Origin of the sequence: Bradyrhizobium sp. JR4.3, from assembly GCF_040547695.1 — a bacterium.
Taxonomy (GTDB): Bacteria; Pseudomonadota; Alphaproteobacteria; order Rhizobiales; family Xanthobacteraceae; genus Bradyrhizobium; species Bradyrhizobium canariense.
The window spans coordinates 1-57671 of the sequence record NZ_JBEPQF010000033.1 but is presented as its reverse complement, the minus strand read 5'-3'; the positions used below and the strand labels follow the sequence as shown (position 1 = coordinate 57671).

42 protein-coding genes and 5 pseudogenes are annotated in these 57671 nt (G+C 58.1%); 28 read left to right on the top strand and 19 right to left on the bottom strand.

Annotated elements, in window-relative coordinates:
• Positions 1-1014: 1014 nt before the first annotated feature.
• On the bottom strand, positions 1015-1173 hold the full coding sequence (locus ABIB91_RS33935; protein ID WP_354171021.1) for a hypothetical protein: 159 nt from the start codon (positions 1171-1173) through the stop codon (positions 1015-1017).
• A gap of 98 nt (positions 1174-1271) precedes the next feature.
• Positions 1272-1430 (bottom strand): hypothetical protein, encoded by a 159-nt coding sequence (locus ABIB91_RS33930; protein WP_007592914.1) that lies wholly within the window; start codon positions 1428-1430, stop codon positions 1272-1274.
• 420 nt (positions 1431-1850) lie between these two features.
• Here ABIB91_RS33930 and ABIB91_RS41805 point away from each other — a divergent pair.
• Positions 1851-2144, top strand: a pseudogene (locus ABIB91_RS41805) (hypothetical protein); the annotation flags it as partial.
• 191 nt (positions 2145-2335) lie between these two features.
• Here the strand turns inward: ABIB91_RS41805 and ABIB91_RS41800 are convergent.
• The 8 genes from ABIB91_RS41800 to ABIB91_RS33895 all read right to left on the bottom strand — a co-directional run bounded on the left by ABIB91_RS41800 (position 2336) and on the right by ABIB91_RS33895 (position 10236).
• On the bottom strand, positions 2336-2623 hold the full coding sequence (locus ABIB91_RS41800; protein ID WP_502917052.1) for a DUF7662 domain-containing protein: 288 nt from the start codon (positions 2621-2623) through the stop codon (positions 2336-2338).
• A 135-nt stretch (positions 2624-2758) separates the two neighbouring features.
• The gene (locus tag ABIB91_RS33925; RefSeq protein WP_354171019.1) at positions 2759-3055 is read right to left on the bottom strand and encodes a hypothetical protein; all 297 of its coding nucleotides are present in this window, start codon (positions 3053-3055) and stop codon (positions 2759-2761) included.
• Positions 3056-3528: 473 nt separating this feature from the next.
• Entirely contained in the window at positions 3529-4125 is a 597-nt protein-coding gene (locus ABIB91_RS33920; protein WP_354171016.1) for a DsrE family protein, read from the bottom strand.
• Between the two features lie 34 nt (positions 4126-4159).
• Positions 4160-4720 carry a hypothetical protein gene (locus ABIB91_RS33915; RefSeq protein ID WP_354171014.1) on the bottom strand — a complete coding sequence of 187 codons (561 nt, stop codon included), beginning with the start codon at positions 4718-4720 and terminating at the stop codon, positions 4160-4162.
• Positions 4717-5736 carry a TAXI family TRAP transporter solute-binding subunit gene (locus ABIB91_RS33910; protein ID WP_354171012.1) on the bottom strand — a complete coding sequence of 340 codons (1020 nt, stop codon included), beginning with the start codon at positions 5734-5736 and terminating at the stop codon, positions 4717-4719. Before ABIB91_RS33910 ends, ABIB91_RS33915 begins: the two co-directional genes overlap by 4 nt.
• Positions 5737-5847: 111 nt before the next feature.
• The gene (locus tag ABIB91_RS33905; RefSeq protein WP_354171010.1) at positions 5848-7305 is read right to left on the bottom strand and encodes a coiled-coil domain-containing protein; all 1458 of its coding nucleotides are present in this window, start codon (positions 7303-7305) and stop codon (positions 5848-5850) included.
• Between the two features lie 2344 nt (positions 7306-9649).
• Entirely contained in the window at positions 9650-9865 is a 216-nt protein-coding gene (locus tag ABIB91_RS33900) for a hypothetical protein (protein WP_246649160.1), read from the bottom strand.
• A 224-nt stretch (positions 9866-10089) separates the two neighbouring features.
• Positions 10090-10236 (bottom strand): hypothetical protein, encoded by a 147-nt coding sequence (locus tag ABIB91_RS33895; RefSeq protein ID WP_354171007.1) that lies wholly within the window; start codon positions 10234-10236, stop codon positions 10090-10092.
• A 782-nt stretch (positions 10237-11018) separates the two neighbouring features.
• Here ABIB91_RS33895 and ABIB91_RS33890 point away from each other — a divergent pair.
• Both ABIB91_RS33890 and ABIB91_RS33885 read left to right on the top strand, forming a co-directional pair.
• Entirely contained in the window at positions 11019-12134 is a 1116-nt protein-coding gene (locus tag ABIB91_RS33890; RefSeq protein ID WP_354171005.1) for a serine/threonine protein kinase, read from the top strand.
• The gene (locus ABIB91_RS33885; protein WP_354171003.1) at positions 12121-13197 is read left to right on the top strand and encodes a nucleotidyltransferase family protein; all 1077 of its coding nucleotides are present in this window, start codon (positions 12121-12123) and stop codon (positions 13195-13197) included. Before ABIB91_RS33890 ends, ABIB91_RS33885 begins: the two co-directional genes overlap by 14 nt.
• A gap of 68 nt (positions 13198-13265) precedes the next feature.
• On the opposite strand, the gene ABIB91_RS33880 is transcribed toward ABIB91_RS33885, so the two are convergent.
• On the bottom strand, positions 13266-13649 hold the full coding sequence (locus tag ABIB91_RS33880; RefSeq protein ID WP_085395796.1) for an H-NS histone family protein: 384 nt from the start codon (positions 13647-13649) through the stop codon (positions 13266-13268).
• A 718-nt stretch (positions 13650-14367) separates the two neighbouring features.
• On the opposite strand from ABIB91_RS33880, the gene ABIB91_RS33875 reads away from it, so the two are divergent.
• Entirely contained in the window at positions 14368-14736 is a 369-nt protein-coding gene (locus tag ABIB91_RS33875; RefSeq protein ID WP_354171000.1) for an H-NS histone family protein, read from the top strand.
• Between the two features lie 68 nt (positions 14737-14804).
• Here the strand turns inward: ABIB91_RS33875 and ABIB91_RS33870 are convergent, their stop codons facing one another.
• The 3 genes from ABIB91_RS33870 to ABIB91_RS33860 all read right to left on the bottom strand — a co-directional run bounded on the left by ABIB91_RS33870 (position 14805) and on the right by ABIB91_RS33860 (position 20793).
• Positions 14805-16274 (bottom strand): exopolysaccharide biosynthesis polyprenyl glycosylphosphotransferase, encoded by a 1470-nt coding sequence (locus tag ABIB91_RS33870; protein WP_354170998.1) that lies wholly within the window; start codon positions 16272-16274, stop codon positions 14805-14807.
• Between the two features lie 106 nt (positions 16275-16380).
• Positions 16381-18387 carry a hypothetical protein gene (locus ABIB91_RS33865; protein WP_354170996.1) on the bottom strand — a complete coding sequence of 669 codons (2007 nt, stop codon included), beginning with the start codon at positions 18385-18387 and terminating at the stop codon, positions 16381-16383.
• A gap of 69 nt (positions 18388-18456) precedes the next feature.
• Complete coding sequence (locus ABIB91_RS33860; RefSeq protein WP_354171053.1) at positions 18457-20793, bottom strand: AAA family ATPase; 2337 nt, start codon at positions 20791-20793, stop codon at positions 18457-18459.
• Positions 20794-21137: 344 nt separating this feature from the next.
• On the opposite strand from ABIB91_RS33860, the gene rfbC reads away from it, so the two are divergent.
• The 9 genes from rfbC (at position 21138) to ABIB91_RS33815 (ending at position 35802) form a co-directional block, all read left to right on the top strand.
• Positions 21138-21695, top strand: a complete 558-nt coding sequence (gene rfbC, locus ABIB91_RS33855; RefSeq protein ID WP_354170994.1) for a dTDP-4-dehydrorhamnose 3,5-epimerase — start codon at positions 21138-21140, stop codon at positions 21693-21695.
• A gap of 14 nt (positions 21696-21709) precedes the next feature.
• Positions 21710-22768 (top strand): dTDP-glucose 4,6-dehydratase, encoded by a 1059-nt coding sequence (gene rfbB / locus ABIB91_RS33850; RefSeq protein WP_354170992.1) that lies wholly within the window; start codon positions 21710-21712, stop codon positions 22766-22768.
• A 7-nt stretch (positions 22769-22775) separates the two neighbouring features.
• A complete protein-coding gene (gene rfbD, locus ABIB91_RS33845) occupies positions 22776-23765 on the top strand; it encodes a dTDP-4-dehydrorhamnose reductase (protein WP_354170990.1) in 990 nt (329 codons plus the stop codon).
• The gene (gene rfbA, locus ABIB91_RS33840) at positions 23674-24537 is read left to right on the top strand and encodes a glucose-1-phosphate thymidylyltransferase RfbA (RefSeq protein WP_354170988.1); all 864 of its coding nucleotides are present in this window, start codon (positions 23674-23676) and stop codon (positions 24535-24537) included. The genes rfbD and rfbA overlap by 92 nt, the downstream gene beginning before the upstream one ends.
• Positions 24538-24637: 100 nt before the next feature.
• Positions 24638-30601 carry a DUF4082 domain-containing protein gene (locus tag ABIB91_RS33835; RefSeq protein WP_354170986.1) on the top strand — a complete coding sequence of 1988 codons (5964 nt, stop codon included), beginning with the start codon at positions 24638-24640 and terminating at the stop codon, positions 30599-30601.
• A gap of 11 nt (positions 30602-30612) precedes the next feature.
• The gene (locus tag ABIB91_RS33830; RefSeq protein WP_354170984.1) at positions 30613-30948 is read left to right on the top strand and encodes a hypothetical protein; all 336 of its coding nucleotides are present in this window, start codon (positions 30613-30615) and stop codon (positions 30946-30948) included.
• The gene (locus tag ABIB91_RS33825; protein ID WP_502917051.1) at positions 30926-33130 is read left to right on the top strand and encodes a peptidase domain-containing ABC transporter; all 2205 of its coding nucleotides are present in this window, start codon (positions 30926-30928) and stop codon (positions 33128-33130) included. The genes ABIB91_RS33830 and ABIB91_RS33825 overlap by 23 nt, the downstream gene beginning before the upstream one ends.
• Positions 33127-34554 (top strand): HlyD family type I secretion periplasmic adaptor subunit, encoded by a 1428-nt coding sequence (locus ABIB91_RS33820; protein ID WP_354170982.1) that lies wholly within the window; start codon positions 33127-33129, stop codon positions 34552-34554. Before ABIB91_RS33825 ends, ABIB91_RS33820 begins: the two co-directional genes overlap by 4 nt.
• A 24-nt stretch (positions 34555-34578) precedes the next feature.
• Positions 34579-35802 carry a hypothetical protein gene (locus ABIB91_RS33815; protein ID WP_354170980.1) on the top strand — a complete coding sequence of 408 codons (1224 nt, stop codon included), beginning with the start codon at positions 34579-34581 and terminating at the stop codon, positions 35800-35802.
• On the opposite strand, the pseudogene ABIB91_RS33810 reads toward ABIB91_RS33815, so the two are convergent.
• Positions 35799-36659: pseudogene (locus tag ABIB91_RS33810) on the bottom strand (glycosyltransferase family 2 protein); the annotation flags it as partial. The gene ABIB91_RS33815 and the pseudogene ABIB91_RS33810 sit on opposite strands and share 4 nt — an antisense overlap.
• 218 nt (positions 36660-36877) lie before the next feature.
• On the opposite strand from ABIB91_RS33810, the gene ABIB91_RS33805 reads away from it, so the two are divergent.
• From ABIB91_RS33805 to ABIB91_RS33760, 10 genes are all read left to right on the top strand, one after another.
• Positions 36878-37672 carry a WecB/TagA/CpsF family glycosyltransferase gene (locus tag ABIB91_RS33805; RefSeq protein WP_354170978.1) on the top strand — a complete coding sequence of 265 codons (795 nt, stop codon included), beginning with the start codon at positions 36878-36880 and terminating at the stop codon, positions 37670-37672.
• A gap of 3 nt (positions 37673-37675) precedes the next feature.
• Positions 37676-38800 (top strand): non-hydrolyzing UDP-N-acetylglucosamine 2-epimerase, encoded by a 1125-nt coding sequence (wecB, locus tag ABIB91_RS33800; RefSeq protein WP_204510855.1) that lies wholly within the window; start codon positions 37676-37678, stop codon positions 38798-38800.
• Positions 38793-40055 (top strand): UDP-N-acetyl-D-mannosamine dehydrogenase, encoded by a 1263-nt coding sequence (wecC, locus tag ABIB91_RS33795; protein WP_354170975.1) that lies wholly within the window; start codon positions 38793-38795, stop codon positions 40053-40055. Before wecB ends, wecC begins: the two co-directional genes overlap by 8 nt.
• A gap of 38 nt (positions 40056-40093) precedes the next feature.
• Positions 40094-41155 (top strand): Gfo/Idh/MocA family protein, encoded by a 1062-nt coding sequence (locus tag ABIB91_RS33790; RefSeq protein ID WP_354170973.1) that lies wholly within the window; start codon positions 40094-40096, stop codon positions 41153-41155.
• A 44-nt stretch (positions 41156-41199) separates the two neighbouring features.
• The gene (locus ABIB91_RS33785) at positions 41200-42675 is read left to right on the top strand and encodes an oligosaccharide flippase family protein (protein WP_354170970.1); all 1476 of its coding nucleotides are present in this window, start codon (positions 41200-41202) and stop codon (positions 42673-42675) included.
• Between the two features lie 26 nt (positions 42676-42701).
• Positions 42702-43223 (top strand): acyltransferase, encoded by a 522-nt coding sequence (locus tag ABIB91_RS33780; RefSeq protein ID WP_354170968.1) that lies wholly within the window; start codon positions 42702-42704, stop codon positions 43221-43223.
• A gap of 93 nt (positions 43224-43316) precedes the next feature.
• Positions 43317-44492, top strand: coding sequence for a DegT/DnrJ/EryC1/StrS family aminotransferase (locus ABIB91_RS33775; protein ID WP_354170966.1), 1176 nt, complete (start codon positions 43317-43319; stop codon positions 44490-44492).
• Entirely contained in the window at positions 44489-45490 is a 1002-nt protein-coding gene (locus tag ABIB91_RS33770) for an NAD-dependent epimerase/dehydratase family protein (protein ID WP_354170963.1), read from the top strand. The genes ABIB91_RS33775 and ABIB91_RS33770 overlap by 4 nt, the downstream gene beginning before the upstream one ends.
• The gene (locus ABIB91_RS33765; RefSeq protein ID WP_354170961.1) at positions 45430-46626 is read left to right on the top strand and encodes a DegT/DnrJ/EryC1/StrS family aminotransferase; all 1197 of its coding nucleotides are present in this window, start codon (positions 45430-45432) and stop codon (positions 46624-46626) included. The genes ABIB91_RS33770 and ABIB91_RS33765 overlap by 61 nt, the downstream gene beginning before the upstream one ends.
• 328 nt (positions 46627-46954) lie before the next feature.
• Positions 46955-47893 carry a glycosyltransferase family 2 protein gene (locus ABIB91_RS33760; protein ID WP_354170959.1) on the top strand — a complete coding sequence of 313 codons (939 nt, stop codon included), beginning with the start codon at positions 46955-46957 and terminating at the stop codon, positions 47891-47893.
• 21 nt (positions 47894-47914) lie between these two features.
• Here ABIB91_RS33760 and ABIB91_RS33755 read toward each other — a convergent pair whose 3' ends face one another.
• Together ABIB91_RS33755 and ABIB91_RS33750 are read right to left on the bottom strand one after the other, a co-directional pair.
• Positions 47915-49345, bottom strand: coding sequence for a glycosyltransferase family 4 protein (locus ABIB91_RS33755; RefSeq protein ID WP_354170957.1), 1431 nt, complete (start codon positions 49343-49345; stop codon positions 47915-47917).
• A gap of 103 nt (positions 49346-49448) precedes the next feature.
• The gene (locus ABIB91_RS33750) at positions 49449-49802 is read right to left on the bottom strand and encodes a hypothetical protein (RefSeq protein WP_354170955.1); all 354 of its coding nucleotides are present in this window, start codon (positions 49800-49802) and stop codon (positions 49449-49451) included.
• 295 nt (positions 49803-50097) lie between these two features.
• On the opposite strand from ABIB91_RS33750, the gene ABIB91_RS33745 reads away from it, so the two are divergent.
• The 5 genes and pseudogenes from ABIB91_RS33745 to ABIB91_RS33725 all read left to right on the top strand — a co-directional run bounded on the left by ABIB91_RS33745 (position 50098) and on the right by ABIB91_RS33725 (position 55923).
• Positions 50098-52149 (top strand): acyltransferase family protein, encoded by a 2052-nt coding sequence (locus tag ABIB91_RS33745; RefSeq protein WP_354170953.1) that lies wholly within the window; start codon positions 50098-50100, stop codon positions 52147-52149.
• 512 nt (positions 52150-52661) lie between these two features.
• Positions 52662-52805, top strand: coding sequence for a DNA methyltransferase (locus tag ABIB91_RS41795; RefSeq protein ID WP_502917050.1), 144 nt, complete (start codon positions 52662-52664; stop codon positions 52803-52805).
• Positions 52802-52960, top strand: coding sequence for a hypothetical protein (locus tag ABIB91_RS41790; RefSeq protein WP_502917049.1), 159 nt, complete (start codon positions 52802-52804; stop codon positions 52958-52960). The genes ABIB91_RS41795 and ABIB91_RS41790 overlap by 4 nt, the downstream gene beginning before the upstream one ends.
• Before the next feature lie 60 nt (positions 52961-53020).
• Positions 53021-53398: pseudogene (locus ABIB91_RS33730) on the top strand (DUF5681 domain-containing protein); the annotation flags it as partial.
• 1469 nt (positions 53399-54867) lie between these two features.
• Complete coding sequence (locus tag ABIB91_RS33725; protein WP_354170951.1) at positions 54868-55923, top strand: glycosyltransferase family 4 protein; 1056 nt, start codon at positions 54868-54870, stop codon at positions 55921-55923.
• A 67-nt stretch (positions 55924-55990) separates the two neighbouring features.
• Here ABIB91_RS33725 and ABIB91_RS33720 read toward each other — a convergent pair.
• Both ABIB91_RS33720 and ABIB91_RS33715 read right to left on the bottom strand, forming a co-directional pair.
• Positions 55991-56712: pseudogene (locus ABIB91_RS33720) on the bottom strand (IS5 family transposase).
• A 446-nt stretch (positions 56713-57158) separates the two neighbouring features.
• Positions 57159-57332: pseudogene (locus tag ABIB91_RS33715) on the bottom strand (transposase); the annotation flags it as partial.
• Positions 57333-57671 lie beyond the last annotated feature (339 nt).

Here is a 57671-nt window from a genome sequence, read left to right as displayed (position 1 = left end):
CTTCGTCGCCTCCATGAGCACGTGCGCCGGGGAGTGGTCGATCGATAAGCAGTGTCGACCGATCGAAAGCGCAGCCGGACGACTATAAATGAGGTTGAAATTATATCTTTAATCTAGTTTAATATCGAAAATTAAATCGGGCTGGAATTTTCGGGATTTCGGAATCATGCCTCAGTCTCCGTCCATCGTGCCCCATCCATATCCACGTGACGTCTATATTGTGCTTGAGGATTTCGGAGGTGGGCTCGGACGTGCCTGGAGCGAAACCTCCGAAGAGGACGCTAGTCGAGCGACGCTGATGCGCCAAATAATGGAAGGCCAATACAAGCATCCTGCTCGGATCGTAGTCTTCAACACGGTAGAGGGCTGGTCCCGTGATGTAACTGTAGAGATTGCAGATGAACTGCGCCGCTGCTTTGTCGAGTTCGATGACATTGCCCCAGCCGCGTTGGAATTCATCGAGAGAGTTGGAAGGAGTTGATTGTGGTGCCCACCGTACCCTAGTTTGCGCCAGTCTCACCAGCTTATCAGAGATGAGGATGATGCGACAGCACGAACGAACAAGCTACCGCGGCGAGGCGTGAGGCGACAGCTTGGTGCGGTATTAGGCCATCCCGTTGTTATGTCTGGTTGTGTTGGGAGCTGCCATGTCGATGAACTTCCGCAGCCGTGCGCCTCAGCTGACTGCCGGCAAGCAGATATTGTCATACGATTGAAAGAGGCGGAGCATCGATCGATGGTCGAACGCAGCTTTCTGGCCGTCGCGGACCGGGTCCAATATTGGCACGTGACCGACCTCGACGCCGCTGAGCCCTGCGATGCCTGCCGCACCTGGAGGCAATGATCGCGAACCTGATCGCTATGTTGCGAACGGACGACCCGCGGTCCTAAATGCTTGCTGGTGAGCTCGAGGCAGTAACAGTCGGAGCCGCCGGGCAGCCTTCACTCATTCGCGATTCGTCAAGATCAATGTTCATCCTCGCCAGGATGTAACCGAAGGCGAGCCCAAGGCATTCACTTCTTCGACCCCGCTCTCCATCCGTATTCCTCATGCGGAATCGTTGCGGTGATCTCGACGTCATTGCCGGCCGAAACGCGCCAGGCTGCCACCCCGAAGCACAAGGTCAGCGTCAGGGCGAGGGCAAGCAGAAGCATAGAGACGAAATGGCTCACGCGCGTGTATCCGTAAATCTGAAACCAGTTGAGAGCGTGCACAGAGGCCCGATTCGGAAAATGCAGACGATCTGACCCATCGGCCGTTTTCCCCATCCTTACACGGGGCCAAAAGCGCTCACGATCCCGATCGTGATCGGCACGAGTGCGACCACCACCCACAGAGCGGGCGAGCTGGAGGACAGGCCGACGACCAGTATCAAAACACCGATACCTACGAGGGCCGCTGAGATTGCGTAGGCGACTGCCTTTTCCATCTGTCGATCCACGAACAATAAGGGATCGGTCGCGCAAGCACGACTCGAGGCAAATCGAAACGTTCCCGTCTCGATTTAATTTGGTCTCAAAATTTCATTTAATTCTGTTTCAATGGCTTAATTTCGCCAAATTACAACGCGCTTTCTGCGCGTCGGGGCAGGGCTATTAACCCGGAGTCCTGCATGTTCAATCGAGTAGTCGTAGCTTTATTGCTCGCTTTTGCGACATCCATTTCTTCTGAAGCACGCCCCTTGCGCGCCGCTTCGCCACCTGAATGCAACGTGATTATGCCATGCGACTTTTCATCTTCGCTGGTGCAGGCGCAGAGATACACGAGACCGGCACCGCGCCTGCAGCGAGGTGCCGTTGCTAGCCTACGGATGTCTGTGGCCAGCTCAGGGGCCTTAAGTAGTGAGATCGTCAGCGGTCGTCCGGCCGGTTGCCCTCGATCGTTCTGCGGATGTGGTGCGGCGATCCGAGTGTTTGGTCGGGTAGTACCGGAACTGAACCTCGCAGCCAATTGGCTGCGCTTTCCCCGCACCTCGCCAGCACCGGGAATGGTTGCCGCGCGACGTGGACACGTCTTCGTCCTTGAACAGCACATCGCCGGTGACATCTGGAAGGCGTACGATGCCAACTCAGGTGGGCACGCAACGCGAATTCACCCGCGGTCCCTGCGAGGGTACACCATCGTCAACCCTCATGCGGCCTAGGGCCATCGCGCAGCGTTCCCATTAGATTTTTCTCGCCACGTTCCGGAGCATCCGGCTCGCGGCTTCCGCTCAAAAACAGGGCCGCAGCAGTTTTCGCTGCGGCCCTGAAGTTGCAACTTGATTCTGCGCCAGCTTGTTCTCGCAGTTGGTCCCGAACACCGAAGTTGATAGGTCCGCCATCATGGGAAGCTTCAATGCAGCCAGGGCGTTCCATGACGATCATTGGTGTTCACATCAGAACGATAGAATTCGACGATGCGGTGCTTCATTGAGACCCGGACACGATAACCAGCGGATATCCACGCTCTCGCTTGAGGACCTGCTCTCTTCAGTGTGCTCCACCACGCAGTGAAGGTGTAGGCCGATCTCGGCAGAGGCTTCCCCAAGATCGCTTCAATTTCTGAAAAGGACAGGCGGAGACTTTGACCGTTCTCCGTTCGCAGCCTTTCATGCAATGGCTGGTAAATCGACCTCGGCATGCGAGCACTATATCGACAAAATGGGCCGGCCGCCCGGCATTGGAATAGCAGTCTGGTGCATATAGAGCGCGGAGGCAAAAGGCATTATCATTCAGGTCTGCAAGACCTCGCGGAGCCTGACGCAGCGACGCCTCTTTAGTGTTCCCTTAGCTCTAGGTCTCTCAGCAGCACGTGGAGAAAGTCGCTGGCGTGGTCATAGCATTTACGACCATTCACGATCTCGCGGGTGCGCGGCTCCAGTGTGCTGGCGATGGCTTCCGCGCCGGGTAGATCAGCCTGGTGCGACCACTGCTGTAGCAGCCGATCAAGAATGTTTTGAGCGGATCCAAACAGCTTCAGCACACAATAATCGGCATCGTGCTTGTGATCAGCTTTCGCATAAAAAGCGAATAACCCTCGAAAGGTATTACGGGAAACGGCAGGTTTTGCCATTTAACATTCCCCAACGTAAAATCGACTCGCTTTAAGTCTAGAAATCTGACGCGTTAACAAAATAAAATCCAGTGGAATTTAATCGCTTGTCTTCGAAAAAGAGGTCATCAGAACTGACGTAAATCGAAGCGCCATACATCACAGTTCGCGCCGTCCTGCGTCTCCGATACCCTATGCTGCTACGGGACAATCGACCTTAGCAGGCGGCCGAGTAGGATGGGCGGGCCAGGGGCTGCCCCGCAAAATTGCTACCAGACCTCGCAAGTGACTGAGACGACCGATGTTCGCTCAACCCTCTCCCGAAGTCGCTCTCGTAATCAGACAGTCGGTCTGGCGCTGCCCGTAGCGCGCGATAGATCTGTCCCAGATCGAGGCCAGTTCAATTTGCATCGGCTGCGGCGACCCACTCGATCGGGGTGTCGCGACCGCAGGCCGGCACCTAGCCGCTCGATAGGCATTGTCTGGTCGCCATTTCATGGCTTGACGTAGGTCCATCCCTGCTCCTGCAACTGCATCACCCTAACGACGCCCGACCTCACCACTTGGGCTTTGGCAACGATGGGAATGTCTTTATTTTCGGCCTTTTGCATTTTCTCTTGCGTGTTTCCACAGGCTTTGAATGATACTTCCGGCGTGCTCAGAGCCATTTCCTCGATTCGTGCTTTCACCGGCGACGTGTCATCGCGGAGCATATGGAGGCCGGGGCCGAAGGTAATCACCTCAACTTTCACCCCTTCACCAACCTCCTTGTAGTATTGCGCGACGTTGAGTGCATTGTTCAATGCGAGATTCATTGACGCGGAGTCGCTTGTGTTGACCTGAAGGATTAAGCGGTGCTCTTTCTTGGCAGCAGACGATGGCACGATGCGCGCCAGCTCAAATTGTTTTGGCGTCGCGGCCCGCGCCGATGAATTCGCGTGCGTTCTTGCCACGCCATGTGTTGAGGCTGCAGGCAAACTAGGCTGTGCCGGGAGCAGGCGAGTCTCCTGTGCCGCGGAACCAGACAGCCCGACCAGGAGCGAGATGATTGTCGCGATCATCGCTGTGATAATCTTCGGAAATTTGGGCATTATGTTGTTTCTCCAAGCAAGCTGAGGTTCATGATCAATTGTTGGGCTTCGCGATCGCGCGTGGCCATTTGCATGTTGTCGCCAATTTTGCACGCACGCTCTCGATACCATCGAGAGCGAACACTGCACCGGCGCCGGCCCCCGTCCGGCGTGACACATGCACAGAAAGTTCGCTGTGGCCGGGGATCGATTGCAACAGGCGAACGACATCGCTTTCAAGTGCGACACCGCGCGCCGCCGTGATTGTCGAGACCTGAAAAGGTGGATCATCATTGATGCGCAGGGAGACGGTGTAATCCTCGCGGCGGCCCGATAGGCCGGCTCCATCAAGCAACACTTCGGTCAGGCCGCCGCGACACCGTATCGACAGGCTCATTGCTGCGTCGGAACTGCCCCCTTGAGATGGTAGTGTAGCCTTGATGATCGATGAATAATCAACCGGCGAGGTGGTCTCGCTGACGATCCACGCCCCGGCTCCATTTGCGGGCCGATCAGAGACGCGAACCGGCGCCATAGGGTCTTCGGCGCCTCGGGCCCGAGCGAGGTCATTTGCGATCGCGAGCGTCACGACGAGAGCGATCAGGGTGAACGTCATTGTGCCGCCTGGCTCGAACGCGGCAGACGATCGAGCCAGGCCTGCGCCGCGGGAAAGCGCGTCAGGCCAGGGACCGTCGCCGCCAAGTTGATCGACTTCCATTTCGGATCGAAACCGGGCTCCTGCAGCTTGTTGATCCGCGAGAACAGGCGGTCGACAAAGCGCGCCACACGATGAAAGCGATTGGATTTGATCGGCCAATTGAAAGCGACCAGCACGGTTGGAACGGCAATAGTTGCCACGCGTTCCCCCTGCCTGATCAAGTTCGGGTAATCAGCTGATTCCAGCCAAGATGGCAGATAATAATCTTCGAACTTGCTCTCGTAGGGGACCGGCAGGAACTTGAAGCCGGCCTCCCAACGACCACGTATGAATGCGTCCACCGGCTTCGATGTTATGAAAACGACGGCGGCCAGTTCACCCCTGCGCAGTTGTTCCATCGCAACCTGATGGGGGATGAATGCCTTATCGACCTCGATCCCAAGCCGGCTGAAAATCAGCGGGCCCGAATAAGCTGCGGCGGTACCTTGGGTGTTGAAATTGACCTTCTTTCCGACCAGATCACTCAAGCCCTGAATTTCAGGCCTGACGAATATGTGCAGTTCAGATGGAAACAGGTTGAGCACATAGGTGATCCGTCGCTGGATGTCCGGCACTTGGCTCTTGTACTCGTCAAGTGCGTCGGAATTGATGATTGCTGCATCAATGCCCCGCAAATAAAGCAGCGAATTGACGTTTTCGGTTGCGCCACGGGTCACGATGGGCAGCACGTGGAGGTCCGTTCCATCATCGGCCACTCGCGCCATTTCCGCGGCAAGCCGAATGGGAGCTCCTTCCAGCAGACCTCCGGCAATTCCAACAGTCCAATCGTTCATGGCCGCAATTTCCGCCCTTGCATGATCCGCACGCGCCCGCTGAGTCTGCTGGGCCATTGCTGGGCAACAGCCCATGATCAGAAGCGGAGCGGCTATCACGACGAGTAGAAACCAAGAGCGTATCCCAACCAGCTGCTTCATCGATCCGGCTCTCCTAGGAACGTCTATTCGGTTTTGTCCGCTGCGCTCTTCACTTCAAGTTCGATCTGACAAGTCGATACAGCGCACGACCATCCGTCTGCACCGACGCTGCTAATGACCAAGTGCGTCGAACCGCTCCCTTGCCTCCTTGACCCCTCCGGCTGCTGCTCTGGCGTAAAGCTCTCGCGCCTTGGACGTGTCGCCGCGCGTTCCGCTCGCGCCCCATTTGGCAAGCAGGCTCGGATCATACGTTTCGGCGAGCGCGAAACTTGCCGGTGCGCTCCCTAATTCAGCAGCACGCTCCAGGACAACTCGTGCCGCGCCAATGTCGCCTTGTCGAAGCAATCCGGTTGCGCGAGCGATCAATCGCACGAGCTCGGCTGCGTGTTCGTTCCCTAGAACCGCAGATGGCGTCTTCGGCTCAGCTGCTATGACCACGAGCTCTCGCGGAGATTGCTCGGGCGGCCGCTGCGGCGATGCCGGCAGCAGTGTTCGGAGCAGTTCCCTCGTTGGCGAATTGCCGGCTCCCCCTTCTCCCGACACCCCCGCGGGTAGCCACGGTCCGACTTTCGGGCGCGCTGCGGCAAGTTCTTGCTCATCTGGGCTGGATTGGTGGCATTCTCGCCCGAGCTGTTTTTTCAACTGTTCGGCTCGATCGTCGTTTGCTGCGGCTTGCGCTTCGTACGCGAACAGCTTGGAGCGCACCTGCGAGAGATCTTGCGCCAGCGCATCTGCTCTTTCGTGCTCTTCCCTCAATGAGAGCTTCAGTTTGGCCGAGGTATTCTCTGCCGTTCGGTTGGCCTGCGCCGTCTCTTCGATTACCTTCGCGATCTGCTGGGATCGGTTGTCGAGCTCGATTCGCGTCGTCGCGAGCGTCTCCTCCAGCTGTTTGGTACGATCGTGCTCCTGTCGGAGGCTTGCCTGTACCTGGGCCTCCGCTGCCTCTTTTGCACTGATCTCTGCGGCTTGTCTGGTTATCTCTGCCGACTGGGTCTCCAGGTCGTGATGAGCGGCTGTCAGCGTCTGCTCCAAACGGTTTGCCCGATCTTTCTCCCGCTCGACAGCTTGTTGCCGCTCGCTCGGATCACTCTGTGCCGGGTGTTCGGGTTCGCGAGCCTCGGCGCCGATTTCGCGGCTTAGCCGTGCCTGCACTTCGAGATCGTTGCGCGCCTTGGTAAGTTCCCGTTCCAGACGCTCCGTGTGCAAGCGCTCCTCCCGAAGCGATTTCTGCAGCTTATCGGTTTCATTCTCGGAGGCCTCCGCAATGCTGGTCCATTGCTCGCGTGCATGCTGCAACAGCCCCAGCACGGTATCCTGCTCCCGTCGGCATGTTCGGAGGTCAGCAGCAAGGGCCTGTATCCTCTCCTGTTCTGCGGCGAGTGCTTGCCGTGATCGCTCGGTATTGCTGATTGTGGCTTGTGCGAGCTTCAGGAGTGTCGTGTCGGCAGATTGTTTCGGCCGCGCCGCGCGCCACCCTCCCGAGCCGGTCGCGCCGCGCAAGTGCGTCGCAATGACAGGGGCGTCGATCGCCGACCGATTTGGCTGCTGCGCGAGAACGGGTATCGTCAATACCGATATTACCGTCAGGACAGTCGGTGCAATCCACGCCGACCTTGTTGCGCAGGTGCGCGCAGAACTACGAGCGCAATCCGAGGCAATCCACACGTCTGAGCGGCGAACGGGCGATCCAAGGCCCGGCCCTGCCTGCATCGGCGCTTGTCCCCACATCCGCGACATTAATGCGTCAATCTGTTAATTTGGTTTATGCATAGGCAAAAATAAACCCATATTATATTTTATTCAATGGTTTATCGTTAATCAAGGTTCGAGCGATGCGGCTCGTCGCTTTCCCTTGAGAAGGAGATGGTCCAATGCTCCACCGAATCCCTTCGCTCATCGTTGCGATTATCACGAGCGTATCTGTGCTGTCCCTGGCCCAAGGAGGCGGCGCAGTGGCGGGCTCCGCAGGGGCCGGCACTGGGACGGGCACGGGCAGCGCTCACACTGGCGGGTCAGCTCCGTCCGGCATGGGTACAAATGCGAGCAGCGCCAGCCCTGGTCCATCGGCACCTCCAGGAATGGGGACACAAGACGTTGGTACCGGTGCAAACCTGAACCGCACCACCCAAACCAACAGTCCGGACGTTCAACCCGCCACGTCGAAGTCGCGGGCGGCGGCGCAGGCCAAAAGAAATGCCGGCGCTGGCCACGCTCAAAATGGTCTGCCGATCGGAGCTATTGGCACCGGCACGAGCAACGAGGAGCAGATGATCGTTGGACCGTCACCTAACCGAAAAATACCGGCAGCGAAGGTCGACGGAAATATCGCTGGAATAGTTGGTAGGGGCTCCAGCCTTTCGGACCAGGTGAGCCGGCCGCGCGCCGCACGAGCTGGGGAAAAAGTGCTGGACGCCAAAGTGCAAGTCCAACGGCGAACGACAGTTTCGCACAAGCGCATTTCCGACCCAGAAAACAGAACTCGGTAGTCTGAGCTGACCGAGCCGGGCAGCCGAGCGCGCTTTGGCGTCCCTGCTCAGGTCTGCGCGCCGCCAGACGAAGGCGCCAGCAGGGCTTGGTTCTCCATGAGGGCGCCTTGAAGAGGACTGACGCCCGGCACACGGCCGAGCGGGATTTGGGCTAGGCGAGAGCATTCACGCGGTTATGCGAGCGCTCGATTCCGCGGCATTCGGATCATGTCCGATCGGTCGGAGCGAGGAGCCAGCCGTGCATTGTTCGAAATGCTCGCGAAGCATGTCATTAGCCAAGTGCTCCCAGAACTCAGCTTCGGCGAGAAGCTTCCAGCTTCGATCAGGATGATGCGCAGAAGTCTGTCGGCACAGCGACGCCATCGCGCGCAAGCGGCGTACGGTCTCCATCCACTCCTCCCATTAGTTTTCCCTCACCTTATTTTCTGTTTTGCGTCATATTAATTATGATTATACCGGATAACTAAATTTGCCTTCCATGGCGCGACTACCGAAACGATTTGACGCGAACGACTTTCGCTTTGCTTTCAAATTGTCTTTCAGATGAAGCGCTGCTTCACAAAACTAAAAACAGATAAAAAGTCAGGCTTAAACCAACTCAGGTGCGGGACATGATCTGCAGCATGCCGCTCGGGGATGATCTCGGTCAGAGCCGGAAGGGGACGCCGGATCCAAGTGCAGCACTTTTCCTGGCACAGAGCCTTCACTCGCATCGGCCTGCTTTGAAACTCCGCTGCGCGCACGCCTCATTGGGGAGCGACCGGGCGGCTTGGAGTTGTGCCAAAGGGTTATCGGAGGCTTCAAGGTCGATCCGTGAAACGATCGTCTTCGAGTTCGCTGACACGCGCGCCGCTCGCCATCATTGAATCCGCGTGCGGCAACTCATCCCAAACCGGGGCCTACGCATCCGTGACGCCGGCCCTAATCTCGCTCTTTCTCCGAGGCTTCGCCCTTCCGCCCTTCGCACTTGCTCTCGTAGCCTGTGCAATTGGGCAAGCAGGCTGACGAGCTCCATCGCCGTTTGACGCAGAGCAGCCAAGCGGCTGCAAACCCCACTACTCACTACAATACCCCCAAACAGGCCCTTGCAGGATCAGCGATCGGAAGCGTTAGTTTGCGCCGACCTGCCGGTGTGACGCTTAACTTACGGTTCATGAGGGCGTCAGTTCGCTTTACGACGATAGGCCAAAATATTTCGCATCCCTCCAGTAAGCCCTCGCAGAAATAGCCGCCAAGACAGGAATCTGGATGAACGCTGCGCCATGATTGAGCGCATCCAGTCCGTACCAAGACTAGTTCCCAGCCGGTGCGGCAGCCATGCCGCAACAGGTCAACTCCGCACACGCGGCGTCAAATGAGGCGGTCGGCCCAAATTCGTGTAATGCTAGTCAGTTCGGCTCCGCGTCTGTACCGAAGCCCGCTACGCATCAGCACAGCGGCGCTTCCTCGAATATCTCCCTGGGCCGCACGACCGGCTCATCGACCCAGGCCTCGCGAGCGAACCAGTTGTGATTGGCGCGACAGACCGGGCAACGAGTATTGCCATAAAACACAACGCTCCGCAGGAAAGCCTCACGGTCCGACCTAATACCAGTAGGAATCGCGCGACCGGTTTGCGGACATTTGACCATGATCATTCCCATGCGAGCCTCCCTAGGAAATTATTATTCGTTGTGGAATGAAAGAGAACCGGCCGGCTGGAGTGCGTCGTCATCTCAGTGTGGGTTACTTGGGGGGCATCGCACACTGGGAGTGCTTGTTCGAGCAGGGCGGGTTGCTCGTGACGACGTTTTTCCAACCGGCCGGATCGCTGCTTGAGCGATTCCTTGGACGCCGCCACTCTTTGGCTCGGCAGCGCGGGCGTTGATTATTCGTCTCTCGACAGCGCATGGGGCGCCGCTGAAAATGGGCCAATCTGAGCGGGTGGGAGTTTTGCGCGTGCTATGCCGCTCGCGACGAAGACGATCATGTCGCCCGTGATGGGCAAATTGGCTAATTCGATCACCGGTTTCACTCCACTCTCGTCAGCAAAATATTCTTCGTTAGAATTTAATCCTGCAAATTAAGCCTTGCGCTGTCGGTCTGGTTTGCGACTCTCGTCAAGTTTTATTTTTTGCTGTCCTGCAGGCAGGAGGCCAAGATCATCGCGGCGATTTCTGCGACGGTGTTCTCGGTCGGCTGTTATTTCGACGCAGGCCCGCTTCTTGGTATTTGAATGGTTGCATCCGGTTCAAACATGAAATAAATATTGATTATATTGAGATCATATAAATCTCGTTGTTAATTGTTGTCAATGACGTAAGCTGTTTTCGTCAATTTTTTTGGTCGGAGGAGACGATGCGGGAATCAGTCCAGAAGAAGCGCAACTCCACCTCGGCTGCGAAGCAGTTGGCTCAAATGCGCGAGAAACTAGCGAGCATCAGCGAGAGGGAGCGCGTTCTACGAGAGCGGAGTGCTGCTCGCGAAGTTTACCGCTATCTGCTGGACTCTCACCGGTTGACCGCGCCGGCGACCTTTCTCGGAGGACAAGTGTTGAATATTTCTCCATCTGGGGTGAACGAGGGTGGTCAGCTGGCGGGGTGACCCGGGGCCGTATGGTCATTCGAAACGAATCTCAGTCAGGCGATGTGCATCCGCACTGAACGTGGATTTGCACCGCTGCAGCACGGCAATCAAGCCGAATTTCCTCGGCAACTGCAGCTCGTTGGAACGCGCCGCGGACAGTACATTGCAGGATGTTGTCGCCACCGCGTCGACACGGCGGCGAGACAGATATCGTTGCTATCGGGAATAGCCATGCTGGAAAAAACATCGGCAGAGATGGTGTTGAGACCCGCCGCGGGTGCAGTCTTCGCGCTGGTGGACGGTCGATCAGTGCTTTTCAGCGAGACAAGGCAGAAGCTCTATGAGTTGGACCAGCTAGGGGCATTCATTTGGTGCAAGTTGGCAGAAGGCGCTTCTTTGGAAGACGTCCATCAGGAGCTCGGGCAGCTAGGCATTGGCGAGCGCGCAGCGCGCGAGTTCACGTGGCAGGCGATGAACGTCTGGATCGATCGAGGGGTGCTCGATCTCGACTGGCGAATGTCGGCCGATTGTGCCTTCTCAACGGTTCTTGGTCAGCGCAGGATCAGCGTCCGGGCTGCAAATCGGGAGCTCTCGCAACAGTTGATTTCGCTATTTTGTGTTACGGACGACAGCGGCGAGGAGGAGGATATTGCGATCGAGACAATGATGCTCGGCGATCGAGTATTCTTCCGCGGGAATGACGGGAGCATCCATAGATGTGAAGCCGCAGCTCTGGCCCCTACAATCAAAGCTCACATCACCGAGCGAGTTATCCGAAGCAATCAGTGGGCTTTCGCGCTCCACGCCGCTTCTCTTGCAAAGTGCGGCATGGGCTTACTGCTGTGCGGCCAACCGGGAGCCGGCAAGTCGACTCTTGCACTAGAACTGGTAGACGCTGGATTTCAGTATGCCGGCGATGACGTTGCGCTGATTGGGGCTGACGGAACGATCTGCGGCATCCCATTTGCCCTCACCCTCAAGCAGGGATCGTGGCGGTTGCTATCCCGACTGTATGGCGATTGGAACGACGTGACGCACCGCCGGTCCGATGGCGCCGAAGTGCGGTATTTGCCGATTCCGGATGCGCACAATGGGAGCCTCTCTGCCAAGTGGATCATCTTTCTGAACCGGGTTGCAAGCGGCCCCGTCGAGCTGACCCCCCTGGATCAGCTTGATTCGATCAAGCGGCTCATTGAGGGCGCTTTTGCCGCAGACGGGAAGCTGTCGCAGTCCGGCTTTTTCGCTTTGAAGCGGATTGTTGCGGGCGCGCGATCGTTCCAACTTACCTATTCGGAATCGGCCCAGGCTCGGGAGCTGCTGATGGAGTTGTGCAATGACAAGGCATAGTGCGGCACTGACAAGCCTTTGCAACTGCTTGCGAGGCTTGCCGCCCGCCGAAGTGGAGTGGACCTCCGTCATCGGGCTCGCAAACCAGACGTTGACGACGCCTGCGCTCATTGACTTCGTCGATCAATTTGCATCGGTGTTGCCGGAGGACGTGTGCACCTATATCCGCCAGATCCATCGCCGAAACGTGCTGCGCAACGACCGGTTGGCCGGTCAATTGGAAGAGGCTGTCATTGCGATGAACGGCCAGGGGGTTACGCCGGTGTTGCTCAAGGGTGCGGCAACGCTGGCCACAGCACCTGTCGAGCGGCGAGGAGTTCGGCTGATGTGCGATCTGGACATCATGGTCATGCCGGACGAAGCTGAAAGGGCGGTCGCCGCTCTGAGCGCAATTGGCTATGAAATTCATCACCAAACTCCTGCCGGAAGCCGAAGATGGTACATGGAGCTGAATCGATCGCGGGACGCCGGAACGATCGATCTACAGCGGAGCGCTCTCGGCCCCGCGTACCTCTATGCTGGCCCCGGATGTGCTCTGAACTACTGCGTCCCCGCGCTGCTTGGGCGGGCCAGCGCGTACGTCCCCACGCCAACTTATCGAGCGCTGATGTTGATCATCCATGATCAGTTTCAAGACTACGGCTACTGGCTTGGCGAACTCGATCTGCGGCATCTGGTTGAGTTGCGCGACTTGAATGATTCCGAAGGGCTGGACTGGCAAGAACTTGCCTCTCATGTCTCGGGCGAACTGATGAAAAACGCGGTCGAAACCCAGCTGCTCGCTCTCGCTGCGCTGCTTGGGGTCGAGATCCCGCGCTCAATGCGCTCCCGACTCATTCCCCGTCTGCAGTTCATGCGACAATTGATGCAAGCGCGCTTTCCGGCCACACGTGTGCCATTCCTCGCAATGACGGTGCTGGACCTCAGAAATTACCGGAGGGAGGCGACATCTGGTTGCACGCAAACCGGCATGCGCCGGCCTGGATTGTGGTCCGTGCCAAGAACGGACACCTTACAGTTCCTGTTGAGGGCCGCCACCGCCGTTCGTGTCGGAAAGGTGTAAGCCAGCAACGCTCGCACGCCTTCAAGGCCAAACAGTTTTAGCAAACGCATGTCTGCAATTGCGCGGAGTTAATGCCCTTGTCCACCGGCATTCCGATCCGACGACTCGTCGTTCTCGCGAATCCTGAACTCTTCGAGCGTGTGCCCCGATTGGAGCGCGGCAACTAGCCAGCGAGGCTGTTTACCACGCCCCGACCAAGTCTCCGTCGGGCGGAGTGGATTGAAGTATTTTGGCACGACTTTCGGGTATTTGCGGCGCGGCGGCTCGCTCGTTCCGGCGTTGGCGGCCCGGCGTTCAGCTTCACCGAATTGATCCGGCTGGTTGAGTTGCGCAAGACGCTTTTCGAGCTCTCGCTTCTCGACTGTGATCTTTTCGGCAAGTATCTTTGTTAGCTCTTCGTGAAGGAGCCAAAGTTCCTCAAAGTCCATGGCTTCGAGATCTTGCCGACGCATAGCATTCTCGTCACCGTTCGACTGACTCCTGATCCATCTGTCGTCCTCAGCTTTCGAGCAATTATTGCCCCAGCACCCGAATCAACGATGGACCAAAGTCAGTGTTTCAAATCGACGCGACAATGAATAAACAATATATTATTTAATTAATTATTGCGAGGATTATTTTATTAATGGGGATAGGCAGATCAATGACTTGCTGCAGAGCAAGAAACGGGAAGATCTCGATCGAGTTCCTCTTGGCAGCACAGTCGGAGCGGCTTCCCCCGGCTCTACCCTCGGACGTTCGGGACCTGGAGCTCAAATCGAGCACGGGCGGTTTGGGCTGACGGACATTGAGTTGGTTGGCGCCCGCTTGCGCATATCCGAAGGCGTGCAATAACGAAATTGCCCAAAACGAGGGGCAGCCTACGCGCCAACCATATTCATCGAGAATATTGTGGTGCAGATGACTGGTGCCGGCGCTCGATGTGATCCGGTCACATCGGTTCGCGTGAATGGTCCCACGGCCGCCCGCTGGACGTGTAAAATTTACCCGCTCCGCAATTAGATTATGCGGATAGCCCATTGTTTCGGCTTGATTGATTGTTGCGACGCAGTTATCTGGAATGCGGATTTCAGTTCGGTTCCATGTATTTTCTTGGGTAAATCGAGTTCACCATCTTGATTAATGTCGATCCGGGGCATATTAAGTTTGGCGCAACTACAGGGTGCGAGCATGCCAGCTAAGAAACTCGAGTTAGAATCAATGTCCCTTGACGATCTCTGGTCGCTTCATGAGGAAATTAGCGGGATCTTATCGGACCGGATTAAGGCAGAAAAGCACGAACTGGAGAAGCGCCTGGCGGTTCTCGGGGGCGGGATGGCTGTTTTGGCGGACTCAAGCCCGTCGGGCGTGTCTCCAACCGCCAAAGCGAGACGCAAATATCCGCGGGTGCTGCCGAAATACCGGAACCCCCAGACCTCAGAGACCTGGTCGGGGCGTGGCAAGCGGCCGCGGTGGTTGGTTGCTGCCGTGAAGTCTGGCCGGAGGATTGAGGACTTTCGCATAGGGGATGGAAGTCCGAAGCTTCGTCAGCGCGCGTAACCTGATCTGCACTGTTCGACGGGGTGGTTGGGTTAAATGGCTGCCGCAGTGCCCGTGATCCTGTGGGCCTAATAGGCGTTGCGTCCCCGCAGCACTTCGAGGGGAGTTCGCAGCAAGATTACGAGATCAAGCCGAAGGCTCCAGTTGTCGATGTACCAGAGATCGTATTGTACGCGTGTTTCGACCGTGATGGCTGTGGGGGTTGGACCGCGGCAGCCATGGACTTGGGCCCATCCGGTCAGTCCTGGCCTGACCCTGCGGCGTAGGGCGTAGTTCCGCACGAGCTTGTCAAATTCTCCGTCATGAGCCAAGGCATGAGGACGCGGACCGACCAGCGACATGCTGCCGTCGAGAACATTTAACAGCTGTGGCAGTTCATCGAAGCTTGTCCGTCGCAGCCATTTGCCGACGCGCGTCACCCGTCGGTCGAGGCGATGGGCCTGAAGGATCGCCGGCCCGTCCTCGAGCACATGCATCGTCCGGAATTTGCGGATCAGGAAGATCCGGCCGTTAAAGCCACAGCGTTGTTGTCGAAAGAATATGGGGCCGGGCGAGTCCAGCTTGATTGCAAGTGCGGCCAGCACAAGCAGCGGGGCAAGTATCGTCAAGGCGAGCGCGGCGCCGAAAAGATCAATGATTCGTTTGGTCGCACAGTCCAGCTGCGTAAGCGGCCCACGCTGGAGTTCAACACAAACCGCACTTCCAAGGCTTCGCGTGGGGTGTCGAAGCAATTCGGATGTCGTACCGACCGGCACGAACACAACCGGTAGCGGCAAGACCCGCAAATCGGCAACGAAGGCCCGGAGTTCGGGCCATCGTTCCGGGTTCGCTTCCACAACCACCTGGTCGAGCTCGGAGCTGCGAATGTAGTCAATCACGCGAGCCGTGAGCCGCCTTCGACAGGCAGGACCGAAGGCGATTGGGGGCAAGCTGAACCGGCCTCGGACACAATAACCATGCATCGCCAGCGTTTCAGGCAGTCCGGCGTTTTTCGATGGCGGCTGGTCGCTGACCAGAACAATGTTTGTGCTGGCGAATTTTCTGCCGCTCAGGCCCTTCCCGAGAAGCGCTCTCACTCCCCACCGCTCGGCCATAAGCAAGCCCAGGCCCAGGACAGCGAAAAGTGTGCCCGCTTGGTGAGAAGAGCCCGAACCAATCGCAAAACCGTACCCGGCCCATATCAAGAACAACAATGACGCCCATGCAATCCAGACGGCGCGCATCTGACTTCGCAGGACGAGGAGCTCGGCTGGCCGATAAAGGCCGTGCGTCTTCAAGAGGCAAACGAGACATGTTGCGCTGACTAGCGCCAGGCCAAGTGCGTTGCTTAAGTCGCCTGCAGCCCATCCACTCTGAGCTTGGCTCAGCCACATCGAAACGACGCTCGCAAAAAGAATGGTCGCAATATCCGCACAGAGCGCCACGTATTCGATCGAGTCGTAGCGGAGAGGCCATTTGTGCTGGCCGGATACTATCGGCCGGGGACTGACACGATCCGTAACCTCCCGATCGGGGAAATGTCGGTTCACGAAATTCATTGCCGGGACACCCGCTAGTTAATATTTAATATATTATTAATTAATCTAATTTATCAAGAGAAAAAGCCCGTTTAAGCCATTAAAATATTGGCGCTGCTCAGAAGATCTATCGAGATCCCTGTCGGGAATTCCGCGCGCGCATGTTGTCGAGGTGGGTCGGATCGAGCTCCGAAATTAGGTTCTCGAGATAAATCTTCCCCTCGGCCGAGGCTGACCGGTACGCGGCCCCAAGCGCTGGTCTGATAGCAGGTCGACGCGTAAGGACGAGGCTGACGTCCCGCTTGATCAAGTCCCGAAATTCAAGCTCGCGTACCACAGCATCTGTGGCGAGCGCGACGGATAGCCTTAATGGAAGCAGATCCAGATCGTTCAGCGCAGTATAGTACGACATCTTGAGCATGGCGGCCGTCTGGATCGAATTCTGTTTCGGCGCCGCCGCGAGCATGAGCCAAATGTCGCCGCGGAGCGGCGACGAGCGCAGCGCGCGGGCAAACGCATTCGACGCTGCCGGAAGTTCCGTTTTTTGCTCGTCCGCGGCGAGAGCCGGATCTCCACGGGATCGTGATTCCCCTCGGATCCAAAGGTCTTCATGCGCTGCCGCAGCCGAAACTGGTTTCGAGATCCCGTTTGGCCATGCTGCTGCGGCCGAAACAGCTGCCGACAAAGAAGACTGACCTCCGAGATACCACCCAGGGAGGACCATCCATATCGTCTGTATGATCAGCGCTATTCCAAGCACCGCCAGAGCAGCGCGCGGCCATAGGGTGACAAACGCTGGCGCGACCCTTGGACGAGACGCCGGAGCTGGACCGGCCATCCAGTCCGAAGCCTCTTTCGATTCCAAGGATATGGCCTCACGGCCCGCACCGGAGACGCTTTGACCGAACGCCAGCCCAAAAAGCGCAGCGACCAAAAGCGATGCGCCCAAACCCAGAATTCCATGGTCGGCAAAGGTCAGTATCATCAGTGCAATCGAAGCACCGGCGCCCAAGGCAGGGTACACGTAGTCGTAAGCTCGTGACAGAGAACGCCTGATCAGAATACAAGCGCCGAGCATCGCTAGAACTACAAAGCCGCAAAGGAACGCCCAGCCCATGTCTATTACCATTGCGGCGGCAGCCGTTGGCCTTTCTCGCGGGGCGCCGATTCCAATGTCCCGATAAAGGGGCAAAAGGACCGTCGAAGCGCCGGCACCGGATCCCGCCGGCCTGACGTCCTGTAGCATCCGTTCTGTCGCGATCTGACTGCTCGTTGATAAGGCGATCGTCACATCGGTGTTCGTCCTAAACGGAATAATCGTTACGCTGGCAATAAAGAATATTGCGGCGGTTGCGAAAACGCCAGCGGTACCCCACAAGCCAAAGAACCACCTGCGAATAACGAACACCGAGAGCAAGATTGCTGATCCGAGGAGGGCGGCGACGACGGCGGTGGAGTTGGTCCAAATGAGCAGCGCGGCCAAGCAGACAATCATTGCGATGGTCGCGGCGGACAGAGCAAGGAGCGGAACTGGCGCAACTGTTCCGGGCCGACTGTGCCGCGCTATTTGATCGGCCGCGCGTATTGCCGTCGCACAGGAGAGCAAGACGCCGAGCACTGCGATGGTTGAGCCATCGGGCCCGGCGACACCGGCAGTTTCCTTGCCGAACCACATGGCCGTGGCAATCGTGGCTATCGACAGTAGAATATGCAGGACGTGCGCTGCGCGATATCGGTCAAGCGTGATGACCGCAGTGACGAGGGCCGCGGCGAGCACAGCGCAATACTGCGCGAGCGAGAGCATAGTCGCCCCCATATCGACTGTGATTATTTCGGCGAGGGGCTCGCTTAAGGCCGCCGAAGCGGTTGCCCAGATAGGATTGCCGAGCGTGTCCATAGGCATCGGCACCACCTGTAACGCCATCCAGAGGGCCGGAGCCGCGAGCACAACTACGGGACTAGGCCGGAGCAGCTTGGTGAGCCCGAGGGAGGCGGGCGATGGAAAGATCGCTACAACCAGCGCGGCTGTTGCTAGTATGAATGATGCCAATCCCAAGCTTTGCAGGCTTTCCGGCATTGCGAGCGCCGCGGTGATCGCCACAAACTCGGCTAACAGGGCAAGCCGGATAATCATGTAAACACCATGGTGTGGTGCGGCCACTCCGGTGGCCGGAGAGAACGTGCAGGCCGGTACGAGACAGCCTCAAGAGCCGGAAAGGCCATAACGGATATAGTGGCTGTCATGATAGTAATAGCTCCGATGGCCGTCATATCGAGCCATTGCCTTGGTATCCGTCTTGCTGAGAACTGCCCCAATCAGCGATTCATGAATGTTGGGTGCCGTGTGCAGTGCGTGCTGCACGACATCTATTTTGGTGCGGCCCCACTCAACGATTAGAATATAGCCGTCTATTAGAGATGAAGTGACTCGGACATCAACTAACGGGGTCAGGGGAGGAAGGTCGACGATGACGTAGTCATAGTCAGCTCGCAGGCGGTCGAACAGCTTGCTTATTGCGTCGGCGCACAGAATCTCGCTGGTGTGAAGCAGAGATCCCCGCCGCACGGCGGGTAGAAATGCAAGATTGGTCGTAGGATCCCGCCAAATAGTCTCCTCGAGGGAGCGGCTGCCGTTTGCAACTTCGATGATTCCGTTGACAGCCTTGGGCGCAAAGATAGCAGAAAGTGAGGGATTCCTGAGGTCGCAATCGACGATGATAGCTTTCTTGCCGGTGTGCCCGATCAATTGCGCGAGAGAGGCTGCAATCGTAGTCTTCCCCTCATTCGGCAGGGCCGAGGTAATGCCGATGACTTGAGAGGAGATTTTGGTCGGATTGTGGTCGATGGCTAGCTTGATGGAACGAATGGCCTCGGTATATCGAGATAGCGGCATTCCGACCACGGTCCGATGAATTGCCGTTGGAGACGGAACTATCCGTTGTTGAACGTCATCATCGGTTGGCTGGGAGCGAACTGGTAGCTTCGCGGATTTGCGGGCCGGCAACAAGGGGACCAAGGATAAGCAAGGCAATTCCAGCACAGTTTCCACTTGTGAAGAGGTACGAAAGACGCGGTCCATCAGGTCTCTGAGGAGCGCCAAGCCGATGCCCAGCGCGAGACCGCCGAGAATGCCGAGCGCCAGCACCAACGTTGTCTTTGGCTTGCTCTTGCTCGGCGGCGGCGATGCGGGGAAAAGTACCCGCGTTTCCGAGACGGGAAATGTCTCCTGCTGCGCGGAGCCCATGTAACGCTGCAGGAAGGTCTCGTATAAGCTACGCAAGCCCTTTGCCCGGCTTTCCAACTCCCTGATGGTCAGCTCGGCTGAATTGACTGAACGGGACTGCGAAACGGCCTTGGACAGTTGCTTTTCGATTTCTTGCTGCCGCTGTTTGGCGAATTCGAATTCGCTTCGGCTGACTTCGGCAAGTCTTTTGACTTCGTCGAAAATGGAGACGCGAAATTCCCGCACGCGGTTCCGGATATTGACGACTGCCAAGTGGTCGCGACCAACCCTGGCCGTCAACTCGGCCTCACGTCTCATGAGCTCTAGATACTGCTGACGCAGCCCGTTGATGATCTGACTGTTTGTCGAATCGGCTCCGATAGCATCCAGATTGTTCATCGAGGACGGCTTTGTCGGATCGGAGGCAAGGAGAGCTTCATAGCGAGCCAACCTGGCCGTGGCCTCAGAGGTCTGGGCGCGCGCGACAGCCAATCGATTGTTGATTTCTGTGATCTGCTGTTCGTCGATGGGCTTTCCGTCCAAAGAAACGATATTGTTCTGGGCCTTGTAGACGTCGACGGCACGTTGTGCAGCGAGGGCTTGGTCGCCGAGATCACGCAGCCTCTCCTGCAGCCAGCTTGTTGCCCTGCGATTGGCATCGAATTTCCCATTGAGCTGGTCCGCAACATAGGTGTTGGCTACGGCGTTGACGATCTCCGCGGCCCGGGGTGCGGTGCTCGACTTAAAGCTGATCTCGATGACGTTGCTGTACCCGACACGCCCTGCCGAAAGCCGATTGAGAAATGCGTCTACGATAGTGTCTAATGGTTCGCCATGTGTATCGGATGGCGCATCTTTCTTTGATCCAGTCGAGGCCCATGACCGAATTCGCTGCCAGAGCGACTGTAGAGACACCCCTGACCCATTGAAGTCCGGATCGTCCGCCAGATTTAACTGGTCGATGACAGCAACCGCAGTGGCCTTTGATCTCAGGAGTTGAAGCTGGGTTTCGATTTGACTGAGATCGAAGGCCGGCTCGGTGAGGAGCGATTGCTGCTGGACAAATTGGGGCTTTGGAGTAGCCAACAGGATCTGAACCTGCGCCGTATAGGTTGGAGACGCCAACCGGAGATAGAGCAGGCTGGCTGCAGTTACGAGCCCGGCAGTGACAAGGATCATGAGATATTGGCGTCGTAGAAGCCCGATGACGAAATTGATGACGTCGCTGATTCCTCCGCTGTCCGTTTGAACGGGTTGGGCCAGCCCGGTCACAGGCAGCCGTACGCTATCCGTGTGTCGAAGACTGTTCTGGAGCATCACGTACCTGTCCGACGGTGGGTCACGTTGGAGCCGCTCGCCCGCAGACCAAGGGGCGCGCAGGCGGTGGGGGATTATATGCATATAAAGATCTGCTTGCCAAATTAAATAAATCATATATTAATGCAGGTGAAATTGAAGATGACGGCGGATCTGCCATTTTCGGACCGGCGTTAGGAAAATAGAGGATATTCTAGCAGTTACGGTCTGGCCAGTATTTGCATCGAGAATAATGCGAGCGTTTCGAGACGGGTCGGCGGGCGGATAATTAAATTCCGTCGGATATTTATGGTCCGTCGCAACTAACCCCGATGGGGAAATTGCGGGCCGGCAGGAGGTGCCCAATGCTGGAACTGCGATCCTTGGCGATCCCCGATGTCAAAGTAATTCGAACAGATCGGTTTTGCGATGCCCGCGGCTACTTCTGTGAGACCTTTCAGCGATCGGCTTTTGCTGAAAAGGGAATCCTCCATGACTTCGTTCAGGATAATCAATCTAGCTCAGATCGGATCGGCACGGTGCGCGGCTTGCATTTCCAGCGGCCGCCTTACGCCCAGGCCAAGCTCATACGGGTGTTGAACGGGGCCATTCTCGATATTGCCGTTGATCTCCGGCGGTTATCGCCCAGCTTCGGCAGGCACATCGCCATCCAGTTGGATAGCGAAAGCAGCGAGCAGCTGTTCATTCCGAAGGGATTCGCGCATGGGTTCTGCACCCTGCAGCCCAAGACCGTCGTCTTGTACAAGGTCGACCAAGTCTACGCCCCGAGCCATGACGGCGGCGTCTATTGGGCTGATCCCGCATTAGCGATCAAGTGGCCCGTCACACCGTCAGAGGCTCAGATATCGCCAAAGGACCAGACCCTTCCTGCTCTCAACCAGCTTGCTTGCGTTTTCGAATAGTGGAGATGAGTGGAATGCGTATCCTGGTGACCGGCGGAGCGGGCTTTATCGGTTCTGCTGTGTGTCGCGGTTTGGTGCTGCAGACCAGTGCCGCGGTGGTCAACATCGACAAGTTGACATACGCAGCCGACTTGACCTCGCTGGCGAGCATCGAGGGGCTGGGGTCTTATGCATTCCTGCAGTCCGACATCTGCGATCGAGAGGCTATGGATCTCGCGTTCGCCGACTACGAGCCGGATGCGATGATACACCTGGCCGCCGAAAGCCACGTCGACCGTTCGATCACCGGACCCGAGGCCTTCGTCAGCACCAATATAGTTGGTACCTACACGCTGTTGGAGGCGGCCAGGACCTACTACGAACGTCTGCCGCTTCCGCGGCGGAAGCAGTTCCGCTTCATCCACGTATCGACAGACGAAGTCTACGGGTCATTGGGGCCGGAAGACTTGTTTCGCGAGGACACGCCCTACAGGCCGAGTTCGCCGTATTCGGCGAGCAAGGCGGCCTCCGACCACCTCGCACTCGCGTGGTTTCGAACCTACGGTCTGCCGGTCATCGTATCGAATTGTTCGAACAATTACGGGCCGTACCAGTTCCCGGAAAAGCTCATCCCGCTGACGATCCTCAATGCGCTCGACCGGAAGCCGCTACCGGTCTACGGCGACGGCAGAAATATTCGCGACTGGCTTCATGTCGATGATCACGCCGCTGGCTTGATAAGACTTCTGTACGAAGGAAGACCGGGCGAGAAGTACAATTTCGGCGGAGATGGCCAGCGATCCAACCTGGAGGTGGTCACCCGGATCTGTGACATGGTGGATCGGTTATCCCCGGGCGCGGGAGCGAGGCGATCTCTCATTACGTTCGTGCCGGATCGTCCGGGACATGATGCGCGCTATGCAATCGACGCGTCGAAGGCGCATCGCGAACTTGGCTGGGAACCGACGAGAACGTTCGAACAGGGCTTGGCCGAAACCGTCGGATGGTATCTCAACAATCGTGCATGGTGGCAGCGTGCTCGCTGCGGTGTCTATGACGGCTCGCGTCTGGGTTTGCTCGCTGCTCAACATTGAGGTGAAGATGACAGATCGACCCATCCTCATTGCCGGGCGGAACGGTCAGATGGCAAAGTGTCTTCGTGATCTCGCTGCAATGCGCGGTCTGCCTGCGGTGGCTCTCGGGCACCGAGAACTCGATCTGGAGAACCGCGAAGGGATCGACAAGCTCATCGCGTCGATCGCGCCGTCTGCAATCATCAATACGGCCGCATATACGGCGGTCGATCGGGCCGAATCTGAAGCGGCGAAAGTGTTCAGCATCAACCGCGATGGTGCGGCAACGCTGGCAAATGTCGCTTGGCAGATGAATATTCCGTTCATCCATCTCTCGACCGACTATGTGTTCGACGGCGCAAAACCGGATGCGTACGACGAAAGCGACATTCCCGCGCCGTTAAATGTTTACGGCGCGTCGAAGCTTGCCGGCGAAGCTGCTGTATTGGCCGCGCATCCGCTCGCGACCGTGATCAGATGCTCGTGGCTTTACAGTCCCTATGGCAGCAACTTCGTTCGAACGATGTTGCGGTTATGCGAAACGCAGCCCATCGTAAGGGTTGTCCGGGACCAACACGGAAATCCGACCTACGCATACGACCTCGCGGAGGCTGTCCTTCAGATCGCAGAACGGTCAGTAACGGTCGATCGAAGGGCCGCGGCCGGCATCTTTCATCTCGCCGGTCAAGGCGAAACGAGCTGGCACGACTTTGCGCAGGCAATCTTCGATGAGCTTTCCCGTCGTGGAGCGCGGATTCCGCCGCTCGAGGCGATCACGACTGAAGAGTTTCCGACCGCTGCGCGTCGACCTCGAAACTCGCGCCTGGATTCATCCAAAGCCGAACGCGTGTTCGGAATTCGACTGGCGTCCTGGCGCCATTCACTTGAAGCCTGTCTTGACCAGCTGGTCGGAGAAGGAGAAGCCGATGCTGAAGGGAATCGTGCTGGCTGGCGGCAGCGGAACGCGCCTCTATCCGATCACGCGCGTGGTCAGCAAGCAGTTGCTCCCGATTTATGACAAGCCGATGATCTATTATCCCTTGTCCACGCTGATGTTGGCAGGGATCCGCGAAATTCTGATTATTACCACGCCGTCAGACCGGTGTCAGTTCGAGCGGTTGCTGGGGGATGGGAGCCAGTGGGGCATTCGGCTCAGCTACGCGGAACAGACCCGCCCCGCCGGTCTCGCGGACGCCTTCATTGTTGGTGCCGATTTCATCGACAGCGATCGTGTGGCGATGGTGCTTGGAGACAATATCTTCTTCGGCGATGGCCTGAGCGAACTGCTTGCCAGGGCGGCAGGACGTGAGGAAGGCGCCACGGTCTTCGCGTATCATGTGCGCGATCCGGAACGATATGGCGTCGTCGCGTTTGACGAGGCGGATCGTCCGATACGGATCGAGGAGAAGCCGAGCAAGCCAGCGTCGAACTGGGCAATTACGGGACTGTATTTTTTCGACAATCGCGTTGTCCGCTACGCCCGTCGCGTTGAACCGTCGCCGCGCGGCGAGCTTGAGATCACCGACCTTCAGATGCGCTACCTTTCGGCCGGCACGCTCCATGTCGAACGCATGGGGCGGGGGTTTGCCTGGCTGGATACGGGCACGGTCGAATCTCTCATCGATGCCGGGACGTTCGTGCAGACCCTGGAAAAGCGGCAGGGAATGAAGATCGCCTGTCTTGAGGAGGTCGCCTTCAGACTCGGCTTCATCAATCGTGATCAACTTCTCGCGCTGGCCGAGTCGCTGCAGAAGAGCGGGTATGGCAGGTATCTCAAGGAAGTCTTTTAGTTTCGCCGTTAAATTAAATGTTGAAACAAATGGATTGAAATTGCGGTTTATTTAATTATTAATAGAATCGCATTCTGTTATGCTGATTTCGAGGCTGGCCATGCTGAACCAAAAGGCGAGCGCCCTTGATCGAGGAACCGAGCCCCTCTTGCCGGAAGAAGCCGATTCCGGCTGGTCAGATGTCATCGCGCGAGGCGCATGGTTGTGGCCAACGGCCGGCGCCTGGGCACCGCCAGTATTGAATCAGTTTGGGATCTCGCCGAATGCGGACCAGCCGGCCGGCGGGCCGAATCTCCCGTCCAGGGCGATTGCGGGTATTGACGCCGCTCAGGCAACTGCATTGCTGTCGCGTGGCGGCTTCGGCAGGACGCTGGGCCGTGGTATCCCGCCATTCCAGTCGAGGTTGGCCGCTCTGCTCTCGAGTTCAGCAAGCCTGTTGGCTCGCCCCAACGCAGGGGGGCCGGCGTTCTCACCCATGCTGCCTGACCGTGAGCTGGCGCAGGCATCATCGATATCGAGCGCCGGTACCACTCATTGGATCAATTCGAGCGGCGGCTACGGTCGACCCGCGTTAGAGGGGCCTTGGACCCCGCTGCACGCGGAGCCAGTCATCGGGTCAGAGCACCTGCCCAATGCGGCTGCGGGAATGGCAGGCTGGCCGGGCTCTGACTCGACATTGGTGGATCTGTTGTCCACGTCGACGGGGTTAAATAGGCAGGTCTCGTTCCTCGAGGCTGCACTACCGTTCGGCGTACATGGCGGATCTGCCGTCAATTCCCTGTCGACAGGTTCGCTGTCCCTAACGACGGATAGCGCGGACTACGCGCCAGGCGGTACGGCAACGTTTAGCGCAGCCGGCATCGGGTCGGGGGCGTCAGTCACCTTCAATATTGCCGACCTATTGAGCGCGCCCGGCGCTAACGGCATTGCCGATGTCTATATGCCCTTCACGATCAAAGACGGCGGCATCGGCGACATGGATGGGCTGGCCAATGGGACAGTCGTCGCGCAATGGCAGGTGCCCGCTGATGGTCGAGCGACCGGAGCTACATTGCAACTCACCGCGACCTCCGGCGCCCAAACGGGGACAGCGACCTTCAGCGACGCGGGCAACAAAATTGTCACTGAGAATCAACTGCCGGGTACGCCGAAGAGCACATGGGCGATCCACGGCTCGATCGCGAACGCGGGCGACTCGCAGATTGAAGGCTTCGCGACCCAGATCAGCACCAATGCTGGACAGACAGTGTCGTTCAAGATTGACACCGTCTCGTCGGTGACGGGCTACACGCTCGATATCTACCGGCTTGGCTACTATGGTGGCAACGGCGCGCGACTGATCAGCAGTATGCATCACACAGGAACGGACAATCAGCCAAACCCGATCTTCAATTCTGCGACCAATACTGTAGATGCCGGCAACTGGTCCGTGACAGATTCATGGACGATCCCGAGCACAGCCGTGTCGGGCGTCTACTTCGCGAAGCTGACGTCAGATACCGGGAACTTCCAGAACATGATTCCGTTCATCGTTCGGAACGACAGCACGACTTCGGACATTCTGTTCCAGACCAGCGATACGACTTGGGAGGCGTATAACCCCTGGGGCGGATACAACCTGTATCAGGGCCCTAGCGGTACGACCAGCGATCGCGCCTATGAAGTGAGCTACAACCGTCCGATCGCCATGAACGTCAATTCCAACGAGGCTCAGCCCACGGACTTCCTATTTGGCGAGGAATACGCAGCGATCTATTGGTTGGAGCAGAACGGGTACAATCTCAACTACATCTCCGGTATCGACGCTTCGACCAATGCTGGACTGCTGCTGAACACGAAGGCCTACATCGATGTTGGCCACGATGAATACTGGTCACAATCGCAAGTCGCCAACGTCAAGGCGGCGGCCGATGCGGGTGTCAATCTCGCTTTCCTGAGTGGCAATCAAATCTATTGGGATACCGAGCTTGCACCGAGTTTCGACGCCAGCCATACGGCTAACCGGAACATCATCGAATACAAGGACATCTGGAGCGGCACCCAACTTGATCCGAATGGCACCGCGAACGGTGGAGCTGGTCTGTTTCGCGATCCCGTTTACGGACCCGGAACTCCGGAGAATTCGCTATCCGGCTCGATCTTCACGGTCGACGACAGTGGTACGCTCAGCAATATCACCATTCCCGCCAGCATGTCGCAGCTGCGCTTCTGGAGAAATACCAGCATTGCCAGCGGTAACGGAGGAACGCTGACCAACCTGCTTGGCTACGAATGGGACAGCGACCTCGATAACGGCTTCCGGCCGGGCGGGTTGATCGACATGTCCTCGACGACGATGAATGTCAACACGCTGCTGCTGGACAACGGGTTGACAACCGGTCCCGGGACGGCGACGCACAGCCTCACCCTCTACCGTGATCCGACCAGTGGCGCCTTGGTTTTCGGCGCCGGCACTGTCATGTGGTCGTGGGGATTAGACAACCAGTATGTTCCATTCCATGGCATCACTGCACCAGTCAGCACCGCCGTGCAGCAATCAATGGTCAACCTGTTCGCCGACATGGGCGTAACGCCGCAGACGCTGCAGGCGAGCCTGGTGCTCGCCCAGGCCTCCGCCGACCACACCGCGCCAACCTCCGCCATCACCTCGCCTACTGCTGGGACAAACGTCAGCCTGGCCCAGACTGTCACAATTACTGGCACCGCTTCGGACGCTGGTGGACGCGTCGCGGGCATCGAAGTCTCAACCGATGGCGGCACGACGTGGCACCCTGCGAGCGGAACGACGAGCTGGAGCTACACATGGACCGCTTCAGGCACCGGTACGCATCTCATCGAGGCGCGCGCGACCGATGATAGCGCCAATCTGCAGACGAGCCCCACCACAGTCAGCATCAACGTTACAGGAGGCGGGAGTGGCGGCGGAAGCTTCTTCACTACCTCCAACGTACCCGCCCAAACCAATTTGAATGATGGCAAGGCGCTTGAGGTGGGTGTGAAGTTTACCTCCTCTGCGGCGGGTCAAATCACCGCTCTGAAATTCTATCGCAGTCCGGGCGACACCGGCTCCGACGTCCTCGACCTCTGGACCTCGACCGGTACCAAGCTCGCCAGTGCGACGTTCACCAATACCACGGCAAGCGGCTGGCAGACAGTCAGTCTGGCCACGCCCGTCACGATCAGCGCCAATACCACCTATATCGCCTCGTATCACACCAATGGTGCTTACGTCGCCACGAACAATTTCTTCGCCAACGCTTTCCCGAGCGGTACGTTGACAGCACCTTCGTCCACCTCTTCCGGCGGCAACGGAGTCTATTCCTATGGTGGCACCAGCACCGCAGGGATCTTTCCGGCCAGCTCATTCGCTTCCTCAAACTACTGGGCCGACGTGGTGTTTGTTGCCAGCAATAGCAACAACACGCCGCCGACAGCTGTCGCTGACGCGGCCAATGCCACCGAGAAGGGCGGCGCCGGCAACAGCACAGGGGGGGCGCCTGCCACTGGCAACGTGCTGACCAATGACACCGATCCCGATGCCGGCGATACCAAGACCGTCACCGCAGTCAGCTTCGGTTCGACGTCGGGGACCGTTGGTTCAACGCTATCCGGCGCGCACGGCAGCCTTCTGCTCAACGCCTCAGGCGCCTTCACTTACACGGTCACTGAAACAGATCCGGCTGTACAGGCCTTGCGGCTTGCGACCAACACGCTGACTGATGCCTTCAATTACACGATGCGCGACGCCGCCGGCGCGACCTCGTCCACGACCCTCACGATCACCGTTCACGGCGCCAATGACGCGCCGGTGCTGGCGGTCCAGACCGGCAACCAGACGGCAACAGTTGGTTCGGCCTTCTCGCTGACGCTGCCTGCTGGCACCTTCACTGACGTCGATTCCAGCGATTCGCTCGCCTACACGGCGACCGCCGCCGACGGCTCGCCACTGCCTGGCTGGCTGAGTTTCAACGCAACGAACCGGACCTTCAGCGGCACGCCGGCGTCTGGCGATGTCGGCACGCTCAGCGTCAAGGCAACCGCAACCGATCTCGGCAGCCTCGCCGCCAGCGAGACGTTCAATATAGCCGTGACGACGACGCCGAACGCGCCGCCGACAGCGGTCGCCGATACTGGCGACGCGACGGAGAAAGGCGGCCTCGCCAACGGCACCGGCGGCTCGCCCGCTACGGGAAACGTACTGACCAATGACACTGACCCAGATTCCGGTGACACCAAGACGGTGACTGCGGTCAGCTTCGGCTCGACCTTCGGCACGTTGGGCTCAGCTCTGAATGGAGCGCATGGCAGCCTCGTGCTCAATGCCACGGGAGCCTTCACTTATACCGTCAACGAAACCGATTCCGCCGTGCAGGCCCTGCGGCTTGCGACCAACACGCTGACTGATGCCTTCAATTACACGATGCGCGACGCCGCCGGCGCGACCTCGTCCACGACACTCACGATCACCGTTCACGGCGCCAACGACGCGCCGGTGCTGGCGGCCCAGACCGGCAACCAGACGGCAACGGTTGGTTCGGCCTTCTCGCTGACGCTGCCCGCCGGCACCTTCACTGACGTTGATTCCGGCGATTCGCTCGCCTACACGGCAACCGCCGCCGATGGCTCGCCACTGCCTGGCTGGCTGAGTTTCAACGCCACCACCCGGACCTTCAGCGGTACACCGGCGTCTGGCGATGTCGGCACGGTCAGCGTAAAGGCAACCGCAACCGATCTCGGCAGTCTCGCCGCCAGCGAAACGTTCAATGTTGCGGTGAGCACCGCGCCCTCGACGGTCAGCTTGTTCTCGAGTTCCGACACGCCATCAGTGCTATCAACGTCCGACACATCGCAAGTCAATCTTGGCGTACGGTTTACGTCCTCGGCGGCCGGAACCATCTCCGCAATCAAGTACTACAAGAGTGCGAATGACACCGGTACTCACGCCGGCTCGCTGTGGAGTAGCACAGGCACGCTCCTGGCGACCGCAACCTTCTCCAACGAGACCAGCAGCGGTTGGCAAACCGTGACGTTCAGCAGCCCAGTATCGATCGCGGCCGGCACCACCTATGTCGCGAGCTTCCACAGCAACGGCCATTATGCCGATACGCCTAACTACTTCGCCACTGCCCACGCGAACGGCCCGCTCACGGCTGCCGCAAGCAACAATGGTGTCTACAGCTATGGAACAGGAAATCTGTTTCCGACTAGCACATTCAGTGCCACCAATTACTGGGTCGACGTCGTGTTCAACAATTCCACCGGCGGCACGAACCAGCCCCCGATCGCCAATAACGACAGTGGTTTCAATGCGACCGAAAACGTACCTCTCAGTATCTCCGGTTCGACGCTTCTAGCAAACGATACCGATCCGAATGGGGATGCTCTAACGATCACGGGTGTCAGTGGGGCCGTCAACGGTACAGTCGGTTTCAGTTCTCAAAACAACACGGTGACGTTCACGCCAGTCAACGGATACACCGGACCGGCTTCGTTCAACTACGTCATCGCGGATGGCCGGGGCGGCACGGCAAGCGCGAGGGCGGATGTCACCGTCCATGCGCCGTCCGCGAGCACTGTGAGTCTGTTCAGCGCGAATCCAACGCCAAGCGTGGTTACAGTGAATGATCCAAATTCTGTCGAACTGGGCATGAAGTTTCAGGCGTCCACCTCGGGCGACATCGTCGGTCTACGCTTCTACAAGGGACTATCCAACACGGGGACGCACGTCGCCGATCTCTGGAGCAGCACAGGCAGCTTGTTAGCCACCGCGACCTTTTCCAACGAGACGGCGAGCGGCTGGCAGCAGGTCAACTTCGCGACGCCCGTCACTATCACGGCGGGAACGACCTATATCGCCTCCTACCACACTGCCGGCAACTACTCGGACGATCCAAACCTGTTTGCCAGTTCGGTAACCAACGGACCCTTAACCGCCCCGTCATCCGCGTCCAGCGGGGGGAACGGCGTCTATGCGTACGGATCCGGAAGCCTCTTCCCGACCAACACCTTCAACGCGACCAGCTACGCGGTTGACGTCCTCTTCAGGCCGCAGCTCGCAGCATAGGGAGAATCGGAATGTATGCGGAGCTCTATACCGACGGGATTGACGAGGTCACAATTGGCGGGGCGATCGTGCGGGTGGACTTGGTCAGTCTCTCGCCCACGGAACGTGACGCCAACAATGCGCCAAAGAAGGTGTTTCGCCAGAGATTAATCTTTTCGGCGGAATCCTTCGCGAACTCTGTCGAGGTGATGCAAAACGCACTTCAGGGTCTGGTGGACGCCGGCGTCGTCCAGCGCAATCGGCCAAGGCCGCCGACTACACCGCCACAGGCAACCGCACCACTTGAATCTTCGTCATCGGCTTCGGACAGCTCCAGATCTCCAAATGTCTCAACCAACTTCCGTTGAAATCGCGAGGTGTGAACCGGCACCGCCACTGTCTGAGGACGAGTCGCGTTGGGCTACTCGGACCGCGCTCGAATGCCTTTCAAGGGTCGCGGCCCATCACGGTATCGATCTGCCGTCGGACCGTTTGCGTCATGCCTATGCCGTCGACGATGCCGGTATCTCGACCGATCTCTTGTTACGCATGGCGCATGAGGCCGGCCTTCGAGCCCGGGCGACGCAGCTCGATTGGAAGGCGCTATGTCGGCTCGGCGAAGCCTATCCGGCTCTTGTTCAGCTCTCGAACCAGAACTGGGTGCTTGTGGTCGGCGCCGAGCCGGAGCGCGATGCCGTAACCATCTTTGATCCCTTGGCTGAGCGGAGGGACGAGCCGCTGCTTGTCGATGCTGAACGGTTTTGTGCCCGCTGGCTCGGAAAGGTTGTCCTGTTCAAGCGCGAGAGTCGTTCAACACAGGGCCAGAGGGCCTTTGGACTGCGCTGGTTCGTACCCGAAATGCTCCGGGAATGGCGCTTGTTCTCTGACGTCGCGATCGCCGCCGTCTTCCTGTATGCGCTCGGCCTCGCGCTTCCAATCTTCTTTCAACTCGTGATCGACAAGGTTCTTGTGCACGAGAGTCTCACGACGCTCTACGTACTCTCGGCTGGCGCGATTATCGCGCTCTCATTCGATGCCATATTCAGCTTCTTGCGTCGTTACCTGCTGCTTTATGCCACGAACAAGATCGACATCCGGGTTGCGACCAAAACGTTCCGGCATCTTTTAGGGCTTCCCGTAACCTTTTTCGAGCATATCTCGGCCGGTGTGCTGGTGAAGCACATGCAGCAGGCCGGGCGGATTCGCGAGTTTCTGACCGGTCGGCTGTTCCTGACCGCCTTGGACGCGCTTTCGCTGTTCGTCTTCCTGCCTGTCCTCGCGCTCTACAGCGTTAAGCTGACATGCGTCGTCCTGGCCTTTACCGCCATCAGCGGCAGCGTGATTGTGATTTTGATGGGACCGTTCCGACGACGGCTCTACCAGCTCTACCAAGCCGAAGCCGGCCGCCAGGCTCTTCTGGTCGAGACGGTGCACGGAATGCGCACGGTGAAGTCTTTGGCCATGGAGCCCAACCAGAACAGGGCATGGGACGATCGCTGCGCGCAATCGGTATCGATGCGTTTCGGGGTTGAAAAGATCTCGGCGGGCGCCCAGGCACTGACCGGTTTTCTCGAGAAGATGATGACGCTCGGTATCGTGGCCCTGGGCGCGCTGGACGTCTTCGGTGGCGAGATGACGATCGGCGCACTGGTCGCCTTCAACATGCTGGCGGGACGCGTCTCGGGGCCGCTGGTTCAGATGGTGACCATGGTTCACGAGTATCAGGAGGTCGCGCTGGCGGTTAAGATGCTGGGCGAGGTCATGAATAAGCAGCCGGAACGGGACGGTCATCGCGACGGGCTGCGTCCCGATTTGGTCGGCCAGATCGAGTTTGAAAACGTGACCTTCCGCTATGGCGAGGGAGCGCCGGCGCTGGACGACGTCTCGTTTACAATCGCTCCCGGTTCGGTCTTTGGGATTGTCGGTCGGAGCGGCTCAGGCAAGACGACGCTGACGCGACTGATCGCGGGAATGTATCCGGTGCAGCAGGGATTACTACGGATCGACGGCCATGATTCGCGCGAGATTGATCTTACCCACCTGCGGCAGAATCTCGGGGTCGTGCTCCAGGACAATTTCCTGTTCCGGGGCACCGTGCGCGAAAACATCGCTTGCGTGAAGCGTGACGCGACGTTCGACGAAGTTGTCAGGGCGGCCCAGCTCGCCGGCGCCGACGAGTTCATAGAGCGGCTGCCGAGGGGATTCGATACCATGCTCGAGGAGCAGGCATCGAACCTGTCGGGCGGGCAAAAGCAGCGGCTTGCGATCGCCCGCGCATTGATCGTCAACCCGCGCATTCTGATCCTCGATGAAGCGACCAGCGCGCTGGACTCCGAGAGCGAAGCGATCATCCGGCGCAATCTGCGGCGTATCGCCGAAGGACGGACCGTCATCATTGTATCGCATCGGCTTTCGATGCTGTCGGATGCGAGCCAGATTCTGGTCATCGACCGTGGACGAATCGTCGATGTGGATCGTCACGACGGGCTGCTGTCGAAGTGTACCATCTACAGGCATCTCTGGAATCAGCAGACGAGGCAGGTCGCATGACCGGTGCCGAGAAAAGCAGGGCGGAGGGGAGCTCCGGCAGATCGGGGCCTTCGACCGTTTCGCGGAAGCGGCGAGGGCTGTCGAGGCCCGCGTCGACGGCGTCTCGCGTAGTTGCGGAATTTCAGTCCGACGCCGCCGAGATCGAGCAGGGAACGCCACCGCGCGGAGGACGGATCACGCTCTATTGTGTCGTCGCCTTGATCGCGACCGCGATCGCGTTCGCGTGCGTGTCGCGTGTCGACATGATTGTGACGGCACAGGGCAAACTGATCACCACACGTCCCAACCTGGTCGTCCAGCCGCTGGAAACATCGGTCATTCGGGACATTCGCGTTAAGGCCGGCGATCCGGTTAATCGCGGCGATGTCCTTGCGATCCTCGATCCCACATTTTCTCAGGCCGACCTTGATCAACTGCGCAGCCGCCTGGCGGGTTTCGACGCCTCCATCGACCGGGTCCGGGCGGAATTGGACGGCGTTGAGTACGTCCTCGAGGAGTCCGCGAATGCCGATCAGGCGCTGCAACGAAAGGTATTTCTCCAGAGAAGGACGGCTTACGATCTTCAGATCCAGAACTACGACGCGCAGATTGCGTCCGCTCAGGCCAATCTGAAGACGGCCCAGGATGAGGAATTCGTTCTGACCCAGCGGCTGGAGACCATGCAGTCCATTGAGGCCATGCGAAATGTGTTGATGGCGAAGGAGGTCGGTTCAAGGCTGAACTTCCTGCTGTCCCGGGACGCGCGGCTGGAGGTTGAAAGCAATCTGGCGCGTGTTCGTGGCGCCATTGTCGACAACATGCATCGTTTGGACAAGGCCCGTGCAGACCAAAAGGTCTTCGCTGCAGAGTTTCGCCGTACTGCCTATCAGGAGCTCGTGGAGACGTTGCCCAAGCGTAACGGCGCCGCGGAGGAGCTCAAGAAGACGGAGCTTCGCCGGCAATTGATCGTGCTGCACGCACCGGCTGATGCGGTGGTACTTGAAATTGCCAATCGGACGGTGGGTTCGGTAATTCGCGAGGCCGAGACATTTTTTGTATTGGTCCCTCGCGACGAGACGCTCCGGGCGGAGGTCAACGTCGAAGGCAGGGATATCGGACAGCTGACGGTCGGGCAGGCCGTACGAATCAAGTTTGAAGCATTTCCGTTCCAGAAGTACGGCACGGCAACTGGTGAGATTGGGGTCATCAGCCAGGACTCATTCTCGCCAGACGCGAAGGCCGAAGGTGCGCGCCGCCCGTCAGCTCCCTTTTATCGCGTACTGATCGATTTGCGCGACATGCATCTTCGGCTGCCGCCGGAACGCGTTCAGTTCATGCCAGGTATGGCGCTCACCGCCGAAATAAAGCTCGGAAAGCGGACGGTGATTTCCTATTTCCTCTATCCCTTGCTTCGCGGATTGGATGAAAGCATCCGGGAATACTGACCTGATTGACTATGGTGTAGTGCGATGATGATCGGTCCCAATTTTGGTGTGAAGCTGGCAGTGCCGGCCGCGGCGAACAGGCCGTCCCTCAACTCACCGCTGATAAACTATGCGCTCAAGGGCCTAGAACGCTGCTGGTTGCCCGGGGAGCGCCGTTGGTCGCACATTTATCACCTCGACGGACGTGCTTCCCCAAACGAGTCGATACCGCATAGTGACGTGTTTTATACCCTCAATGTCCTGCTTGGGATGTCGCGGGTCGTGGAACGTCCGATCGGTATCGATATCCCAGAGATATTCCATCGAAATGTCATGCAGCTCACCGCACTTCCAGTGCGCAAATATGCCTTTGGCATGGCCTTGTGGGCCGCCGCCGAGCTCGACCTTCCGATTCCGGAGCAGGTGACGCGCGAGCTGAAGCGGACTCTGTCGGATGAGTCACGGTGGAGTACGTTTCGGGCGCAGGATCTGGGCATGCTGCTGACGGGAGTCGTCGCTCAGGCAAGGGCAGGTAACAGGGAGTGGACGTGCTTCGCCGCCCCGCTCTTTCGCTTCCTGAAGGAGCGTTTCCATAGCGAGTCAGGACTGTTCTTCGATGCGCCGTGTGGTTTTCGACGCCGTTTCGCGTCATTTGCGACCCAGACCTATCTCTCCATCGCCTGCTACCAGTATGGCGAATTCTTTGGCGATGCGTCCGCACTTGTCATGGCCGATACGTGTGTACGCGATCTGATAGCGCTTCAAGGGCCACAAGGCGAATGGCCCTGGTTTTTCGACGCGCTAACCGGCCGCATCCTTGATTTCTACGAAGTCTATTCAGTCCATCAGTATGGAATGGCCCCGGCGCTGCTGGAATGGGCCGAGCGCTTTGGGCGGCGAGGAGCGCAGGAGGCCCTGATCAAGGGCTTCAACTGGATACTTGGTCACAACCAGCTGGGCCGGACCATGCTCATGCCCGAACTGGGCCTGACCATCCGCTCGCAGGTTCGCAAGCATGAATTGAAGACTAAGGCGCCGCGGGTGTTGCGCGCTGTCAAGAACGTCTGGCTCGATCACGGGGGGGGGACGCTGATCGATAGCGCTGACGTGGGTGTTCGACTTGAGTGCCGCAGCTACGAACTCGGTTGGATCCTGTGGTCATTCGGTCGGCGTGGCGGCTTGCGGGAACTCAGCCACAATGCCGCTTTCGAAGAGTCGGCGCGATTGTCCGGCGGCGAAACGCACCGGGCTGACAGCACGATGAGCTAGCGATTCCAGATGACGGCGCCGTCTCCGCGGAGCAGCGCCAGCATCTTGGCTGTCCGATGGGCTCGAACTGCGCAAAGAACGACGATCGCTTTGAGACGAGCGCTTATGCCATGCAGGCGACGGGTGGTGGTCAGAACGGTAATCGCGCCAACTGCTGGCGATGCGAGAATTAGCAAGGAGAGCGCGAGCCAGCGCAGCTGCCAGCCCCGCGCGTCTTGCGCCAAGTTGCGGTAGTGCGCGATTTGCCGGTCCCACTTTGCATAGAGCTCTCGAAGAGAGCGGCGGGCAGGGTGAAACACGACCATCTCAGGAACGTAGCGGAATTCGCGGCCGGCCCTGATTGCCATTTGTCCCCATTGCATATCTTCCGCGAACTCGATGCCTGGAAACGGGCCGATGGCCGCAAAATCAGTGCGGCGGACCGCGAGATTAGCCGTGACGGAGTAGCCGTGCTTGGTGACGTACAAGCGATTACGGAAGCCAAAAACACTTTCGTAGGCTTCGATCGCGGTGCAACGTCCTTCGACAACCGGCTGGATCCGAACCTCTCCGCCAAGGATTGTCGTCGGCTTCACCTGCTGGAACGACCTCTGGATTGCGGCTAGCCAGTCCGGATGAGCCCGGCAGTCGGCATCCATAAAGGCGAGAATATCGCCTTTCGCGCTGGCGGCGCCCGTGTTTCGCGCGGGGCCAGGACCTGGATGCGATTCGTGCTGCAGCCGTACACCTGGATGTCCAGCAACGACTTCCATCGGGGGCGTTGCCGAGCCGTTGTCTACCACGATGACCTCGAACGAATGCCGACTCAGGGTCTGTGCGTCAAGGCTACGCAAACATGCTTTCAGCGCATCAGGCTGGTTGAGGTGGGGGAATAATGACCGAAATCATCTGTTAATTCCCTATTTAATTTCTGTTCCGTCCGCCGCCTGCCTCATCTGCCCGGCAGCTTTCATTCTCCGCAGCGTGTGGCCAAGTTCAGTCATTTAAACCTTGCAATTAAATATCCGCTGCGTATTATCTCTATAATAATCTTAAATGCAAACTTAAATGGCTGATTTTCTGGGAGTAGGTTCCAATGCGCGCATCATTTCTGGGATGCCCCGTCGACTTCCTGACAATGGCTGAAACCGTCGAATTGGCGCGCGGGGCCATGCGCAGCCGTCAGCGGTTGCAACATGTGGCGCTGAACGTCGCCAAATTCGTCAATATGCGATCCGATCCCGTGCTTGCGGCCGATGTCGCCAACAGCGATGTCGTTGGCATCGACGGCATGGGAATTCTCTGGGGCGCCCGAGCGCTCGGGCTTCCGGCGACGTCGCGGGTCGCGGGCGTGGATCTCCTTGCCGAGTTGCTCGCGGTATGTGCGCACGAGGGCTTCAAGCCTTATTTCCTGGGAGCCACTCCCGTCGTACTACAACAAGCTGTGCAAGTGGCGCGCGGGAGGTATCCTTCACTTGCCTTTGCGGGCTGGCACGACGGCTACTTCAAACCCGAGCAAGAGAATGACGTCGTCCGGGACATCCAATCCAGCGCGGCTGATTGTCTTTTCATCGGCATGCCGACACCCCGGAAAGAGCGCTTTCTCGCCGCCCATCGCGATGATCTCGGCGTACCCTTCATTATGGGCGTGGGTGGCGCGCTCGATGTTCTAGCAGGCATTGTTCGGCGCGCGCCGGTACAGATGCAGCGGCTCGGGCTCGAATGGCTGTACCGCATCTATCAGGAGCCTGGACGGATGTGGTGGCGATACGCCACGACGAACACGCTGTTTGCGGGCGTCTTGGCGCAGGCCCTCATCAAGCAGGCCCTTCGGTACCGGCTTGGTGCGCCCGGCGTCGTTCCGCCGGGTCCCAGCCGGATCGGAGGGTAAGGCGTGCGCAAGCATTTTTTCATCCTTCTGGGAACCCGGCCGGAAGCAATCAAGCTTTTTCCAGTCATCAATCTGCTCAAGGCCGAGAGGAGCAAGGACATTTCCGTGACGATCTGTGCGACCGCACAGCACCGGCAACTGCTTGATCAGGTCCTCAAGCTGGCAAAAGTGGTCCCGGATTTTGATCTAAACGTCATGACGACCAATCAGACGCTGGATCATCTGACCGCGCGGCTGCTCGGACAAATTGGTGAACTCCTGGAAAAGTTGAAGCCCACCAGGGTCATTGTCCAAGGCGACACGGCGACGGCAATGACGGGCGCACTGGCATCCTATTATCACCGCATACCGCTCTCCCACATCGAGGCCGGACTGCGCAGCGGTGATATCTTCGCTCCGTGGCCGGAGGAGGTGAACCGCAAGATCGTCGGCTCGATCGCCGATCAACATTTTGCTCCAACAGAGCGCGCAGCATGCGCGTTGCGTTCTGAAAACGTCGCGGATAACCGCATTCACGTTACCGGAAACACGGTGGTAGATGCTCTCATCCTCGCGAAAGCCATGGTCGACTCCGATCCGGGACTGTCGTGCCGCTGGGATGGCATCAAGAAGCGTCACGGCAATCGGCGCATCATCCTGGTGACCTGCCATCGCAGGGAAAATTTCGGCGGAGGCGTCCTCAACATCGCTAACGCGTTGGAGACTATCCTGCGCAGGGAGGACGTTGCCGTCGTGCTCCCCGTGCATCCGAATCCGAATGTCCGTGACCTGTTTGCGTCTCGGTTTTCGGACCACCCGCGGGTCGTACTTACTTCTCCTCAGGAATACACTGATTTCGTAAGCTTGCTCTCGCTATCTTATCTGGTCCTGACAGACTCAGGCGGCGTACAGGAGGAGGCACCGACTTTTGGAAAGCCGGTCCTGGTGATGCGCGAGACAACCGAGCGTCCTGAGGGGGTGGAAGCGGGAACGGCACGCCTGGTCGGTACGAACTACGAGCGGATCGTTGCGGAGACATTTCGCCTGCTCGACGATGACGAGACCTATGCTGCCATGTCGCGTTCGCACAATCCGTTTGGTGACGGGCACGCGAGCGAGCGGATCGTGAAGGTCCTTCTCGATGCATGAATTCCAAAAAATCAATGTCCTGGGACTTGGCTATATCGGCCTGCCGACCGCAGCGCTCATCGCGAGTCGAGGTCTGCAGGTGGTTGGCATCGATACCAATGAGCGCATCGTCGACACCGTTGCGTCTGGCAAAATTCATATCGCCGAGCCCGATCTGGACGGTCTCGTCTCGAAGGTCGTGTCGAGTGGCACGCTCACCACGTCCAAAACGCCGCAGCCGGCCGACGTTTTCATCATCGCGGTGCCGACGCCCATCGATCGCGAGAACCGTCCGGACCTGTCGAGCGTGAATGCGGCCGTCGACAATATCGTAGATCTCCTCGCGCCAGGCAATCTTGTTATTCTCGAATCGACATCGCCGATCGGAACCACCGAAGCCATCGCGAAGCGGATCGTTGAACGCAGGCCAGAGCTGCACATAGGGATCAACGGCAAGGAGGATGGCGCGATTTACGTGGCCTATTGTCCCGAACGCGTGTTGCCGGGACGGATTTTGACCGAGCTTATCAACAATGACAGGTGCATCGGCGGGATTACGCCAACCTGCACGCGGCGTGCTCAACGGTTCTACAAAATGTTCGTTCGCGGTGCTTGCGTCGGCACAACGGCGCGGGCGGCCGAGTTGGTCAAGCTGACGGAGAATGCCTTCCGCGATACCAATATAGCATTTGCCAATGAACTCTCGATGATTTGCGACAGGTTCGACATCAACGTATGGGAGGTGATTGACATCGCCAACCGTCACCCTCGCGTAAACGTATTGCGGCCCGGGCCAGGTGTTGGCGGGCACTGTATTGCGGTAGACCCCTGGTTCATCATTGATTCAGCGCCGGATCTCGCCCGCGTGATGCGAACAAGTCGGGAAGTGAATAATGCCAAGACACAGAAGATCATCGAGCGCGCAGAGGCGCTGATCGACGATCATCCCTACGCGAACATTGCTTGTTGCGGACTGACCTTCAAGGCCAATGTCGACGACTTGCGTGAAAGCCCGGCCATGGAAATAGCCACGCATCTCGCTGCGAAATACGGCGAACGGATCAAGGTTGTCGAGCCGAACTTGCGCCGTCTACCTCCTCAGCTGGCGGATCATCGTGTTGCATTCGTGAGTATCGAGGAAGCCCTGCGCAGTTGCGAAATAGCGCTTCTCCTCGTCGATCACGATGAATTCAAGATGGTGCCGCTGGCGGAGCGGCGGCACCTCGACGTCATCGATACGCGAGGCATATGGCAGGATATGCCGGCGCGGACATAACGCATACAGTCGTAACTCCCGAATGGGTCGAGGTTAGCATGCGAGATAGCCAGTTGGGAATCGGCGTCGTTGGATACGGCTATTGGGGCCCCAACCTCGTTCGCAATTTCTCGATCAATCCCGCCACCCGCGTTGTCAGCGTGAGCGACCTTGATCGGGGCAGGCTCGGCGCCATGGGGCAGGTCTATCCCGGGGTCACAACGACCACTCGCTATGATGATCTGCTGAACGATACCTCTATTGATGCAATCGCCATCGCTACGCCGGTGCACACACATTACGAACTGGCAATTGCGGCGTTGAGGGCTGGCAAGCACGTGTTGGTCGAGAAGCCCCTAGCGCCGAGCGCCGAGCTGGTGACCCGCTTGATCGACGAAGCGGACCGGCGCGGGTTGACGCTGATGGTCGATCACACCTTTCTCTATACGCCGGCGGTGCAGAAGATTCGTGAGCTCTTGCTGAAGAAAGAGCTTGGAGACATCTACTATTACGATAGTACACGCTCGAGTCTCGGACTCTTTCAAAAAGATGTAAATGTGATCTGGGATCTGGCGGTGCACGACATCTCGATCATCCATCATATCTTCAATGAGGAGCCGATCGCGGTTTCGGCAACGGGGTCGTGCCACGTTGTCGGTTCGCCGGAAAATATGGCCCACATCACATTGTTCTTTGCCAACGCGTGTGTGGCCCATGTCAGCGTCAACTGGCTCTCGCCTGTCAAGGTGCGCCAGACGTTCATCGGCGGAAGCAAGAAGATGATCGTTTACGACGATCTCGAGCCAACCGAAAAGGTCAAGGTCTATGATAAGGGAATTACGCTCGATACGCCTCCGGAGGATGCGCATCAATTTCGGATTGGATATCGAGCCGGCGACATGTGGGCTCCGCATATCTCGCCAAAGGAGGCACTACAAACGGAAGTCGAGCATTTTGTCGACTGCGTGCGTACCGGCGGGCAGCCGATTTCCAGCGGCGTGTCTGGGCTGCGTGTAATCGAGGTGCTGGAAGCGGCATCGTGTTCGATCGCAAAACAGGGTACGCCGGTGCTCCTGAGGGAGCCTTACGGGGTTCAGCAACGCGCCAGGGCAACAGCTTGACGTGCGGGAAATCTAGCTGATCTGATAGTCTGGCAGAAGACCCGATGGACCAGGTGCAACGTTCGATCTTGTTCTCCGCCCTCGATCGTTACGGCACCCTTGTGCTGCTCTTTGTCGCAACCGCGGTGCTTGCCCGTTTGTTGTCGCCGGAAGAATTTGGCATCTATGCGGTCGTGACCGCGGTCACGTCGATCATTGCGGCCTGCTTCCAGGAGTTCGCAGGTGCAAGCTATTTGATCCAGAAGCGAGATCTGTCGCGCGCGAGTGTGCAGACCACGTTCACGATCACTCTCGCAATCTCGGCAGTCACCGCTTTGGTCCTGTTCACGTTTGCGCGGTTTGTCGCTCGTATGTTCGAGCTGGATAGCTTGCGTCAAGGCATCGAAGTGTCCGCGATCAATCTACTCCTATTGCCGTTTTCTGGGACCATAGCCGCTTTGTTCCGTCGCGAGATGCAGTTTGGAACACTGGCAATCTGCAACCTTGCCTCCGGTGCAGCAGCCGCGATCGTTTCGACCGGTCTCGCAATGGCCCACTTCAGCTACATGGCTCCGGTCTGGGGAGGCGTTGCCGGCAACGTGGTGCTGGCCCTGATGCTGTTGATTTGGTGGAGAGATCTCGACGCGATACGGCCATCGCTGGTCGATTGGCGGGAGATCGTCGGCTTCGGCCTCTATTCGGGAGCTGTTAGCGTTGTCAATGTGTTCTATGGCCTCGCTCCGCAGCTGTTCCTGGCAAGAATCCTCGATTTTGCCTCGGTCGGCCTCTACAGCCGAGCAACCGCATCGACACAGATCTTTGACAAGCTGGTCACGCAAGTCTTGAGCCCGGTCGTCATGCCTGCGATTGTTGCGCGAAGCAACGCCGGAGGTGATCTCAAGGCCGTCTATCTTGCTGCTATTCGGTTGCTCTCGGTTGTGCAGTGGCCGTTCTTGATTTCGATTGCGATCATGGCCCGGCCAATCATTGTGAGCTGGCTCGGCCCGGCGTGGCTGGAGATCGTCCCGCTTGTGCAATTACTGTGTATTGGCAACCTCGCCCTTTTCGCGGCCTGCCTGACCTACCCTGTGTTTGTCGCGGTAGGAAGGGTGCAAGATGCGCTGATCTCGTCGCTGGTTTCGCTGCCGCCGTCGCTCCTCGTCATCTTTGGCGCCTCGTTCTTCGGCGTGCACGCCGTCGCAGCGTCCGCGCTCCTGACATTGCCCTTCCAGGCTGCGGTCGCGGTGCATTTTCTAGGACGCCATCTCCGCCTTCGGCCGAGCGAATTTGCGCGTAGCCTGCAGATGAGCGCAGCCGTAACGGCCCTCGTAGCTTCGGCAGTATCCATCTGCGCGATGCTGACCGAGGCAGAAGGCCTTTCGCCTCTTGTTGAGTTGTTACTAACGTTCTCTGTTGCTGTGCTGTGTTGGTGGCTGGGACTAATGATGACCGGGCACCCGCTGTTGCAGCACCTTCATCATGCAGTAATGGGCCTTGCGCGTATGGTGCCGGCGCGGTGGCCCTCGCGTACGGCGCTCTAGCGGACCGCATAGCTTGGAGATCGAAGATGCCTATTGCGCAAGACGTCGTGCTCGGTGGCAATGTCCGTATCCTGCATCCAGATCTGGTGAACCTGTATGGTTGCGCCATTGGTGACGAGAGCAGGATCGGAACCTTCGTCGAAATCCAGGCGGGAGCGAAGGTCGGTGCACGTTGCAAGATATCGTCGCACAGCTTCATCTGCGAAGGCGTCACGATCGAGGACGAAGTGTTCGTCGGTCATGGCGTGATGTTCACGAACGACAAACACCCGAAGGCAACGACGGCGGATGGTCGTCCTCAGCAAGCGTCGGACTGGACGCTGCAGCGCACTCGCGTCGGTAGGGGAGCTTCGATCGGCTCGAACTCCACGATTCTGTGCGGAGTGACGATCGGAGAGCGGGCCTCCGTAGGCGCGGGTGCGGTGGTGACGAGGGACGTTCCGCCTGGCGCTGTCGTCGCGGGAGTGCCCGCTCGGGTATTGTCTGCGGCTGAAACGGCGGTCTTCGGCGATCGCGGCTCAGCAGAGGCGCTTCGCAAATCATTTTAAACATTCGCATAAACTGAAAGATTTAATTCTTGATTAAATCTAACGGTGCGGGTTAAATACATTATAATGTTGGTCCAATAGAGGACTTGAATCTTGATACCCTTCATGGATCTGAAAGCCCAATATAGCCAGATCAAGCCGGAAATCGACGCCGCGGTCGCGAGAGTCGTCGGCAGCGGGCACTTTGTGCTCGGCCCAGAGGTCACTGCCTTTGAGGGTCGCTTCGCGGAATATTGCCGGACCGCCCATTGCCGCGCGGTGAACAGCGGAACCTCGGCGCTTCATCTTGCCTTGCTGGCGGCGGGCGTCGGAACCGGTGACGAAGTCATCACGGTATCCATGACGTTCGTCGCGACAACCGCAGCGATTCTCTACAGCGGAGCCAGGCCGGTGTTTGTCGACGTTGACCCGGTAACATGGACGATGCATCCCGGCTCGATCGAGGCTGCGATAACACCGCGAACGAAGGCGATTCTGCCGGTTCATCTCCACGGGCTGATGGCCGACATGGATCCCATTATGGAGATCGCGCGTCGTCACGGTCTGGTCGTTATCGAGGACGCCGCGCAGGCGCATGGCGCAGAATACCGCGGACGTCGCGCGGGCTCGATTGGCGATCTGGGATGCTTCAGCTTTTACCCCGGTAAGAATCTTGGAGCGTTTGGCGAGGGCGGGGCCGTCGTAACCGATCGGCCTGAATTGGCACGCCGCGTGTCACTGCTGCGGGATTGGGGACAGGAGACAAAATACAATCACGTCATTCCCGGGTACAACTATCGCATGGACGAAATTCAGAGCGCGATACTGAACGTCAAGCTGGACTACATTGAGCGCTGGACGGAAGCTCGTCGCTCGCTCGCTGAGCGATACAATGCACTTCTGTCTGATCTTTCATGCCCGCGTCCCCAGCCGCCCCGGTACGCCCGTCACGTGTATCACGTCTATGCGGTCAGATTGCCGTGGCGCGACGAGGCGCTGACGCTATTGCGTGACTCCGGCATCGGCGCGGGGATCCACTATCCCGTTCCGGTGCATCTGCAGACTGCCTATGCAGAACTCGGTTATCGTGCCGGTGATCTTCCCGTCACCGAGATGCTGGCGAACGATTTCCTCTCTCTTCCCATTTATCCAGAGTTGCTGCCGGAGCAGGTGGTCGAGGTTGCCTCCACACTCAGGAACGCGGCGCTGCGGCCCAGCGAAATGACAAGCGACCGAGCAGAGCATCCAGAGAGTCTCGTGACAAGGTCCCACAACAGGAGAGCGTCTTGATCGATCTCAAGGGAAAACGCGTTCTGGTCACCGGCGGCGCAGGTTTCATCGGCTCCCACATCATTGATCTGCTCTGCGATGAGGGCTGCATCGAGATCGTCGCCATCGACAACATGATCAGAGGCCGGCCGGAAAATCTCGCGCGCGCGCTCGGACGTGGCCCGGTGAGAGTGGTTCATGGCGACATACGCGATCGCAAGCTGATGGAAGCGTTGCTCAAGGCTGCTGATATTGTCTTTCACCAGGCGGCGCTCCGAATCACTCATTGTGCGGCCGAACCACGCCTTGCCAAGGAGGTCATGGTGGACGCCACCTACGACCTGCTGGAGTTGTGCATCAAGCACGATGTTGAGAAGATCATCGCGGCGTCGTCGGCGTCCGTATACGGCGTGGCAGAGGAGTTTCCCACCACCGAGCGCCAGAATGCGTACAACAACCGAACTCTCTATGGAGCCGCTAAGGCCTTTAACGAGGCTCTGCTGCGTACCTTCAACGATGCGTATGGCATCGACTACGTCGCATTTCGATATTTCAACGTCTACGGTAGCCGGATGGACATCCACGGCCGGTATACCGAGGTCTTGATCCGCTGGATGGAGCGGCTGGAAGCCGGATTACCTCCGATCATTTTTGGTGACGGTCATCAAACCATGGATTTCGTCCACGTCCGCGACATCGCGCGTGCCAATATCCTTGCGGCCAGGGCAAAAATCACTGATGAGGTGTTCAACGTCGGGAGCGGCACGGAAACCAGCCTGACGGAGCTGGCTACGGTGCTTGCCTCCGTGATGGGACGCCGCGGCCTGGCACCCGAATTCGCGCCGGAACGCTCCGTTAATCCGGTGCCTCGACGGCTGGCATCAACTGGCAAAGCAGAGCGTTTGCTGGGGTTCCGCACCACAGTTTCGCTGGAACAGGGGCTCGCCGAGCTCGTGAAATGGTGGCGATCCGAACGCGAACTTGCTTCCGGCTCCCAGCGGCAGGCGGCGGCATCGTGATCCCGATCGCGGCGCCGCTGCTTGCGGATGAAGAAGCCGATGCTGCGCGCGCGGTCGTGCTGTCGGGCTGGGTGTCGCAAGGCCCAGAGGTGGCCGCGTTTGAAAGTGAGTTCGCCGCACTTGTTGGCGCGCCGCATGCCTGTGCCGTCGCCAATTGTACGACTGCACTTCAGCTTGCTTTGGCAGCGTTGGGTATCGGCACCGGCGACGAGGTGATCACGGTTAGCCACTCCTTCATTGCGACCGCGAACGTCATCCGATATCAGGGCGCCACTCCGGTTTTCGTCGATATCGACCCGGAGACCTATAATTTGGATTGCGCTCGGCTGGCCGAAGCCATCACCGAGCGTACGCGCGCGATCATCGCGGTCCATCAGATGGGCATGCCGTGCGATATGGCAGCGCTCATCGCCGTGGCGCGACGCCACGGAATCGCGGTGATTGAGGACGCGGCCTGTGCCGCCGGATCGCAGATCCGGATGAACGGCGAATGGGAGCCGATCGGCAGGCCCCATGGAGACATTGCCTGCTTTTCCTTTCATCCGCGAAAGGTAATCACGACAGGCGAGGGTGGAATGCTCACCACCGCGGACGCCGAGCTTGATCGCAAGTTCAGGCTGCTGCGGCAACACGGCATGAGCGTTCCGGATATTGTGCGTCACGGGTCGCAGCGCGTCATTTTCGAGGAGTACGTCCTTCTCGGCTACAATTATCGAATGACGGATATGCAGGGTGCGATCGGGCGCAAACAGCTCGAGCGGCTTCCGCAGCTGATCGCGCGCCGGCGCAGGGTGGCATCCCGTTACGCCGAACTGCTTGGGAATATAGAGGGACTGCGGTTGCCTTTGGAGCCGGAGTGGGCGCGATCCAACTGGCAGAGCTATTGCGTGCGCCTTCCTGACCGCGTCGACCAGAGAGCGGTGATGCAGAACCTTCTCGATCAAGGCATTGCCACACGGCGCGGTATCATGTGCTCGCATCGTGAGGCGCCTTATGCGAGCAGTGAGCAGCGCCACGATTTGCGTCAGTCCGAACTCGCGCAAGATCACGCGATCCTGCTTCCGATCTACGTACAGTTGAGCGAGGACGACCTCGTCCGCATCGCCGATGCCCTCAGGAATGAGTTGTACCGATGACGGCGCTGCACGCTTCACGAGTGGACGGCGCCACTGTTTTGCCGAGTTGGTTGGGCGGCTGCTACGGGAGGAGGCCGCATGGGGAAGGTTGACGTCATCGTTCCCTGCTCGGCGCGTTAGTGTCATTTCGCACCCGCAAAGCTTGGGTCACATCAGCACATATAATCAGGGGGTTCCGAAGCATCGGCTAGCTCGTATCTTAACCAACGGATGCCGTACAGGTTGAGCTCCAGCAAGCACGCTGATGTGTCACGGAGTTCACGAAGCTGGTTTGGAGGGGTTGGATCACCTAATTGGATTCCAGACTAAAACTTGACAATGGTGCTACATGGCTAAAGTGGATGTCGTTGTTCCCTGTTATAATTACGGCCATTTTCTCGCAGCATGTGTGGAGAGCGTACTCCGTCAGTCTGTCAGCGATCTTCGCGTGTTGATAGTCGATGACGCGTCCTCGGATGAATCACTTGCGGTAGCAAGAAGACTAGCACGAGACGATTCTCGAGTAACCGTCATATCGCACACGCGAAACCGAGGACACATAGAGACGTACAATGAGGGAATCGCGTGGGCGTCTGCCGACTATTTTCTCCTTTTGTCCGCTGACGACATACTGGTTGATGGAGCTCTCCAACGAGCGACCGAAGTTATGGATGCAAACTCCGACGTCGGACTTACGTACGGAAAAAGCATCCTCTGGTTCGACTATCTCCCGTTTCCAGACCTCCCATCGAACGAGACTTACACCTGGGTGCGACACGATCTCATAACAGAGATGTGCGCGACTTCTAGAAACGTTGTTCCAACCCCGACAGCGATCGCGCGAACGCAATGTCAGAAGGCAATCGGTGGTTACCGCGCGTCGCTTCCTCACACCGCCGACATGGAGATGTGGCTGCGCTTCGGAGCCAATTGTAGTGTCGCGAAAATTGATGCCGTCCAGGCTGTTTACAGGAGACACTCGACAGCAATGTCCAACGCGTACTTTGATGACCGAATGTCTGATCTTCGACAGTGCCGGCTTGCGTTCGACAGCTTCTTCGAAGATTGCGGGAATCGCATCTCCAACTCTCGAAGGTTAAAAACCCTGGCCAGGCAAACGCTAGCCCACCGGGTATTTCGGAGCGGAGTTGGCCTGGTCCGACGAGGCCGATTTAGAGAGGGTTTCAATTTCATCCGCGGTTCCATGCAAATGGATCCTTGGTTGTGTTATCTTCCTCCGTTCTGGCGCGATGAATTCCGAAACCGTGGATTGAAGGCTCAAGAATGAGGTCTTTCGGTCGCCCCGAATCTACGATTTGGAAATCGCACGAAGAAGTACGGCAGCGTGACGCTTTGCGCAATCCGCGCCGCTGAAACGTGTTCTTGATTCCTCAGATAAGTGTCGCCGCGCAGCCGACCATCGGTCACGCTCTGCGAGTACGGATTTCATTGCCGCGACAAGTTCTTCCCTGTTTGGCTGTGGTTTGAACCGCATAAGGCTTGCACCTTCCCAGCTCGGCGACTCCGCGCTCCCAAGCGGGTTTCCGATGACAAACCCCCTGCTGCCGTCCGTACCGACTTGTTCGCGCGCGCCGCCAACCTCGCTCAGGATAACAGGCAGCCCTGCGCTTAGCGCCTCCATGCTGGCCAGCGACCACCCTTCAAAGAACGAATCAAGAACGAAACAGTCAGCTGCGGCCAATAAAACCGATGGGCTTGCAAAGGAGTGCCTGAGGTGAATTCGCCCCTTCATCGACAACTCTTCGCGAAGCGCGCGCACTTGGTTGGTGTACATGTGGTTGTCTAGACGGCCAGCGATCAAGAGATGTGTGTTCTCACCTTGCGCGACTTCGGAAAATGCCCGCACGAGACCATATGCATTCTTCTGGATGGAATGTCGGCCAAGGCTAAGAAAAAGAAATTCGTTCTTGAGCCCAAGCCAAACGCGCGCGACTGCACGATCGCAGGAGGGACGATGCGTGTCATTGAAGCCATTCGGAATCGCGACGATCCGATCTTCCGGGAATGAACGATTGCCTTTCAAGTATTGTCGTCTGACGAGTTCGCTCACCGCCACGAACGATGTGATGAACGTGGACCGCGTAGCCTCTCTGCTCCAGTCCGTACTTATTGGAGTCGGATTGCCATGGAGCGTCTCGACAATCGGAATGCCAGCGCTTCGAGCTTGTTCCAGAATCCAATCTGGCGGATCATGTGCGCTTATGACGTCAGGACGATTGGCAGCCAACCACTGATGACACTGGCTTGGTGAGGTGACAAGAACCGATGTTCCTTCTCGCTTAAGCGCTGTGCACAATTGTCCCGAATAGTCGCTCACGTTAGGCTCTAAGGACGCGGGCGTGCACATGACGGTCACACGAAATCCCAGAGCGGGTAGCCGTCGCGCAAGGAAGGCGACGACCTCATCGAGACCTCCGGCGTCGAGCGCGGGTGTAACAATGAGACAATGCACGTGACGGGCTGATGCCAAGAGTTCAGTCGGTTGGATATCGGGCGGATCTGGAAAATGCAGCTCGGGAACGACGAGCGCAGAATTTGCATCGTGCGGAACGAGCGGTTTTGACCAATCATCGACGACTTCATTGTTTTCCCAGCTGGAAGGTGCGCCAACAATCAGCTTTCGTCCGGCACGTCGGACGCTGCGCGGTAAGCGCCAGGAATTTCGTTGAGCCCACAATATCGCCCGCTTTGAAAGGTCATTCCGCACAAGACTTCTCATGATGCATCAACTGCTTGCGTCGTGATTCCGAAGTCAGCTTCACCGCGCACCATGAAGCTCGCACGGCCAAGTCCGAAGACTGTTCTCGTGCACGTGTTCATGACTAGAGGAGGGGCCCGAAGATGTTGAGGATATCCTGTTTTTCTGCTTCCGGAGGATAGCGCTCAAGCGCGAAACGCGAAGCTGCGGCCACCATGAGCTGCTCTTTTGGCGAGCGCCCCATCAGTGACAACACAAATTGCGACAATTCTCGCGAGATAAAATAGAGCAGGCTAATCGCGAGCTTTATCATTCGTTTGGCGCTGATCCGAACTGAGCCGTTTCCCCTTCTCATTAGCAGCGTCTCCTCACCCGCACGGGCCAAATCCATCTGGGAGCCGGCCTGGGTCATTTTCGCCACATCCGCTGTGCTCGGATAAAACCCGGTGCTGATCGAGGCGCTCGCAGGAAAACCCATTCCAAGTGCCTAGTCCATTTTTCCCTTGGTTTGCCAAGAAAACCATACTAAATATAATAATAAAAGCCATCGATTTAAATTATTTAATTAAATTGTTTGCTTTTGTTGATTTGCGTATGGTTTTGCCGAGCGGCAACAGGGTCTGCGGTGACAGATGCGGATAGCTCGATCGGCGTTTGGTTGGCCACGTGGCGATTGGCCTACAAATATAGTTTATCACCGGGATGGGGACGAATACCTGACGGACAAGCAAGCAGGGCCCATTTCGATACAATACCGTCCCGACGTCGATGGATTGCGCGCGATCGCCGTGCTCCTCGTGCTGCTGTTCCATTGCGGCTTCGAAAGCTTTGCGGGGGGCTTCATCGGGGTCGACGTTTTCTTCGTGATCAGCGGCTTCCTGATCACATCGCTGATCCTGGCGGACCTGCAAAAGGGAACCTTCTCGTTCTTCCGCTTCTACACGAGACGAATCCGTCGCCTGCTGCCCGCGATGCTCGTGACGGTTCTGATCTCGCTCGTGGGTGCGGCGCTCGTCATGGCTCCCGAGCATCTGGCCGATACGGCAAAGTCAGGGGCTCTGGCTACCATTTCTCTGTGCAACTTCTACTTTGCGATGGTTGCAAGCTACTTCGACAGCTCCGCGCAGTCGAAGCCGTTCCTGCACATATGGTCTCTCAGTGTGGAGGAGCAGTTCTACCTGTTCTGGCCGGTGCTGCTGGTTTTGCTCTACCGCGGGAAACGCTCCTGGGCTGTTGCCGCTCTCGTGGCCGCTGGAATCCCGCTCGGGCTGGCAATCTCGCAATATTGGATCACCAAGAATCCCACCCACGCCTACTTCCTGTTGCCGTTTCGAAGCTTTCAATTTCTCATGGGCGCGGCGTGCGTCTGGCTCTCGCACGTCGCGACTCGCAACAAGGTTCTCGGCCAGGCGATCGGCATAGCCGGGCTGATCCTGATACTGGTCCCGGCAATCGCATTCTCCGACAAGACTCCGTTCCCCGGCATCGCAGCTGCCGTACCGTCGCTCGGCGCCATGTTGGTCATCTGGCAGGGCAGGCAGTTCGTGCTGAACGGCGTGCTCGCAAACCCGGTGATGGTCTGGTTCGGCCGGATTTCCTACTCAACGTACCTGGCTCACTGGCCGATCATCGTATTCTGGCTTTACCTGGCCATCGAGCCGCTGTCGTTGGTGCACAAGGTGTTGCTGTTTCTGCTGAGTGTCGCTGCAGGCCAGCTCCTCGACTCGATGGTTGCCCAGCGATTCAGATACGTGCGGCCCGGCCAGGGAAAGCGCTGGCTGTTTCCGGCCACGCAGGTCGGTCTCCTCGCGCTCATCGGGGTGGGATCGTGGTCAATGGTAGCGACAGGCGGATTGCCAGCGCGCTTCGCGCTGGCACCCGAAGCATCCACGTACCGAAATGAAAGCGTCTTTCCATTTCTCCGCGATTATGGCGACGGAATTGTGCATGTGGGGCGGACGGGATCCTCTCCTCGAGTGCTGATTTTCGGCGACTCGATGGTGCAGAACTACGTTCCCGCGATATTGGGGTTGGAAGGCATGCGCAATGCCGACGTCGACATTGTGAGTCGCGGCGGATGCGTGCTGGCGATGGATGCAGTACTCATCAAGTACGGTTCGCCCGACAGGGTCTGTCTCAAGTTGAGGGATCATTTGTACGAGTTGAAGGACCGGTACGATCTGGTGGTCTGGTCGCAGAACTGGCTTGGGTACGATAACTCGTTGCATTGGGAGACCGCTGGCCAGGATCCTGCTCGCGCATTTCCGGGATCAGTCGGTTTCGGTGGCTGGCGGGACGGCATCGAGAGGACTGTCAACCACTTCGAGTCGCTCGCGAAAAAAGTAGTCGTTATAGGTCCGGCGGTAACGGTCGAGGTCAACCCGATCATCCAGCGCATCGGACCGTTGACGGACGTCTCCGCTGTCGAGGCACAGCTCGATCAGATGAAAGATGTCTCGACCGAGGGCCGCGAGTCGCTGGAGAAGAGCATTCGCGCGCTCGTGACAGCCAAGGCGAATACGCTGTATATCGATCCGCGCACGATTTTCTGCGCCGATCGACTCTGTCATCTGTCGGACGGCAAGTTCAGCTATTTCCTGGACAGTTTGCACAACACTTCGGCAGCGATACCGACGCTGCGAAGTGGTCTGGAGCGCGCGGGATTCCGCTCAGTTTTTGAGCGTTCGGCTGCATCCCGGTGTGCCCCCGGTGCCAGCTCTCGAGCGATCGACGGCGAGTTACGCATGAGGGAACTCCCGACATATCCACCATGTCCACACGGGGAGCGGAGGCTAAATGCCCAGACGCGGAGCGGGGGCAAATGATTTATAGACTGGCTCGAACCGGCTAAGGATAAATGAAGGTCACGTTTTATGTGCTCGTCGTGAGCGCCATGATGCGCCCGGAGATAGGGTGTGCGGCTTGCAACCGTCAACCCCGGCGAAGATGTCTCGGCAGCCGTGGCCAATGCATCGGGCGGTTCGACGGTTTGTCTTAGTTGGGGAAATCATAAGACGCTGATCTTGAAAGAGGTCGCGAAAAATCCACGGGTCATGGTTCAATCGGCATCGGGAAGGGGAGCCAAACTCGCCTTTGAAATGCGCGATGGTAGCAGCGGCATCACCTTGGACAATCTAACTTTAGCGTCAGGCTACATCTACGGGAAAACTCCGCATGATACCATCAGCCATTCCGATTTTGTGGAGAACGCAAGGATGGTCATCGATGGCGCAGTCCGTTCGAGCATCCTCTTGGACGGCAACACCCACAACAACAATAACCCTCCTCCGAACAGCTTCCAGGGTCGGGTAGAGCTGCCCGATCATCCGAACTTGAAATGCACCCCACCGTCAAACCCGTCGCACTCGTCAAGGATGCGATCCTGGATTGCTCGCGCCGCGGCGGGATCGTGCTCGACATATTTGGCGGCTCCGGAACAACCCTGATCGCAGCCGAACGCACCCTCGAACGGCGCGCGTGATTGAGTTCGATCCGCTGTACTGTGACGTGATCGTCCGACGTTACGAAGAACTCACCGGTCGATCGGGAAAACTGGAGCGAACCGGGCAAGAACTTGCTGCCGCGGCCGATCACGTATTGGCGGCGCGACTGACCGAAACGTCTAGCAATGGCTGACGATAGCGAAGGGGATGGCGGCCAACAGGTCGGGTATCGCAGCCCCCTAAGGCGCACCGCTTCAAAAAGGGGCAGTCGGGTAATCCGCTTGGTCGGCCGCCGAAGTCGCAAACCAGAAAACCTGGCCGCTCGCCCCTTGGGAAGGCATATATCGCGGAAGCTCATCGAACGCTTCGCATCACTGAGTCTAGCAAAGTTAGTCAATTCAAGACGATCGAGATTGCCGTGCGCCGTCAGGGCATGGCCGCGGTCGGAGGCGACCTCAAAGCTCAAAGTCAATTTGTCGCGGGCGTGCGGCTTGCCGAGCGCGAAGAGCGTTCAAGAAATGAGCAATTGTTTGACGCGGGGCTGGAGTACATCGCGCTGTACGAGACACGAAGAGACGGTCATAAAAGGCAGGGCCTTCGTGCGCCCGAGTTCGAAATCGACCCCCGATGACATTCTGACGGACGTCTGGGATCGAACCCTCTCATTGAGCGGTACGTGCCCAGAACCGACTCAATGCAACGTCTCTGGCTCTCGACCACCTGCGGCAACAGCTCACCCGCGAAGCAGCGGCCGAGCAGCTCCTCCCGCAAATCTTGACAACCGAGCTATACGGCGAGATCTGGAATTCCTGAGACAGATGCTACGAAGGTTGAGCTGACCAGGCTTCGCCGGACCTTGGCTGTTAATGTGTTTCAGCAGCTCTCGTCCTTACTTTCCCGGCTCTTCCGGTTCAAACCTGGCTATCAGAACAGGATCGTCCCAAAGCTCGACAACGCAGTCGTCAACGAGCTCAGCGCGACGCCGGCATGTTATTTCGTCAGCCTGGCTGCCGGAGATGGGGCGGAGGTGTTTCCAGACATGCCGAAAAAGATCCCACCGAGGCCGCTTTCTCCCATGGCTCGGCTGCGCGCAAAAGACGAAATTTCAGTGTCGTCGCTCTGGCCAATTCGCATACTTTGCCCACCAGCTTGACTTTCGGCCAAGGGGTTTTTTGCGTCGTTGTAGACCGAACCCGCCAAGCGCAGCTGTGCAAGAGCTCCCGGCCGAGACGGTGAGGTTCTGAACGGAGGCATTCAAAGCGCATGAAGCGGGGCTGCTCATAGGCGCGACAGGTCATTAAAATCTTAATCATTTAATTATGTCATTCGCGAAAAAAATCCAGATTTAAAATGCCTCGGTCAGATTATTTTCATCGGGAGTTGGAAATCAGACTTATTAATATTCGACATGTTCACGTCCGTGAAATGCCTCCGATAACGGAGTTCTAGCGGAATTCGTTGACTGGGGCCGAAGCGAAGGGCCGCCTTCGGCTGTCGAGGTAAATGTGAAAGCGCGTTGCTCTTTGCGCCCAGGTCCAGACGACGTTCTCCTCAGAGACAGAACGAAACACGTACAGCTCCTAAAGGTGATCGCGTGTAGGTGCCCCCGTCGCGGATGATGTTTCTTGCGGCGTGTGTAAAGTGGCGCGCTGAGCATAGTAAGCTCACGTATCTACCGCGAACCCCGCCAGCGCCGCCGCCATGCCGACGGTGTTCCATTATGCATTTAGTGCATTTCCTCGAACCGTGTGCGCATACCGAACCTGGTTGCCTTCTGCCTTCATCACCCCAGGCCATTCCGTTCCCATCAATCCAATCGCGTAGCGCTGCGAGCACGCCAGGGATCGGATTGGCGTTTTCATCCCCTCCGCTCTTTGGTCGCAGTCGAGACGATGTGCCCCAACGGTGCTAGATAGCCGGCCTGCACGCCCATGTCCGTTTAATTAATGGGTGACAAAAAACATTTAATTGAATAAAAGAGGATTATATTTGTCACTCGAATGTGCTCTAAACTCTGCCGCGGCGCACGGAGTCATCGCTGAACAAATACCTACCGGTTCAAAAGGCTTGGCCGCCGCGAAGCTGCTAGGGGTTTCCGAAATGAGAATTACCTTTTTGTCGCCTCCGTTTAACCTATCCGGCGGCATCAAAGTGATCTTACTGCACGCTGGGGAACTGGCGCGACTAGGCCACAGCGTCACAATCATTTCCCATGGACAGCAGAGCCGTTCCCTCACTGAGCGATTGCGCTCGATCAAGAATGGAAGAGGGCTTATCTTCAGGCCAAAAATACGCGCTCCAAGCGGCGTCGCGCACATCGAGATAGAGCCGGCGCGATCAATTACTTGTCGTGACGTCCCTGACTCGGACGCAGTCGTGGCCACATGGTGGGAAACAGCCGACTGGGTCACAGCGTTGTCCCCATCAAAGGGCAGGAAGTTTTATTTCGTTCAAGGCCACGAGACATATCCGCCGATTCCGTCCCGCTCTCGTGACACCTACAAGCTGCCTTTGAAGAAGATAGTCGTCTCAAAGTGGCTGAAAAACATAATGGAAGAGGAGTATGGTGACAAGGACGTCGCGGTCGTGCCCAACACCGTGGACCGCATGACGTTTTATTCCGACCAACGCGAAAAGCAGGATCGGCCGACGATCGGTCTGCTCTACTCAACCGCCTTCCCAAAGGGCTTGCATACTTCTCTGCGCGCCATTGAATTGGCAATGCAGAAGATCAAAAACATCAAGGTAATCTCGTTCGGCAACGAACGAAAGTCCAGGCGTTTTCCGCTCCCGAGAGATTCGGCTTTCGAGCGATCGCCGTCTTCAGATCAGATCCGCGAGCTCTATTCACAATGCGACGTCTGGCTGACTTCGAGCATCAGCGACGGTTTCAATCTGACGGCGTTGGAGGCGATGGCGTGCGGAACGCCCGTCATTGCCACCAGAGTTGGCTGGCCGGCTGAAGGGATAATAGATAACGTAAATGGCATTTTGCGGGATGTCGACGATGCCCCTGGACTGGCTGATGCCGTTGTTCGAATATTGACACTTCCCGATAAGGAATGGCAAGTCATGTCCGAGTGCGCACATCGGACAACGACGACCTCATCATGGCAGGAGAGCACAAAACTGATGGAGGCGGTGCTGGCCGCTTAAGCGCCATGGTCCCCAAAATGCCCAGCCCGCCACAACCCATGAGCGCACTAAGGCCTGTTTACAATCATTAGCTGGCGACGAAGCTCGCGATGAGATTAACGAAGCCGGCCTTTTCGTAGAGGGTTGCGATGCGGCGGAATGCCTTGGAGAGAGCAGAAGAAGTTCTCGACCAGATGGCGCTGTACATTTCGGCGTCATGAGGGATGCGTCCAGCCCGGTCGGCCGTGGATGGGATAGCCGCTGCGGCGCCACGTTCATTCAGGTTGGCGCGCAGCCAGTTGTTGTCCAAGGCCTTGTCGCCAACCGGTGCCGCAAAATCGAGGCCGGTGATCAAGGGCTCGACGCCGATGCTGTCGTGACGCTGGCCGGGCAACAGGACGAAGCGAACGAGATTGCCGAGGGCGTCGACCAGGGCCATGATTTTCGTGGTCAAGCCACCACGCGAGCGGCCTATGGCCTGATTTTGAGTCCCCCTTTTGCGCCGGTGCCATGCTGGTGGACCCGGACGAGTGTGCCGTCGACGAGGACATATTCGAAATCGGGATCATCGCAGAGGGCCTTGAAAACGCGCTCCCAGACTCCCTTCTGCGCCCATCGCCAGAAGCGTGTATAGACCCTGAACCACTTGCCAAGGTTTCCGACAGATCACGGGCGAACCTGCGCGCAATCCAAAGAACGGCTTCGATAAACAACCGGTTGTCACGCCCACTGCTGCCGGGGTCACCGACTTTGCCAGATAGCTCCGGCAATCAGTTCCCACTGAGCGTCGCTCAACGCCAATCGAATCAAGGCTGACCTCCAATTTTCAGCCTTGAATCAATTTTCTACTGATTTGGGAATCCTGTCTGTAAACAGGCCTTAGGGCGTCATTTTGCGCGGTTCAAATTGAGCAAGTCCACTGCTCCCTGGAATACCTTGCGCTGCAGCGCCTGCTCGGCATTCGTGGACCCTCGGCGGGCGTACTCGGCGCGGCCCGCTCGAAGGCGGTCGGTGAAGGACGTCGAAAGTTCCAACTCGGCTCTACAAACTGATCGGCGGCTTCCGAAATGTCGGCTCGAGCCGCCCACGTCTCACCACAGTTGACCCGATCGCCAAGCTTAACACGAATTTCCTGAATGACCGCGCGATTGCTCTGCCCTGATCATGCGAACATCTTCTTTCCAATGATGTCTGTAGATCGTGCATTTCGACAGCGCGATCCACATCGACGATTTTGCCGCGATCAATCGAGCGGACTGGTTGCCTCCATCGAGCCGGATGGCGCCGACCAGGCGGGCAATGGCGTCCTCATTGGGAAAGATGCCGACCACCTCGCTTCTGGGCTTGACCTCGCCATTGACACGCTCGAGCGGATTGGTCGAGTGCAGCTTGGCGCGGTGCGCGGCCGGGAAATCGGTTTCAGCCTCATTCGAGGAACGACGCGAGCTTTGAGAATTGGGACGGAACTAGTCGGAGATGCGTCGCCATTCATGCGACGACCTTCGCGAGCCGTTGCTTCTGCCCACCTGACAGGCTCCACGCTCTTTCAGGACCGCATCGAAACCGCGCGGCAACCGTGTTGCGGATGCCGCCGCTGGGGGCGGCGAATTCAGGGCAAATGAACCATGCAGTCGGAGACCCCGGACCGCGGTTCGAGGCTACGGCGAGCTTGGGTGTCCAGACCGGAGACATAGGTAACAGGTCGTACCTAAGACATGGGTGACAACCTCGTGCCGAACGGGTTGTCGAGGGGTTTCAAAGTCGTTTAC

Bases quoted from the DNA above. Each gene is read 5' to 3' on its own strand.
- ABIB91_RS33930 (WP_007592914.1), bottom strand. From the start codon at position 1,430: ATGGAAAAGGCAGTCGCCTACGCAATCTCAGCGGCCCTCGTAGGTATC.
- rfbB (WP_354170992.1), top strand. From the start codon at position 21,710: ATGCGTATCCTGGTGACCGGCGGAGCGGGCTTTATCGGTTCTGCTGTG.
- ABIB91_RS33925 (WP_354171019.1), bottom strand. From the start codon at position 3,055: ATGGCAAAACCTGCCGTTTCCCGTAATACCTTTCGAGGGTTATTCGCT.
- rfbA (WP_354170988.1), top strand. From the start codon at position 23,674: ATGCTGAAGGGAATCGTGCTGGCTGGCGGCAGCGGAACGCGCCTCTAT.
- ABIB91_RS33870 (WP_354170998.1), bottom strand. From the start codon at position 16,274: ATGAATTTCGTGAACCGACATTTCCCCGATCGGGAGGTTACGGATCGT.
- wecC (WP_354170975.1), top strand. From the start codon at position 38,793: ATGCATGAATTCCAAAAAATCAATGTCCTGGGACTTGGCTATATCGGC.
- rfbD (WP_354170990.1), top strand. From the start codon at position 22,776: ATGACAGATCGACCCATCCTCATTGCCGGGCGGAACGGTCAGATGGCA.
- ABIB91_RS33875 (WP_354171000.1), top strand. From the start codon at position 14,368: ATGCCAGCTAAGAAACTCGAGTTAGAATCAATGTCCCTTGACGATCTC.
- ABIB91_RS33825 (WP_502917051.1), top strand. From the start codon at position 30,926: ATGTCTCAACCAACTTCCGTTGAAATCGCGAGGTGTGAACCGGCACCG.
- ABIB91_RS33885 (WP_354171003.1), top strand. From the start codon at position 12,121: ATGACAAGGCATAGTGCGGCACTGACAAGCCTTTGCAACTGCTTGCGA.
- ABIB91_RS33820 (WP_354170982.1), top strand. From the start codon at position 33,127: ATGACCGGTGCCGAGAAAAGCAGGGCGGAGGGGAGCTCCGGCAGATCG.
- ABIB91_RS33760 (WP_354170959.1), top strand. From the start codon at position 46,955: ATGGCTAAAGTGGATGTCGTTGTTCCCTGTTATAATTACGGCCATTTT.
- ABIB91_RS33865 (WP_354170996.1), bottom strand. From the start codon at position 18,387: ATGATTATCCGGCTTGCCCTGTTAGCCGAGTTTGTGGCGATCACCGCG.
- ABIB91_RS33830 (WP_354170984.1), top strand. From the start codon at position 30,613: ATGTATGCGGAGCTCTATACCGACGGGATTGACGAGGTCACAATTGGC.
- ABIB91_RS33780 (WP_354170968.1), top strand. From the start codon at position 42,702: ATGCCTATTGCGCAAGACGTCGTGCTCGGTGGCAATGTCCGTATCCTG.
- ABIB91_RS33765 (WP_354170961.1), top strand. From the start codon at position 45,430: ATGGTGGCGATCCGAACGCGAACTTGCTTCCGGCTCCCAGCGGCAGGC.
- ABIB91_RS33725 (WP_354170951.1), top strand. From the start codon at position 54,868: ATGAGAATTACCTTTTTGTCGCCTCCGTTTAACCTATCCGGCGGCATC.
- ABIB91_RS33785 (WP_354170970.1), top strand. From the start codon at position 41,200: ATGGACCAGGTGCAACGTTCGATCTTGTTCTCCGCCCTCGATCGTTAC.
- ABIB91_RS33890 (WP_354171005.1), top strand. From the start codon at position 11,019: ATGCTGGAAAAAACATCGGCAGAGATGGTGTTGAGACCCGCCGCGGGT.
- ABIB91_RS33915 (WP_354171014.1), bottom strand. From the start codon at position 4,720: ATGACGTTCACCCTGATCGCTCTCGTCGTGACGCTCGCGATCGCAAAT.
- ABIB91_RS33910 (WP_354171012.1), bottom strand. From the start codon at position 5,736: ATGAAGCAGCTGGTTGGGATACGCTCTTGGTTTCTACTCGTCGTGATA.
- ABIB91_RS33815 (WP_354170980.1), top strand. From the start codon at position 34,579: ATGATGATCGGTCCCAATTTTGGTGTGAAGCTGGCAGTGCCGGCCGCG.
- ABIB91_RS33805 (WP_354170978.1), top strand. From the start codon at position 36,878: ATGCGCGCATCATTTCTGGGATGCCCCGTCGACTTCCTGACAATGGCT.
- rfbC (WP_354170994.1), top strand. From the start codon at position 21,138: ATGCTGGAACTGCGATCCTTGGCGATCCCCGATGTCAAAGTAATTCGA.
- ABIB91_RS33790 (WP_354170973.1), top strand. From the start codon at position 40,094: ATGCGAGATAGCCAGTTGGGAATCGGCGTCGTTGGATACGGCTATTGG.
- ABIB91_RS33835 (WP_354170986.1), top strand. From the start codon at position 24,638: ATGCTGAACCAAAAGGCGAGCGCCCTTGATCGAGGAACCGAGCCCCTC.
- ABIB91_RS33920 (WP_354171016.1), bottom strand. From the start codon at position 4,125: ATGCCCAAATTTCCGAAGATTATCACAGCGATGATCGCGACAATCATC.
- ABIB91_RS33900 (WP_246649160.1), bottom strand. From the start codon at position 9,865: ATGGGAATGATCATGGTCAAATGTCCGCAAACCGGTCGCGCGATTCCT.
- ABIB91_RS33880 (WP_085395796.1), bottom strand. From the start codon at position 13,649: ATGCGTCGGCAAGATCTCGAAGCCATGGACTTTGAGGAACTTTGGCTC.
- ABIB91_RS33860 (WP_354171053.1), bottom strand. From the start codon at position 20,793: ATGCTCCAGAACAGTCTTCGACACACGGATAGCGTACGGCTGCCTGTG.
- ABIB91_RS41800 (WP_502917052.1), bottom strand. From the start codon at position 2,623: ATGCCGAGGTCGATTTACCAGCCATTGCATGAAAGGCTGCGAACGGAG.
- ABIB91_RS33750 (WP_354170955.1), bottom strand. From the start codon at position 49,802: ATGGGTTTTCCTGCGAGCGCCTCGATCAGCACCGGGTTTTATCCGAGC.
- ABIB91_RS41795 (WP_502917050.1), top strand. From the start codon at position 52,662: ATGCACCCCACCGTCAAACCCGTCGCACTCGTCAAGGATGCGATCCTG.
- ABIB91_RS33755 (WP_354170957.1), bottom strand. From the start codon at position 49,345: ATGAGAAGTCTTGTGCGGAATGACCTTTCAAAGCGGGCGATATTGTGG.